The sequence below is a fragment of the Mycobacterium sp. E136 genome (assembly GCF_001666865.1).
Classification (GTDB): domain Bacteria; phylum Actinomycetota; class Actinomycetes; order Mycobacteriales; family Mycobacteriaceae; genus Mycobacterium.
On sequence record NZ_LZJE01000337.1, the window covers coordinates 1 to 40903 of the forward strand.

At 66.7% G+C, this 40903-nt stretch carries 42 protein-coding genes and 1 pseudogene; 27 read left to right on the top strand and 16 right to left on the bottom strand.

Annotation, left to right across the window (positions count from 1 at the left end; genetic code table 11):
* Positions 1-520: acyl-CoA dehydrogenase family protein (locus A5698_RS22220; RefSeq protein ID WP_197506860.1), on the bottom strand; the 520-nt coding region annotated here is incomplete at its 3' end.
* Positions 521-665: 145 nt separating this feature from the next.
* On the opposite strand from A5698_RS22220, the gene A5698_RS22225 reads away from it, so the two are divergent.
* The 12 genes from A5698_RS22225 (at position 666) to A5698_RS22280 (ending at position 12504) form a co-directional block, all read left to right on the top strand.
* A complete protein-coding gene (locus A5698_RS22225) occupies positions 666-857 on the top strand; it encodes a ferredoxin (protein ID WP_064347982.1) in 192 nt (63 codons plus the stop codon).
* Between the two features lie 45 nt (positions 858-902).
* Positions 903-1817, top strand: coding sequence for a 3-oxoacyl-ACP reductase (locus A5698_RS22230; protein WP_067084290.1), 915 nt, complete (start codon positions 903-905; stop codon positions 1815-1817).
* A gap of 263 nt (positions 1818-2080) precedes the next feature.
* Complete coding sequence (locus A5698_RS22235; protein ID WP_064399178.1) at positions 2081-2842, top strand: MlaE family ABC transporter permease; 762 nt, start codon at positions 2081-2083, stop codon at positions 2840-2842.
* Positions 2842-3684 (top strand): MlaE family ABC transporter permease, encoded by an 843-nt coding sequence (locus A5698_RS22240; protein ID WP_064399177.1) that lies wholly within the window; start codon positions 2842-2844, stop codon positions 3682-3684. The genes A5698_RS22235 and A5698_RS22240 overlap by 1 nt, the downstream gene beginning before the upstream one ends.
* Before the next feature lie 14 nt (positions 3685-3698).
* Positions 3699-4889 (top strand): MCE family protein, encoded by a 1191-nt coding sequence (locus A5698_RS22245; RefSeq protein ID WP_067084288.1) that lies wholly within the window; start codon positions 3699-3701, stop codon positions 4887-4889.
* Positions 4889-5923 (top strand): MCE family protein, encoded by a 1035-nt coding sequence (locus A5698_RS22250; RefSeq protein ID WP_067084286.1) that lies wholly within the window; start codon positions 4889-4891, stop codon positions 5921-5923. Before A5698_RS22245 ends, A5698_RS22250 begins: the two co-directional genes overlap by 1 nt.
* Complete coding sequence (locus A5698_RS22255; protein WP_067084284.1) at positions 5916-6962, top strand: MCE family protein; 1047 nt, start codon at positions 5916-5918, stop codon at positions 6960-6962. Before A5698_RS22250 ends, A5698_RS22255 begins: the two co-directional genes overlap by 8 nt.
* Before the next feature lie 8 nt (positions 6963-6970).
* The gene (locus A5698_RS22260) at positions 6971-8386 is read left to right on the top strand and encodes a virulence factor Mce family protein (protein ID WP_067084282.1); all 1416 of its coding nucleotides are present in this window, start codon (positions 6971-6973) and stop codon (positions 8384-8386) included.
* Entirely contained in the window at positions 8383-9579 is a 1197-nt protein-coding gene (locus A5698_RS22265) for an MCE family protein (protein ID WP_067084280.1), read from the top strand. The genes A5698_RS22260 and A5698_RS22265 overlap by 4 nt, the downstream gene beginning before the upstream one ends.
* Positions 9579-11324 carry an MCE family protein gene (locus A5698_RS22270; RefSeq protein ID WP_064399171.1) on the top strand — a complete coding sequence of 582 codons (1746 nt, stop codon included), beginning with the start codon at positions 9579-9581 and terminating at the stop codon, positions 11322-11324. Before A5698_RS22265 ends, A5698_RS22270 begins: the two co-directional genes overlap by 1 nt.
* Positions 11324-12016: an Rv1363c family protein gene (locus A5698_RS22275; RefSeq protein ID WP_084792572.1), complete on the top strand. Its 693-nt coding sequence runs from the start codon at positions 11324-11326 to the stop codon at positions 12014-12016. The genes A5698_RS22270 and A5698_RS22275 overlap by 1 nt, the downstream gene beginning before the upstream one ends.
* The gene (locus tag A5698_RS22280) at positions 12016-12504 is read left to right on the top strand and encodes a hypothetical protein (protein ID WP_064399170.1); all 489 of its coding nucleotides are present in this window, start codon (positions 12016-12018) and stop codon (positions 12502-12504) included. The genes A5698_RS22275 and A5698_RS22280 overlap by 1 nt, the downstream gene beginning before the upstream one ends.
* Here A5698_RS22280 and A5698_RS22285 read toward each other — a convergent pair.
* The 5 genes from A5698_RS22285 to A5698_RS22300 form a co-directional block, all read right to left on the bottom strand.
* The gene (locus tag A5698_RS22285; RefSeq protein WP_067288103.1) at positions 12491-13972 is read right to left on the bottom strand and encodes an alpha,alpha-trehalose-phosphate synthase (UDP-forming); all 1482 of its coding nucleotides are present in this window, start codon (positions 13970-13972) and stop codon (positions 12491-12493) included. The two genes, A5698_RS22280 and A5698_RS22285, sit on opposite strands and share 14 nt — an antisense overlap.
* Positions 13973-14137, bottom strand: a complete 165-nt coding sequence (locus tag A5698_RS28765) for a hypothetical protein (protein WP_090279904.1) — start codon at positions 14135-14137, stop codon at positions 13973-13975.
* A 51-nt stretch (positions 14138-14188) separates the two neighbouring features.
* Positions 14189-14545, bottom strand: a complete 357-nt coding sequence (locus A5698_RS22290; protein ID WP_068301242.1) for a hypothetical protein — start codon at positions 14543-14545, stop codon at positions 14189-14191.
* A gap of 100 nt (positions 14546-14645) precedes the next feature.
* On the bottom strand, positions 14646-14999 hold the full coding sequence (locus A5698_RS22295) for a hypothetical protein (RefSeq protein ID WP_068301245.1): 354 nt from the start codon (positions 14997-14999) through the stop codon (positions 14646-14648).
* A 59-nt stretch (positions 15000-15058) separates the two neighbouring features.
* A complete protein-coding gene (locus A5698_RS22300) occupies positions 15059-15400 on the bottom strand; it encodes an intersectin-EH binding protein Ibp1 (protein WP_068301247.1) in 342 nt (113 codons plus the stop codon).
* Between the two features lie 222 nt (positions 15401-15622).
* Here A5698_RS22300 and A5698_RS22305 point away from each other — a divergent pair, with 222 nt between their 5' ends.
* The 8 genes from A5698_RS22305 (at position 15623) to A5698_RS22340 (ending at position 24596) form a co-directional block, all read left to right on the top strand.
* Entirely contained in the window at positions 15623-16555 is a 933-nt protein-coding gene (locus A5698_RS22305; RefSeq protein ID WP_067084269.1) for an enoyl-CoA hydratase, read from the top strand.
* 43 nt (positions 16556-16598) lie between these two features.
* Positions 16599-17435, top strand: a complete 837-nt coding sequence (locus tag A5698_RS22310) for an SDR family oxidoreductase (RefSeq protein ID WP_068301249.1) — start codon at positions 16599-16601, stop codon at positions 17433-17435.
* A 38-nt stretch (positions 17436-17473) separates the two neighbouring features.
* Positions 17474-18997 carry a PucR family transcriptional regulator gene (locus A5698_RS22315; protein ID WP_068301250.1) on the top strand — a complete coding sequence of 508 codons (1524 nt, stop codon included), beginning with the start codon at positions 17474-17476 and terminating at the stop codon, positions 18995-18997.
* A gap of 143 nt (positions 18998-19140) precedes the next feature.
* On the top strand, positions 19141-20406 hold the full coding sequence (locus A5698_RS22320; RefSeq protein WP_068301252.1) for an NAD(P)/FAD-dependent oxidoreductase: 1266 nt from the start codon (positions 19141-19143) through the stop codon (positions 20404-20406).
* Positions 20407-20524: 118 nt separating this feature from the next.
* Positions 20525-21013: a GreA/GreB family elongation factor gene (locus A5698_RS22325; RefSeq protein WP_067084261.1), complete on the top strand. Its 489-nt coding sequence runs from the start codon at positions 20525-20527 to the stop codon at positions 21011-21013.
* A gap of 19 nt (positions 21014-21032) precedes the next feature.
* Complete coding sequence (locus tag A5698_RS22330; protein WP_068301254.1) at positions 21033-21518, top strand: GreA/GreB family elongation factor; 486 nt, start codon at positions 21033-21035, stop codon at positions 21516-21518.
* Positions 21519-21678: 160 nt separating this feature from the next.
* Positions 21679-23367: an aa3-type cytochrome oxidase subunit I gene (ctaD, locus tag A5698_RS22335; protein WP_156670855.1), complete on the top strand. Its 1689-nt coding sequence runs from the start codon at positions 21679-21681 to the stop codon at positions 23365-23367.
* Positions 23368-23810: 443 nt separating this feature from the next.
* A complete protein-coding gene (locus A5698_RS22340; RefSeq protein ID WP_068301261.1) occupies positions 23811-24596 on the top strand; it encodes a hypothetical protein in 786 nt (261 codons plus the stop codon).
* Positions 24597-24601: 5 nt separating this feature from the next.
* Here A5698_RS22340 and A5698_RS22345 read toward each other — a convergent pair.
* The 9 genes and pseudogenes from A5698_RS22345 to A5698_RS22385 form a co-directional block, all read right to left on the bottom strand.
* Positions 24602-25229, bottom strand: a pseudogene (locus A5698_RS22345) (trimeric intracellular cation channel family protein).
* 28 nt (positions 25230-25257) lie between these two features.
* A complete protein-coding gene (locus A5698_RS22350) occupies positions 25258-26244 on the bottom strand; it encodes an NAD-dependent epimerase/dehydratase family protein (protein WP_068301264.1) in 987 nt (328 codons plus the stop codon).
* Positions 26245-26285: 41 nt separating this feature from the next.
* Positions 26286-27173, bottom strand: coding sequence for an NAD(P)-dependent oxidoreductase (locus A5698_RS22355; RefSeq protein WP_068301297.1), 888 nt, complete (start codon positions 27171-27173; stop codon positions 26286-26288).
* Positions 27174-27212: 39 nt separating this feature from the next.
* A complete protein-coding gene (locus A5698_RS22360; protein ID WP_067080625.1) occupies positions 27213-27683 on the bottom strand; it encodes a (2Fe-2S)-binding protein in 471 nt (156 codons plus the stop codon).
* Positions 27676-28551 (bottom strand): FAD binding domain-containing protein, encoded by an 876-nt coding sequence (locus A5698_RS22365; protein ID WP_068301266.1) that lies wholly within the window; start codon positions 28549-28551, stop codon positions 27676-27678. Before A5698_RS22365 ends, A5698_RS22360 begins: the two co-directional genes overlap by 8 nt.
* Positions 28548-29279 carry an SRPBCC family protein gene (locus A5698_RS22370; RefSeq protein WP_068301273.1) on the bottom strand — a complete coding sequence of 244 codons (732 nt, stop codon included), beginning with the start codon at positions 29277-29279 and terminating at the stop codon, positions 28548-28550. Before A5698_RS22370 ends, A5698_RS22365 begins: the two co-directional genes overlap by 4 nt.
* Before the next feature lie 7 nt (positions 29280-29286).
* Positions 29287-31629 carry a xanthine dehydrogenase family protein molybdopterin-binding subunit gene (locus A5698_RS22375; protein WP_068301274.1) on the bottom strand — a complete coding sequence of 781 codons (2343 nt, stop codon included), beginning with the start codon at positions 31627-31629 and terminating at the stop codon, positions 29287-29289.
* A 73-nt stretch (positions 31630-31702) separates the two neighbouring features.
* Entirely contained in the window at positions 31703-32824 is a 1122-nt protein-coding gene (locus A5698_RS22380; RefSeq protein ID WP_068301277.1) for an XdhC family protein, read from the bottom strand.
* 79 nt (positions 32825-32903) lie between these two features.
* On the bottom strand, positions 32904-34163 hold the full coding sequence (locus tag A5698_RS22385) for a cytochrome P450 (RefSeq protein ID WP_068301280.1): 1260 nt from the start codon (positions 34161-34163) through the stop codon (positions 32904-32906).
* A gap of 94 nt (positions 34164-34257) precedes the next feature.
* Here A5698_RS22385 and A5698_RS22390 point away from each other — a divergent pair, with 94 nt between their 5' ends.
* The 7 genes from A5698_RS22390 to A5698_RS22420 all read left to right on the top strand — a co-directional run bounded on the left by A5698_RS22390 (position 34258) and on the right by A5698_RS22420 (position 40469).
* Positions 34258-34923 (top strand): M15 family metallopeptidase, encoded by a 666-nt coding sequence (locus A5698_RS22390; RefSeq protein WP_068301283.1) that lies wholly within the window; start codon positions 34258-34260, stop codon positions 34921-34923.
* Between the two features lie 195 nt (positions 34924-35118).
* Positions 35119-36141: an NADP-dependent oxidoreductase gene (locus tag A5698_RS22395; protein ID WP_068301286.1), complete on the top strand. Its 1023-nt coding sequence runs from the start codon at positions 35119-35121 to the stop codon at positions 36139-36141.
* 86 nt (positions 36142-36227) lie between these two features.
* On the top strand, positions 36228-37112 hold the full coding sequence (locus A5698_RS22400; RefSeq protein ID WP_084792573.1) for a cutinase family protein: 885 nt from the start codon (positions 36228-36230) through the stop codon (positions 37110-37112).
* 32 nt (positions 37113-37144) lie between these two features.
* The gene (locus tag A5698_RS22405) at positions 37145-37525 is read left to right on the top strand and encodes a carboxymuconolactone decarboxylase family protein (RefSeq protein ID WP_068301289.1); all 381 of its coding nucleotides are present in this window, start codon (positions 37145-37147) and stop codon (positions 37523-37525) included.
* Between the two features lie 6 nt (positions 37526-37531).
* The gene (locus A5698_RS22410; protein WP_068301291.1) at positions 37532-38407 is read left to right on the top strand and encodes an NAD(P)-dependent oxidoreductase; all 876 of its coding nucleotides are present in this window, start codon (positions 37532-37534) and stop codon (positions 38405-38407) included.
* 30 nt (positions 38408-38437) lie between these two features.
* Complete coding sequence (locus tag A5698_RS22415) at positions 38438-38986, top strand: hypothetical protein (RefSeq protein WP_068301293.1); 549 nt, start codon at positions 38438-38440, stop codon at positions 38984-38986.
* An 85-nt stretch (positions 38987-39071) separates the two neighbouring features.
* Entirely contained in the window at positions 39072-40469 is a 1398-nt protein-coding gene (locus A5698_RS22420; protein ID WP_084792574.1) for a PepSY-associated TM helix domain-containing protein, read from the top strand.
* Here A5698_RS22420 and A5698_RS22425 read toward each other — a convergent pair.
* A complete protein-coding gene (locus tag A5698_RS22425) occupies positions 40466-40882 on the bottom strand; it encodes a DUF5313 domain-containing protein (protein WP_067080660.1) in 417 nt (138 codons plus the stop codon). The two genes, A5698_RS22420 and A5698_RS22425, sit on opposite strands and share 4 nt — an antisense overlap.
* Positions 40883-40903: the final 21 nt, after the last annotated feature.

Consider the following 40903-nt stretch of genomic DNA (forward strand, 5'->3'; position numbering starts at 1 on the left):
CGGCCAGCCACACATAGTCGGCGTAGGCGATCAGGCTCGTCCACATCTTCTGGCCGTTGATCACATAGTCGTCGCCGTCGCGAACTGCGGTGGTGCGCAGCGACGCCAGATCGGTGCCCGCCCCGGGCTCGGAGTAGCCGATCGAGAAGTGCAGTTCGCCGGCGGCGATCTTGGGCAGGAAGAACTTCTTCTGCTCGTCGCTGCCGAAGTGCATGATCGTCGGCGCAACGCTGTTGATCGTCAGGAACGGCACCGGCACGTTCGCTATCGCGGCCTCGTCGTTGAAGATCAACCCGTCGATGGGAGGGCGCTCCTGGCCGCCGAACTCCTTGGGCCACGACAGGGTGAGCCAGCCGTCCTTGCCCATCTGCGCGACGGTCTCGCGGTAGACGTTGCCGCGTCCCATCTCGCCGTCGTTGGAGGCCAGCGCCTCGGCGCGCTCGGGGGTCATCAGCTTGGTGAAGTAGGAGCGCAGCTCGCGGCGCAGCTCTTCCTGCTCTGGGGTGTAGCCGATCCGCATCGCCTTGTCCTAACTTCTCTAGAGGCACGAAGTGGCATACCGGGAGCCAGCCCCGATTCCCTCCCGGTTGTAACACGTTCTAGTCTTGGGGTCCAGGCCGGTGCCACACTGGGCTCGGAGCAGCTTTGACCGCGAGGAGGTTGTGATGAGGGTGGAAGTGGACCGGGACCGGTGCGAGGGCAACGCCGTGTGCGTGGGAATCGCGCCCGACCTGTTCGATCTCGACGACGATGATTACGCGGTGGTCAAGCTCGATCCGGTGCCCGCCGACCAGGAGGATCTGGCCGAGCAGTCCATCGCGGAGTGCCCGCGAGCGGCGCTGCTTCGGCGAGACTAGAGGTATTCATAAATTGACGACGCCCGTGGGCATCCGAGGAGTGGCATGAGTACAGACCCCAACGACCTGTCCGGGCGCGTGGCGGTGGTAACCGGCGCGGCGGCAGGGCTGGGACGCGCGGAGGCCATCGGCCTGGCCCGGGCCGGGGCGACCATCGTCGTGAACGACATCGCCGCCGCGCTCGACAAGTCCGACGTGCTCGACGAGATCTCCGCAGCGGGCGCCAAGGGCGTCGCGGTGGCGGGCGACATCAGCGAGCGCTCGACCGCCGACGAACTGGTCGAAACGGCCGACGGACTCGGAGGCCTCGGCATCGTCGTCAACAACGCCGGCATCACCCGCGACCGCATGCTGTTCAACATGTCCGACGAGGACTGGGATGCGGTGATCGCCGTGCACCTTCGCGGGCACTTCCTGCTGACCCGCAACGCCGCCACGTACTGGCGCGCGAAAGCGAAGGACAACAACGGCCAGGTCTACGGCCGCGTCATCAACACCTCGTCGGAAGCCGGGCTGGTGGGGCCGGTCGGGCAGGCCAACTACGGCGCCGCCAAGGCCGGCATCACCGCGTTGACGCTGTCGATGGCCCGGGCCCTGGAACGCTACGGTGTGCGGGCCAACGCCATCGCGCCCCGTGCCCGCACCGCGATGACCGCGGACGTGTTCGGCGAAGCACCGGAATTGAGCGAAGGCCAGATCGACCCGTTGTCACCCGACCACGTCGTGAACCTGGTGCGCTTCCTGGCCTCCCCGGCGGCCGAAGCGGTCAACGGTCAGCTCTTCATCGTCTACGGTCCTACCGTGACACTGGTGGCAGCGCCGACGGTCGAGGCGCAATTCAGCGCCGAAGCCGATGCCTGGGACCCTTCGAAGCTGTCCGCGACCCTCCAGGAGTACTTTGCTGGACGCGATCCGCAGAAGTGTTTCTCGGCCACCGCGCTGATGAATCAGCAAGACTGACGGTCTCGTTCGTTACGGCCGAGCTCGACTAGAACACGTTCTAGAATGAGCTGCGTCACACTTGCCCTGACCAGCACAAAAATCACATTTGTGACTCCATTTTCGGAGCTTTGACACTCCGAACGTGTTCTAGTTAGTATGATCCGGCTCACTGAGAGCAACGCTGAGCCAAGGGGTGGGAAGTCCGCCGTGACAACGTATTTCACCTCTTCGCCACGAAGACGACGCGCCGAACATCCCTTCCCCCGAGAACGGAGCAAAGGTTGATCAAACAGCTCACGGTCCCGACGCGGGCCGTGGGCGGCTTCTTCGAGATGTCCTTGGAAACGTTCCTCAAGATCTTTCGACGCCCCTTTCAATTCCGTGAGTTCCTCGAGCAAACATGGATGATCGCGAAGGTTTCGCTCGTTCCGACCCTGCTGATTTCGATTCCATTCACAGTGCTGGTCGCGTTCACCCTCAACATCCTGTTGCGAGAGATCGGTGCCGCGGACCTGTCCGGGTCCGGCACCGCGTTCGGCACGGTGACGCAGCTCGGCCCAATCTCGACCGTGCTCGTCATCGCCGGCGCCGGTGCGACGGCAATCTGCGCGGACCTGGGCGCCCGCACCATCCGTGAAGAGATCGACGCGATGCGGGTGCTCGGCATCGATCCCATTCAACGGCTGGTGGTGCCGCGCGTGCTGGCGTCGACCACGGTGGCGCTGCTGCTCAACGGTCTGGTGATCGCGATCGGCCTGGTCGGCGGCTATGTGTTCTCCGTACTACTGCAGGGTGTGAACCCCGGGGCCTTCATCAACGGCCTGACCATCCTCACCGGGCTCGGCGAGTTGGTGATCTCCGAAGTCAAGGCCCTGCTGTTCGGCGTAATGGCGGGACTCGTCGGTTGCTATCGCGGACTCACCGTCAAGGGTGGACCCAAGGGGGTCGGAGAGGCCGTCAACGAGACCGTCATCTATGCCTTCATCTGTCTGTTCGTGATCAACGTACTTATGACCGCAATCGGCGTTCGGGTGCTGGGCTGATGAGCTACGACGTGTCGCTGAGAATGCGGCGGGCGCTCGAACGGGTGCCCAAGGCCGTGGATACCTTTGGCGAGCAGGCGTTGTTCTACGCCGAGTCGGTGCGGTACATGCCGAACGCGGTGCGTCGCTACGGCAAGGAAACGACCCGGTTGATAGCCGAGATGACCCTGGGCACCGGTGCGCTGATCCTGATCGGTGGCACGGTCGGTGTCGCTGCCTTCCTCACGCTGGCGTCCGGCGGCGTCATCGCCGTGCAGGGCTACGAGTCACTGGGCAACATTGGCATCGAGGCGCTCACCGGGTTCCTGTCCGCCTATCTCAACGTGCGCATCGTTGCGCCGATCATCGCCGGTATCGCGCTCGCGGCCACCATAGGCGCAGGTACCACCGCGCAACTGGGCGCAATGCGCATCTCCGAAGAGATCGATGCGGTCGAATCAATGGCCGTGCACTCGGTGTCCTACCTGGTGTCCACCCGCATCGTCGCCGGCCTGATTGCGATAATCCCGCTGTATTCGTTGGCCGTGCTGGCCGCGTTCTTCTCGGCTCGCACCATCACCGTCTACGTCAACGGACAGTCGGGCGGTCTCTACGACCACTACTTCAATACGTTCCTGATACCGAACGATCTGTTGTGGTCTTTCGCTCAGGCGATCGTGATGGCGGTCGCCGTGATGCTCGTCCACACCTACTACGGCTACAACGCTTCGGGCGGACCTGTCGGCGTTGGCGTCGCGGTGGGTAAGGCGGTTCGGACTTCGCTGATCGTCGTCGTCATCATCACCTTGTTCATCTCCTTGGCCGTGTACGGTGCCACCGGCAACTTCAACCTGTCGGGTTAGAGGAGAGAGAAACCATGTCGAGAAAGTCCGCGATCAGGATCGCCGCCGCAGTGCTGGCGGCGATCCTCGTGGCCTTCTCGGTGTTCACCTATCTCTTTTACACCGCGGCGTTCACACCGACCGAGTCTGTGGTGGTCACCTCTCCGCGGGCCGGTTTGGTGATGGATCCCGACGCCAAGGTCAAGTACCGGGGTGTTCAAATCGGCAAGGTCGAAGACATCTCGTACACCGGCGATCAAGCGAAGTTGACGCTCGCGATCAACACGCGCGAGCTGCGCTTTGTCCCCTCGAATGCGCCAGTGCGTATCGCCAGTACCACGGTATTCGGCGCGAAGTCGGTGGAATTCCTTGCCCCCGATCAGCCGTCGGGAACGCCGCTGCGCGCCGGCGCCGTGGTTCAGGCCGAAGCAGTGCAGCTGGAAGCCAACACGCTGTTCCAGACCCTGATAGATGTCCTGAACAAGATCAACCCCATACACCTGAACGCGTCTATGTCGGCGATCGCGGAAGGCCTGCGTGGTCACGGTGACGATTTCGGCTCTACCATAGCGGGTTTGAATCAGTACCTCACCGAACTGAATCCGAAGCTGCCGCAAGTGGAGTCGGTTATCGGGCAGACGGCCACGGTGGCCAACATCTATGGCGATGCCGGCCCCGACCTGGTGACTGTGATCGACAACGTGCCGACCATCAGCGCGACGGTCGTCGATCAGCAGGAGAACCTGAACGCGACGTTGCTTGCGACGATCGGCCTGGCGAACCAGGGCGCCGATACTTTGGAGCCGGGGGCAGACGATTACATCGCTGCGATCCAGCGGCTACGAGCGCCATTGAAGGTGTTGGGAGACTATTCGCCGGAATTCGGCTGCATAATACAAGGAGTTGCGATCGGCAACGAGCGGGGACAGGCCGTCGTCGGTGGCCTCAAACCCGGCGCAATGGTCAGTTCCAGCTTCGTACTGGGCGTGCCGTCGTATACGTATCCGGAGAGCCTGCCGATTGTGAATGCAACGGGTGGTCCGAACTGCCGCGGCCTCCCGAACATCCCCAGCAAGATGTTTGGCGGCTCGTGGTTCAGGTCGCCGTTCTTGGTTACCGACAACGCCTACATCCCGTACGAGCCGTTCACCGAAGTGCAGGTCGACGCTCCGTCCACTTTCCAGTTCCTCTTCAATGGCGCGTTCGCAGAACGGGACGACTTCTGATGGGCCACCGCGGAACCCTGGCCAAGGTCAGCATCTTCGTCGTGGTCATGCTGATGGTTGCCGCAGGTTTGGTCGTGATCTTCGGAGAGTTCCGGTTCGCTTCGACCAACAGCTACCACGCCACGTTCAGCGACGCCTCGCGACTCGAGAGCGGCAGCGACGTGCGGATCTCGGGGGTGCCGGTGGGCACGGTCGAAGGTGTGAAGCTGAATCCCGACAACACCGTCGATGTGGCGTTCACCCTCGACAAGAAGTACCAGATGTATACGTCGACGCGGGCCGTGATCCGCTACGAGAACCTGGTCGGCGACCGCTTCATGGAGATCACCTCGGGCCCGGGCGAACTGCGAAAGTTACCACCGGGCGGTATGGTCTCCATCAACCAGACCCAGCCGGCGTTGGATCTCGACGCCCTGCTCGGTGGCCTGCGCCCGGTAGTCAAGGGCCTCAATGGCGAGCAGGTCAATCAGATCAGCAATGCGATTCTCGAGTTGCTTCAGGGCCAGGGCGGTGCGTTGTCTCAATTGCTCTCGGAGACAGGATCCTTCAGCAAGACCTTGGGTGATCGCTACCAGGTGATCTCTGAGGTCATCCGCAATCTCAACGAGGTGCTCGGCACCGTTGACGAGAAGAGCGTGGAGTTCGATGCCAGCGTGGACGAACTCCAGAAACTCGTCAGCGGACTGGCGGAGGGTCGAGACCCGATCGCCGGAGCGATTCCGCCGCTGGCGTCAGCGGAAACGGACCTCACCGACATGTTGGTCAAGTCGAGACGGCCGCTACAGGGCGTACTCGAGAACCTTCGCCCGCTGGCGACCGAGCTCGACGACCGTAAGGCCGAGGTGAATTCGGTCATCGAACCGCTGGCAGAAAACTACCTGCGACTCAATTCCCTTGGCGCGTACGGCTCGTACTTCAACTACTACATCTGCACGGTGAGGCTTAAATTCAACGGTCCTGCGGGCAGCGACATCTTCCTGCCGATCGGCGGCGTGCCGGATCCATCGAAGGGCAGGTGTTCAGACAATGGATAAGACGTTACGGGCGGGAATCTTCGGAATCGCGGTCGTGGTGTGTGTCTTGCTCGTCGCGTTCGGCTACAGCAACTTGCCGTTCTATCCGCAAGGCAAGTCCTACGAGGCGTTCTTCGCTGACGCCGGTGGAATCTCGCCGGGTAACGACGTCAACGTCTCCGGCATCACGGTGGGCAAGGTGACCGGCGTCGGCCTGGCCGGCGACGTCGCGAAAGTGACGTTCACCGTGGATCGAGACGTCAGGCTGGGGGATCAGACTATGGTGTCGATCCGGACCGACACTGTTCTGGGGGAGCGATCGCTCGGGGTCACTCCGCAAGGCAGCGGATCGGTGACGTCGATTCCGCTGGCCCGCACGACGGTTCCGTACACATTGAATATGGCATTGCAGGATCTCGGCCAGAACTCCGCTTCCCTCGACAAGAACCAGTTGACCCAGGCGCTGCGGGTCCTGACCGACTCATTTCGCGACGCGACACCTGAGCTTCGCCGCACGCTCGACGGGGTGGCGGAGTTGTCGCGCAGCATCAACGCCAACGATGAAGCGCTGGGCCAGCTGTTGGCACGCGCGAAGTCGGTGACCGCGGTGCTTGCCGACCGGGCCGGTCAAGTCAATCAACTCGTCACCGATGGCAATCAGCTCTTCGCCGCGCTCGATGAGCGGCGGGCGGCGCTGAGTAATTTGATCGCCGGCATCGACGACGTGTCCGAGCAGATTTCGGGGTTTGTGGCCGATAACCGCCGCGAGTTCGGTCCGGCGCTGAAGAAGCTGAATTTGGTTCTGGACAACCTACTTGAACGCCGTGAGCACATCAGTGAAGCGATCAAGCGGTTGCCGCCGTACGCCACCGCGCTCGGCGAGTCGGTCGGGTCGGCTTCCGGATTCATGGTCAATCTGCCCAATGCGGTACCGAACAATACGCAGACGGCCCTGCTGCTGGATCTTTACTTTCAGCCGGGCAAGATTCCCGACAGCCTGTCCGACATGCTGAAGGGGTTCATCAACGAGCGCCTGATCATAAGGCCGAAGTCACCGTGACCCGTTGGATGCGTTTCGCCGTCATCAGCGCACTGCTGGTGGCGCTGATCGGTGGCGTGTACGTGCTTTTGCCACGAGTCAGCACCTACACGGTGGACGGCTACTTCGCCTCGGCTGCAGGCGTGTATCCGGGCGACGAGGTCCGCATCGTCGGTGTTCCGATCGGCTCGATCGAATCGATCACGCCGCAGGCCGATGCCGTGAAGATCACCATGCGGGTGAAGGACGGCATCCAACTGCCCGCCGACGCGCGCGCGGTGATCATGGCGCCAAACCTCGTGGCAGCCCGCTTCATTCAACTCACCCCTGTCTACAAGCAGGGCCCGGCAATGGAGGATGGCGGCAGCATCGAGTTGGACCGCACTGCCGTGCCGGTGGAGTGGGATGACGTCAAAACAGAGCTGACCAGGCTCAGCCAGCAGCTCGGACCATCGGCGGGCCAAACTCACGGTCCGTTGAGCGAGTTTGTCAATCAGGCCGCCGACACCTTCGATGGCAATGGCGGCTCGTTCCGACAAGCCTTGCGCGAACTGTCTCAGACTGCAGGACGGCTGGGTGACTCGAGCCCGGACCTGTTCGGCACGGTGAAGAATCTGCAGATTCTGGTTGACGCACTTTCGAACAGCAACGAGCAAATCGTCCAATTCAGTGGCCATTTGGCCTCGGTCTCTCAGGTGTTGGCTGACAGCTCAGTGGGCCTGGACGACACGCTCGGCAGTCTCAACCAGGCCCTTTCGGACGTCCGCGGCTTCCTCAATGAGAACAACGAAGTGCTTATTGGCAGCATCAACAGGCTGGCTGACTTCACCACCATCCTCACAAACCAGACCGACGACGTCGAGCAGATCCTGCACGTCCTTCCGAATGCGATGGCGAATTTCTACAACATCTACAACCCGGCGCAGGGCACCGCGAACGGCCTCCTGGGGCTGCCGGAATTCGCCAACCCGGTGCAGTTCATCTGCGGGAACTTGGACGGCGCCGGAACGCCTGACTACGACAAGCGAGCCGAGATCTGTCGCCAGCGGATGGCTCCGGTGCTGAAGCGCCTGGCGGTCAGCTACCCGCCCTTCATGGCGCATGGAATCAATACGATCACCGCGTACAAGGGGCAGGTCATTTATGACACCCCTGCTACCGAGGCCAAGGCCAAGACCTACATCCCGTATCTGGAGTGGATACCGGCCGACGGGCGATTTCCGCCTCGTGCCGGGAACGAAGGCGACCCCAGTGCGTTGCTCCTGCCCCAGAACCCAGTTCCGGGCCCGCCGCCGCCGGCGCAGCCGTACACGCTTGGTCCGGTGGTACCGCCGCAGGGTCCGGCGCCTGGTCCTCCGCCTCTCGGTCCGGTTCCGGGGGCGCCGGCACCGGCCGCGCCCGGTCCGCTTCCGGCCGAAGCCGCTGTCTCGGGAGGTGGGGGATGACACGCCAGTCACGGGGAATGAAAGCCGGGCGCGCCGCCCGCCGGAGCCTGGCCATCAGTTCGGGTGCGGTACTGCTTGCCGGTTGCTCGTTCGGCGGCTTGAACTCGCTGAACATGCCAGGCACCGCGGGTCACGGTAAAGGCGCATTCTCGATCACTGTGGAAGTTCCCGACGTCGCCACGCTGCCACAGAATTCGCCCGTGATGGTCGACAACGTCACGGTCGGCAGCGTGTCGGGTATCGAAGCCGTTCAGCGGCCGGATGGCACTTTCTACGCGGCGGTGGAACTTTCGCTCGATCAAAACGTCAAGTTGCCGGCCAACTCAACTGTGAAGGTCGCGCAGACATCGCTGTTGGGATCGCAGCACATCGAACTAGCGCCTCCGGTTGGCCAGCCGCCGGTTGGCGAGTTGCGTGACGGGATTGAGATTCCACTGAGCCGGGGCAGCCGTTATCCGACTACAGAGGAAGTGCTGTCGGCGTTGGGTGTGGTGGTCAACAAAGGCAATCTCGGTGCGTTACAGGACATCACACAGGAGGTCTACAACGCGGTCGCCGGCCGTGAAGGCCAGTTCGCCGGTCTGATCCCGCGGCTCGCCGAGCTCGCCGCGTCGTTGAATCGGCAGACCGATGACATCATCGCGGCGGCCGAAGGCCTGAACCGATTCGCCGGAGTCCTCGCGCGTAGCAAAGACAGTCTGGGCCGCGCGCTGGACACCCTCCCAGGAGCGTTGCGGGTGCTCAACGAGAACCGTGCGACCATCGTCGATGCTTTCGCGGCCCTGCAGAGCTTCGGCACCGTCGCGTCGCGCATTCTGGCCGAAACCAAAGAGGATTTCGCCGAGGACATCGTCGATTTGTACGCGGTGATCAAACCGATCAACGACACTCGTGCGGACCTTGTGACCGCTTTGGACAGCTTGGCGACGTTCCCGTTCCCGGGCAAGAACTTGCATCGGGTGGCCAGAGGTGACTACTTCAACATCTACTCAACGTTCGACCTGACAATCCGTCGGCTCGGCGAGACCATGTTCACGACGTCATTTTTCGACCCGAACATGAAGCGCCTCGCGGAAGTCGTCAATCCACCGGAATTCCTTACCGGGGAAATGGCGAACCTGTCAGGCCAGGCCGCAGATCCGTTCAAGATCCCGCCGGGCACCGCGTCGGGTCAGGAGGTGCCGCCGGAGTAATGAGTCGAACTGCGCGAATTCAACTGTGGGTGTTCGCCGTCGTGACCGTGATCTCGGTCGGCGCAATCGCTCTGCTGTATGTACGTATTCCCGCCCGCCTGGGTTTGGGCACATATGACGTCACTGCGAATTTCGTCGCGGGCGGTGGACTGTACGAGAACGCCAACGTCACCTTCCGCGGAGTCCAAGCTGGGCGCGTCGAAGCCGTGCAGCTGACCGACGATGGTGTGTCCGCGCACATGCGGCTCAACAGCGATATCAAGATCCCGGAGAACTCCACGGCCACCGTCAAAAGCGTGTCTGCGGTCGGCGAGCAGTACGTGGATTTCGTTCCGCCCGCAGATCCTTCGACGGAGGTGCTGCGCAATGGTGCGACCATTCCGGAGGAGCGGACGGCGATACCGCAAGATGTGGCCGAGTTGTTGCGTGAGGCCGATCGATTGGTGAGCAGCCTTGACAACACCCGGCTCCAGGACCTCTTGCACGAGACCTTCGAGGCGTTCAACGGCGCCGGGCCCGAACTCGCGCGGTTGATTCAGTCCGCACGGGTGCTGATCGATGACGCCAACGCAGCCTGGCCGCAGACCTCGGCGCTGATCGACCAGGCTGGACCGTTCTTGGAGGCGCAGATACGGAGCGGCGAGGACATCCGGTCCCTGGCCGATGGCCTTGCCCGCCTGACCAACGAAGTCGCCGGAGCCGATACTCAGCTGCGTTCGCTGCTCGCGACTGCGCCCGGAGCGGCCGCAGAAGCCAGCGAAACGTTCTCGGGCATTCGCCCGTCGTTCCCGGTCCTTGCGGCCAACTTGGCCAACTTCGGCCGCGTCGGCGTCATTTACCGCAAGTCGATCGAACAGGCGCTCGTCATTTTTCCCGCGCTGCAGGCGTCCCTGCTGACGATCGGCGGCCAACTTCCCGCTGACGAGGGCGGCAAGCAGGACTTCAAGATCTCGATCAACGATCCGCCGCCTTGCAACACGGGGTTTTTGCCACCGTCGGAGATCCGCACGCCTGGCGACACGACATTGCGCGACCTCCCGACCGACTTGTATTGCAAAGTCGCGCAAAATGATCCGATGGTGGTGCGCGGGGCGCGGAACTACCCGTGCCAGGAGTTCCCCGGCAAGCGCGCGCCGACAATTGAGTTGTGCCGCGATCCGCGCGGCTACGTCCCGATCGGGAACAGCCCATGGCGCGGTCCGCCGGTACCGATCGGCACACCGATGGATGTCATGGAGGACGACACGCCCGAGGACGGACGAAATATCCTGCCGCCCAACAAGTTCCCGTACATACCGCCGGAGAACGATCCGGATCCGGGATATCCCGTCGCGCCGGGTTCGGTGCCGCCCGGGGTACAGACCGGCCCGGGACCGGCGCCGCATCAGCCTTGGCCGTATATCCCCCCACCGAACCAGGGGCCCCCGCCGCCACCGCTTACGGCCTGGATACCGCCGGCGCCCTACCCGAATGCGTGGCCTCCACCAGCCGTCCCGCCGGGGTGGGCGACTAACCCGCCGAACGTGTTTGCGGGGCCCTACGGTACGGTACCGCCGGCCCCCGCACCGCCTCCTGCACCACCGAACCCGCCGCAGGCCAGCGGCGCCGCTTACGGGACCTACGACCAGAACACGGGCGTCTTTGTGGACCCGGCCGGCGGCACCGGGGTCTACGCGCCCGGTGTCGCTGATATGCGGCCACAAGAGAATTGGGTGGATTTGATGCTGTATCCGGAGCACGTGTGATGACGTCCGCACCGACGTCCCCGGGGAAGTCCGTGCGCCGACGCGCTTCTCGACCTGCCGGTCCCGCCAACGGCACGGTGGCTGGGCCCATCGCCGTGCGCGTTCCAACAGCGGATTCCGTCGCTGAGACACATGTTCGCAAGGTCCGTAAAGCTGCGCCCCCGCCACGCCGGCCGCCGCACCGACGCTTGGTCGCAATCGTTGCACTGGTCGGCGCGTTCGTCGCGACCGGTGTACTTGGCGCCGCGGTGGCGGTACTGATCGTCCAGAGACAAGACGCAGAAGAAGCGCAAGCGCGCAACCAGCGGTTCGTCGACACCGCGACGCAGACCGTGGTGAACATGTTCAGCTTCAAGCAGGACACCATCGACGAGAGCGTGGACCGGTTCTACGAGAGCACCAGCGGGCCGTTACGCGACATGTTCAGCCAGAACAACAATGTCGAGAACCTCAAGGCGATTTTCCGGGACACCGGCGGCAGTTCGGAGACTGTGATCAACGGTGCCGCGCTGGAAAGCATTGACGACATCAGCAACACTGCAGCGGTGCTGGTGTCGGCGAGGGTCACTGCCAGTGACATGAACGGGAACAACAGGCCATCGCAACCCTACCGACTTCGCATCATCGTGCAGGAGGCCGATGACGGGCAGATGACAGCCTATGACCTCAACTACCCCAACGGTGGCAACTGATGCGTTTGATTGTGAGCGGCATTGCCGGTCTGGTGGCTGCTGCGTTCGTCAGCCTAGCCGCGCTGGGCGGCGGACTGTACTGGCAGCGGGTGGAGACGCGTGGTGAGCAAGCAGCGCGTAGCGAGCTGGGACCGCTTGCGCAGGAACAAATCCCGACTGTATTCACCTACGACTACAAGACCGTCGAGCGCAACCTCATCGATGCGTACGACCTGCTGACGCCCGGCTACCGCAAGGAGTTCGAAGACAGGGCGAAGTCCGACATAATTCCCCAGGCTCGGGCGCGCGAACTTGTAAGTCAAGCCAACGTGGTCGGCGTCGGCGTGATGGAAGCGCAGCGCGATTCGGCAGCGGTGATGGTTTACATCAACCGGACGGTCTCCGAGAAATCGAACCGTGACGAGCCAATTTATGACGGTGCGCGGCTGCGCGTGGATTATCGGCGCATCGACGGCAAATGGCTCATCGACTACATCACTCCGATTTAGCGTAGGCGGACTGCTTGTCGGGAGATCGCGTCGAGGCCAGCGCGTCGAGGAACGCCCGCGCCCACCGGTCGACGTCGTGTGCGAGCACCTGTCTGCGTAGCGCCCGCATGCGGCGCCTGCCCTCTTCCGGCGCTTGGGTCAGCGCGGCCTCGATGGCATCCTTGACGCCCTCGAGGTGGTGGGGATTGGCGAGGTAGGCCTGGCGTAATTCCGCTGCGGCCCCGGTGAACTCGCTGAGCACCAACGCACCACCCAGATCGCTGCGACACGCCACGTACTCCTTGGCCACCAGGTTCATGCCGTCGCGCAAGGGGGTGACCAGCATGACGTCGGCGGCGACGAAGAACGCGATCAGCTCCTCACGTGGCACCGGGCGGTGCAGGTAGTGCACGATGGGATGCCCGACCTCGCCGTACTCACCGTTGATATGGCCGACCTGCCGCTCGATGTCCTCGCGCATCTCGATGTAGCTCTCGACACGCTCCCGGCTGGGTGTCGCGAGCTGAACGAGCACGGTGTCCTCGCGGTTGGCCCGGTCCTCCTCGAGCAGTTCGGAGAACGCCTTGAGCCGGACGTCGATACCCTTGGTGTAGTCCAGCCGGTCGACGCCCAGCAGGATCTTTCGGGGGTTGCCCAGCTCGTGGCGAATCTCCCTGGCGCGCTGGCGGATCGAACGCGACTTCGCCTGTTGGTCGAGGGCCGTCGAGTCGATCGAGATCGGGAAGGCGCCCACCTTGACCGTGCGGAAGCCGACGCTCACCTCACCGAACCGCGACCGGACCCCGATGGTGGCACGGGAGGTGTTGGCGCCCACCAGCCTTCGCGCCAGGATGAGGAAGTTCTGCGCACCGCCGGGCAGGTGGAAGCCGACGAGGTCGGCACCGAGCAAGCCTTCGATGATCTCGGTGCGCCACGGCATCTGCATGAACAACTCGACCGGCGGGAACGGGATGTGCAGAAAGAATCCGATGGTCAAGTCGGGGCGCAGCATGCGCAACATCTTGGGGACCAACTGCAGTTGGTAATCCTGGACCCAGACCGTGGCGCCCTTGGCCGCGTGCTTGGCGGTGGCCTCCGCGAAGCGCCGGTTCACTTCGACGTAGGTATCCCACCACTCGCGGTGATAGATCGGCTTGACGATCACGTCGTGGTAGAGCGGCCACAGCGTCGCGTTGGAGAAGCCTTCGTAGTACCTGGCCACGTCGTCGGCGGACAGCTTGACCGGGCACAGGGTCATGTCGTCCTGCTCGATGGGCTGATCGTCGGCGTCCGGTACACCGGGCCAGCCGATCCACGCACCGCGCCGGCGACGCAGCAACGGCTCAAGGGCCGTGACCAGCCCGCCGGGGCTCCTCTTCCACGTGGTGCTGCCGTCGGGCAGCCGCTCCATGTCGATCGGCAGCCGGTTGGCCACCACCACGAAATCGGCGTTGCCGGAGCCGGCCCGCGGACCGTCCCCTGAACTCACTTACGCCTCGAGTTTCGAGGGCCCAATGCCGAGCATCGAGAGGAACACCCGGCACTCGTCGGCGTCTTTCGCGTACGCGGCGACGACGCGCCGCGCCTGGCGGGCAGTGCTGTCGGCGAGCGGTTCGACGTCGCCGAGCTCGGCGGGATCAGATTTCGCAGGCATACGACAACTGTATGCGAAAGGGCTGCCTCGCCGGTCGGCTAACCCCTCTGACTAGGGGCTGTGGCTGAAGACGGGCGCCGGGGGAGCCGTCACCGTCTGCGCCTGGGCCTCTTCGGCCAGGCCGATGCAGCCGCCCTGGTTGTGGCCGATACACGGCACGCCCATGACCTCAGGGACGTCGGGGTTGCCGGCCGGCGTGCTGAACACCGAACCGGAGTTGGGCACCGTGTGGGGCACGCAGTTGCCGGTGAACTGGTCCGGCTCCTCCCCGCCGCTGCAGCCCTGAGCCTGCGGCGCGACCGGGGTGGTCGGTGCTGCGAAGACGGTGACCACCGGAGCCGCGGCGATCGCAACCGCAAAACCACCGGCAAGGATCAGCCGTTGTACTGGGGACTTCAAGCTCGCCATGGTCACGCTTTCTGTGAGTGATCAACCGTGCCGTCGGCAAGAATTCTATGGAAGCTGCCAACTTTCTGCACAGCTTCGCAGAGTTCCCTGCCGATTCCGACTACGGGCTTGCGCTGATGGTCGAGCGCGGTTGCGCGGCCGGTCCGGCCGCTGCTTCGTTCTCGGCCAACCCGATACAGGCTCCGGCATTGTGGCCGATGCAGGGGATGCCCTGAATCTCCGGAACATCGGGATTCGCCGCGGTGACTTGGAAGAGGGGCGGCGAGGTCGGGACCATGAACGGCACACAGGTCATGGTGAACTGGTCGGGCTCCTCACCCCCCTGACAGCCCTGCGCCACCGCAGCGCTCGGTTCCGACGCCAAGTGCAGGCCGGCAAGCGGTGCGGCCGCCGCTGCGGCAACGAAAACGCCGGTGAGAACCAGTCGCCGGAGCGGAGCCGAATATTTCGCCATTCCGCGATTCTAGGAGCCGACCGTCGATTCGTGCACTCGATACGCCGATGGCGCCGCGCTTACGGGCTCGAGCTGACCGAGGTATGCGGCTGCACGAGGGGTGTCTGGGCCTGCTGCTCTTCGGCCAGACCGATGCACTGTCCTGATTGTCGGCCGCCGCAGGGAATTCCGTCGATCGCGGGCAGGTCGGGATTTCCGGGAATCGTCGAGAACGGCGAGGACGAATTCGGTACGCACGCGGTGGTGTAGAGGTCATCGGATTCTCCGGCGGCGCAGGCGACATGGGAGGTGTTGGGGGCGGCAGGCACGGTGATCGTGGCGACGAGCGGCGCGGCCAGAGCCACCGCGGCGAATCCGCCGGCTGTCGCGAGCCGGATGGCAGTGGGCAGTTCGATCGCCATCTGTCTCTCCTTTTGTTAGCTGTAAGCCGCAGTGAGGCGATCCGGAACGGTGCGCCGATTGGCGTCAATCGTAATACCGGTAACGGGATTACGCTCGGTCTATTGCGGCGGAGAGCCATATCTGTGAGTCCACTGTCCGATAGCTGTGGCACCGCTGAGTGAGCGTTGCGACGGGCACCGTAATGTGCAGGTGGTCGAACAACGCAAGCGAGGTGATCCGTGATGGCGAGCCCTGATCTGACGAGCGCCGGCGCCGGAGGCGGTGCGGCGCAACAGGTGACCTATGAAACCCTCGACGACGGTCAGATCGCGCGCATCTGGCTCAACCGCCCGGATGCGCAGAATGCGCAGTCCCGCACGCTGTTGGTGCAGTTGGACGAGGCGTTCGGCCGCGCCGAAGCCGACGACCGTGTGCGGGTGGTGATCCTCGCAGCGCGCGGCAAGAACTTCTCGGCCGGACACGATCTGGGATCAGAGGAGGCGATGCTGGAGCGTGCGCCCGGCGCGGCGCAGCATCCGACGTTCCAATCGCACGGCGCCACCGTGCCGGCCATCGCCGAGCGGACGTACCTTCAGGAGTGGCACTTCTTCTTCGAGAACACCCGCCGATGGCGAGACCTGCGCAAGATCACGATCGCGCAGGTGCAGGGCAACGCGATCTCGGCCGGCCTCATGCTCGTCTGGGCGTGCGATCTGATCGTCGCGGCCGACGATGCGAAGTTCTCCGACGTAGTCGGTGTCAGGATGGGAATGCCGGGTGTGGAGTATTACGCGCACCCATGGGAATTCGGCGCCCGCAAGGCGAAAGAGCTTCTGCTGACAGGTGATTCGATCGACGCCGATGAAGCGTACCGGCTCGGCATGGTGTCGAAGATCTTTCCGCGCAACGAACTCGAGGACAAGACGCTGGAGTTCGCCCGCCGTATCGCCGAGCGGCCGACGATGGCAGCGCTGCTCATCAAGGATTCGGTCAACGCCGCTTCGGACGCGATGGGCTTCACCGAGGCGTTACGCCATGCGTTCCACATCCACGAACTCGGGCATGCGCATTGGGCGGCGCACAACGAGAATCGCTATCCGGTCGGGCTTCCGCCGAACGTGCCGGACTGGCGCACCCTCGGCGCGCCGAAGCCCGCCCGCCGCGACGAGCCGTGACGTATAACTGGAACCTGTTCTAGCTACGGCGAAGGGGTCTGCGGTGGAGTTGTCCTTGACGGGTCGCACGGTTTTGGTCACGGGCGGCGGCAGTGGCATCGGCAAGGGTGTGGCGGCCGCGGTGGTCGCCGCGGGCGGTAACGCGATGCTCGTCGGCCGCAACGCCGACAAGTTGTCCGCAGCGGCCGACGAGATCAAGGCGCAGGGAGGCCCCGGCTCGGTGCTCTACGAGCCAGCCGATGTGACGAACGAGGACGAGGTGACCCGCGTCGTGGAGGCCACGACGGCATGGACCGGGCGGCTCTACGGCGTCGTGCACTGTGCGGGCGGAAGCGAAACGATCGGACCGATCACGCAGATCGACTCCGAGCTGTGGCGGCGCACCGTCGATCTCAACATCAACGGCACCATGTACGTGCTCAAGCATTCGGCGCGCGAGATGGTGCGCGGCGGCGGCGGATCCTTCATCGGCATCTCGTCGATCGCAGCGAGCAACACCCACCGCTGGTTCGGCGCGTACGGCGTGTCCAAGGCGGGCATCGACCACCTGATGCAGCTCGCCGCCGACGAGCTCGGCCCCTCCTGGGTTCGGGTGAACTGCATCCGGCCCGGCCTGATCCGCACCGAACTGGTCGCACCGGTACTCGAATCTCCGGAGTTGAGCGGCGACTACGCGGCGTGCACGCCGTTGCCGCGGGCGGGTGAGGTCGAGGACATCGCCAACGCCTCGCTCTTCCTGCTCAGCGACGCCGCGAGTTTCATCACCGGCCAGGTCATCAACGTCGACGGCGGACAGCTGGTGCGTCGCGGGCCGGACTACTCGTCGATGCTCGAGCCGCTGTTCGGTGCCGAGGGTCTGCGGGGGGTCGTCGCCAACTAAACGCCCGCGCTCTGTAGGGCGCGCGGTAACGTCGGCCCGTGGTCACCTTGGACCGGCTGGTCAACGTGCTTGGCAGTTACGGCGTGCGCCTGCGCTTCTGCCCGGTGCCCCGCTCCACGGAGTTGGGCAGTGTGGTGATGCACGAGGTCATCGACGGCCGCACGGTCACCGGCGACGTCTTGCTGGCGATCGGCGCGCGAACAGTCAACGAGGCGCTGCGGTGGGCGGTTTCGGCGCGCGCCGTGGTCGTACTTCTTCGCGACGGCGACCATGACACCACGTTCGCGGGGATGGTCGAAGGCGTCGCGGTGATGGTCGTCGATCCTGCGGTGCCGTGGAGTGAACTCGCCGCGATCGTCTACGGGTTGGTGCTGGAGGGCCGCGAAACCGAATCCGGCCGGGGCCCAACGGATTTGTTCGCGCTCGCCGACAGTCTGGCCGAATCGGTGGGTGGTGCGGTGACCATCGAGGACCCGTTGTCGCGCGTGTTGGCGTATTCGACGATGCAGGAGAACGCCGACCGGGCTCGCGTTGCGACGATCATGAACCGGCAGGCGCCGGAATGGTTGCGCGAGTTCTTCGATTCCCGAGGCGTGTCCACGCATCTCGCATCGTCCGACGAGCCGATGTTCGTCGAGGCGGACGACGACCACGGCGTGTCCGGCCGTATGGTCGTCGCCGTGCGCTCCGGCCGCGAACTGATGGGGTCGGTGTGGGTTTCGACCCCGAAGCCGTTGGTGGAGCCCGTACGCACGGCGCTGGCCGACGGCGCGAGGACCGTGGCGCTGCATTTGTTGCGGTCGCGTGCCAGCGCCGATCTCGAGCGTCAGGTCGAATCCGACCTGGTGCTGCGGCTACTCGACGGCAGCGCGGACGCCGCGGCGTCGGCGAGCAGGCTGGGGTTGTCGCAAGGTCCGGTGCGGGTCATCGCCGTGCAGGCGTCGATCGGCGCCGAACGTGACGCGGCGCTGTTGTTGGCCTTCGAGCGGGCGACCGCCGGCTTCGGCTGGTCGCGACCGGGCCGAAGCGCGCTGGCGGGCAACACGGTCTACACCTTGCTTCCCGGCGACCAGGTTGCCGCCGCCCGCAAGTGGGTCGCCGGTTTACGGGCGGCCCTGCCCGACCGGGTCACGGTGGTGGCCGGTATCAGCAAGCCGGCCGTCGCCGTCGATCTGCCCGCGGCGCGGCAGGAGGCCGACGAGTGTCTGGCGCTGCACGAGGTCGGCCCGCCGGATGCCGTCCCGCCCGCCTACGACGAGTCGTGGCACGAGATCCTGCTGCAGCGCCTGCGCACGGCCGCCCGCTCGGGACGCACCCCGGACCGCGGGCCCGTCGCCGAATTGCGACGTCACGACCAGAGCCATGACACGGAGTACGTCTCGACGTTGAGGGCCTACCTGGAGGCGCTGGGTGATCCCGCCGGGGCGGGACACCGCCTGGGCGTACACGAGAACACCGTGCGGTACCGCTTGCGCAAGATGGGCGAAATCACCGAGCTGCCGCTCGACGACGCGCGCAAGCGAATGGCCATGATGATCGAACTGGCCGCGACCGACGCCTAGGCCGTTCGGGTCTTTGTCGGATCGCCACAACGGCACCGTGGGGGATTGTCCCGCCGCGGCAACCCCGATCGTGCTCACTCCTCCCACGATGGAGACAACGAACTTTCGAGAAAATCTCGAACTCAGCGACGGAGGTATTCGGCATGGTCGGCGGCGAGCGGATTGACGGTGGGCCACGGTCGGCGATCGTGGTCGGCGCCGGCATCGTCGGCCTGTCCACGGCGTGGTTCCTGCAGGAGCGCGGTGTCGACGTCACCGTCGTCGACCGCAGTGGCGTGGCTTCCGGGGCGTCCTGGGGCAACGCCGGCTGGGTGTCTCCGGCGCTCACGATTCCGCTGAACTCGCCGAAGACGCTGCGCCACGGCCTGCGCTCGCTGCGTGACCAGAACGCGCCCCTGCACATCCCGTGGAGCGTCGACGGCGCGCTGTGGCTGTTTCTGACCCAGTTCGCCGCCAACTGCCGCACGACGGCGTGGAATCGCGCGGTCGAGGCCAATGTGCCGTTGAACCAGGAGTGCATCGAGGCCTTCGACGTGCTCATCGCGAACGGCGTCGACGCCCCGGTGACGGACGCCCCGATCACCGCGCTGTTCCGCAGCACCGACGACGCCGAGCAGATGATGCGCGAACTGCGTGTCCTCGAGCGGGCCGGCCAGGACCTGTTCGTGACGGGGCTGTCCGGAGAGGCGCTGCGTGAACAGGTGCCGCTGGCGTCGCATGCGGTGACCGCCGGCATCAACATCAACAACCAGCGGTTCGTCGACCCGGGTCGGTTCGTGCAGGCACTGGGCCGCGCGGTCGAGGAGCGCGGGGCGACGATCCTGACGCTCGATGTTCGCGGCGTGTTCAGCACCGGCAACGGCGTCGTGGTCCAGCCTCACAGCGGCAAACATCTGAGCGCGGACACGGCCGTGATTGCCACCGGCGCGTGGATGTCGCGGCTGACCGGCCACCGATTGCGCGTCCCGGTGGAGTCGGGCCGCGGCTACTCCTTCACGGTCCCCGTGGACCGCCCCATACCCGGGCCCATCTACCTGCCGGACATCCGCGTCGCGTGCACGCCGTACCGCGGCGCGTTGCGTGTGGCGGGCACGATGGAATTCCGCGACCCCCACGAACCCGTGATCCCCGAACGGGTGGGCGCGATCGTCGCATCGGCGAGCAAGCTGCTCGACGGCGTCCGCTGGGCGGAGCGCAGCGACATCTGGGTCGGCGCGCGGCCGATGACGCCCGACGGCCGCCCGCTCATCGGCGAGATGTCGCGAAACGTCTACGTGGCCGGCGGTCACGGCATGTGGGGCCTGGCGCACGGCCCGGTGACGGGCCGGCTCCTCGCCGGACAGATCAGCACGGGCAAGCAGCCCGAGGCGTTGCGGCCCTTCGATCCGCTCCGCCGCGCGATCGCCTAGACCCAGACCGACGGCTTTCCCACTTCTGCCCTTGCGGGCACTGCGAGTCGTCAGGGGCGGCGCTACCGACAGCCCACGGCCCGCCCCTGACGGCAACCCCTTCGAGAAAGGACGACACATGACGAGCACCGACCGCATCTGGATGACGCGACGTGCCTATATCCGACTGCAGGCCGAATTGGCGGCCCTCCGAGCCCGACTCCGGCTGGAGGTACCCGACGACGCCGTGGACTTCGACGCCAACCGGGCCGCTGCCGAGCGGGTGCGGACGACGCAGATCCGCCGGATCGAGCACCTGCTCGCGAACGCCGTTGTCGGCGAGGATCCGCCGGACGACGGGGTGGCCGAGCCGGGCATGGTCGTGACCGTCCGCTACGACGACATCGGTGAGACCGAGACGTTCCTGCTCGGCATCCGCGGTACCGAACCCGCCGAGATCGAGGTCTATTCGCCGTCGTCGCCGCTGGGCGTCGCGATCCTCGGCGCACGACCGGGGGAACGGCGGATGTACACCGCCCCCACCGGGAAGGAGCTGCGAGTGACGCTCCTGGCGGCGAGACCCTACGGGGCCGCCATCGATTCGGCGGCCGGCCGACTCCCAGCCTGATTACACGGAAGGACCGAACATGACCAGTTCGCAACGGATTTGGATTTCGCGGGCCGCCTACGAGCGGCTGCAACAAGAACTCGCCACCCTGCGTGAACTCTGCGCGAACGCCGCGGGCGAGGACGAGGCGGACGAGAACGCGACCGCGATAAAGCGCGCGCGGCAGGCGCGAATCCAGCAGATTCACGAGATGCTGATCAACGCCGTCGTGGGGGAGGACCCACCCGACGACGGGATCGCCGAGCCGGGCATGGTCGTCACCGTCCGCTATGACGACACCGGGGAGATCGAGACGTTTCTGCTCGGCGTGCGCAGCGCCGAGCACGGCGATATGGAGGTCTACTCGACGCAGTCGCCGCTGGGCGCGGCCATCCTCGGCGCCAAACCGGGTGAGCGGCGGGCCTTCAAGCTCCCTAGCGGCGGTGACCTCTCGGTCACGATGCTGACCGCGGTGCCGTACGGCATGCACAGCGGTGACGAGAAGCCGGTGAACGCGGCCGGCTGATCCGGCCGGCCGCGCGGCTTCGTCCAATGGCTTTCGGCGTGCGCGCAGGCTACCTACTATTGACGTCACGACGACCCCTCGCCGAAGGGAGGGTTCCGAAGTGACCGCCGAAGTGACCTCTGTCCCGCAGCTGCGGGCACGCCGCCCGTTTCCCGCGAGGATGGGCCCGCGAGGCAACCTGGTCTACAAGCTCATCACCACGACCGATCACAAGATGATCGGCATCATGTACTGCGTCGCCTGCTTCACCTTCTTCTTCATCGGCGGGCTGATGGCGCTGTTCATGCGCGCCGAGCTGGCGATGCCGGGGTTGCAGTTCCTGTCCAACGAGCAGTTCAACCAGCTGTTCACCATGCACGGCACGGCGATGCTGCTGTTCTACGCGACGCCGATCGTGTTCGGGTTCGCCAACCTGGTGCTGCCGCTGCAGATCGGGGCGCCCGACGTGGCCTTTCCGCGCCTGAACGCCCTGTCGTTCTGGCTGTTCGTGTTCGGCGCCATGATCGCCCTCGCCGGCTTCATCACCCCGGGCGGGGCCGCCGACTTCGGCTGGACCGCATATGCGCCGCTGAGCAACGCCATTCACTCGCCGGGCGCCGGCGGTGACTTGTGGATCCTGGGCCTGGCCGTCGGTGGTCTGGGCACGATCCTCGGCGGTGTCAACATGATCACCACCGTGGTGTGCATGCGCGCACCCGGTATGACGATGTTCCGGATGCCGATCTTCACGTGGAACATCACGGTGACGTCGATCCTGGTGCTGATGGTCTTCCCGATCCTGACCGCCGCGCTGTTCGGCCTGGCCGCAGATCGTCATCTCGGGGCGCACATCTACGACCCGGCGAACGGCGGGCCAATCCTCTACCAGCACCTGTTCTGGTACTTCGGCCACCCCGAGGTGTACATCATCGCGCTGCCGTTCTTCGGCATCGTCACCGAAGTGTTCCCGGTGTTCAGCCGCAAGCCGATCTTCGGCTACACCACGTTGGTGTACGCGACGCTGGCGATCGCGGCGCTCTCGGTGGCGGTGTGGGCGCACCACATGTTCGCCACCGGTGCGGTCCTGCTGCCGTTCTTCTCGTTCATGACTTATCTGATCGCGGTCCCGACCGGTATCAAGTTCTTCAACTGGATCGGCACGATGTGGAAAGGCCAGTTGACGTTTGAGACACCCATGCTGTTTTCCATCGGGTTTCTCGTCACCTTCCTGCTCGGTGGCCTCACAGGTGTGATGCTGGCCAGCCCGCCGCTCGACTTCCACGTCACGGACTCCTACTTCGTGGTCGCCCATTTCCATTACGTCCTGTTCGGCACGATCGTGTTCGCGACGTATGCCGGTATCTACTTCTGGTTCCCGAAGATGACGGGCCGACTGCTCGACGAGCGGCTGGGCAAGTTGCACTTCTGGCTGACGTTCATCGGCTTCCACACCACGTTCCTGGTGCAGCACTGGCTGGGCAATGAGGGCATGCCGCGCCGCTACGCCGACTATCTGCCGACCGACGGCTTCACCGTTCTCAATGTCGTGTCGTCGATCGGCGCGTTCATTCTCGGACTCTCGGTGCTGCCCTTCGCGTGGAATGTGTTCAAGAGCTGGCGCTACGGCGAGCCGGTCACGGTCGATGATCCGTGGGGTTACGGCAACTCGCTGGAGTGGGCGACGTCGTGCCCGCCGCCGCGGCACAACTTCACCGAGCTGCCCCGAATCCGTTCGGAGCGTCCCGCGTTCGAGCTGCACTACCCGCACATGGTCGACCGCATGCGCGCCGAGGCCCATGTCGGAAGGCACGCGACGGCGGGTGAGTCGCAGTCCGGCTTCGGGCCGCGCACCGAGCCAGACCGTAGCTAGCGACCCAGCCCATCTGAATCAAATCGCCTCTGCGCGAGCTTTGTTGCGCGCGAACAACGCCTGACTCGACGGTTGTCGGCGCGAGGCAATGCTTTGCCCCTTGCCTGCCCGCAGCATGGAAGGTGTTGCCCGGACCCCCGACGAAGTGGGTCCGGGCTCCATAGCGACGAGACCGAGTGAGGGCAAACAGACATGACCGCGTCGATCGAAAAAATCGGCGGCACAGCGGTGTTGACGCGATCACCGCAACGACCACCGACACGGCGTGAGACGCCGGGCAGTTCACCGAAACGTGGCCTGTGGCGTGACGACGACCAGTGGCTCACCCAGGTGGCCATCCCACGTTGGGAGGCCGAAGGTGGAGCGCTTCCCAAAACCTAGCGGCGGTTTAACGCGGTGACTTCGCCCGCGGCCCGCCCACCGAAATCGACAGGAGAACAACCGTGACTAGACAACCCCGACACTGGACCAGCTGGACGGCCCTGCTGATAGGCACCGGCGCCGTCGTCGCCGCGCTCACCGTGACCTCGACGGCGACGGGTCGCGGGCTCACGCTCGCATTCGGCGCATTCATCGTGTTCTTCGCCGCGCTTTCACTCCTCGCGCGGGTTCGCACACCCGGCAGTTGGGGTCTTGTCGCGATCGGGCTCGGAATGGCCATGTTGCCGTTCCTCGGGGCGGCCTTCTTCCCGGACCCCGGCGCGGCGTGGACCGGTATCGTCGCCGGCCCGCTGGTGATGACGCTCGGCGCGATCGGTTGGGTGACCGGGCAGCCGCCGACGGTCACGGGCATCAGCCACTGGGGTCACCGCGACGCGAAGCGCGACAGAACCGCGGCCCTGATCAGCGGCGCGGCTCTGGTCCTCGGGCTCGGCACCGTGCTGCTCGGGTCCTTGGTGGTGCGGGGTTCGGCGGCCGCGGTGGCCAGCACGGTCGGTTTGGGTGTCTTCCTGACCGTCGTCGCACTGTGGTCGTGGACGGCGGTCGATCCGACCCGTGACTACTTCATGCTCGCCGCGGTTGGCTTCGCCCTGTTCCTCACTCCGACGGCCGCCGGGTTCTCGAACGATCCCACCGCGTGGGCAGCCTGGATTCCTGGCGCGGCCGCCACGGCCCTGGGTGTGGTGGGTTATCTGATCGGCGACCAACGCGACCTCACCAGCGAGTTGCGCGAAAGCGCCGCCGAGCGCTACCACCGGGCGTTCCGCGCGCAGCGATCGCGCGCGTGACGCCTCTAGTCCGGTCCGTCCGGCACACGAGGGGCGTGGAGATCGAAGCGAACGCCGATCAGGCGGATCGTGAGGCAGACCAGCGCGCCGAACACTGCGGCCAGCGTGCCGTGGTAGCCGATCGCGTCGGCGGCACCCACACAGGCGCGCCGATCAGCGCAGGGATCGCGTACAGCTCGCTGCGCAGCACCGTCGGGATCCGGCCGATCAAAACGTCGCGGATCGTGCCGCCGCCGACGGCGGTGACGGTGCCGACGATCACCGCCTGCACGATGCCGAAGCCGAGATCGAGCGCCTTGTACGCGCCCAGCACCGCGAAAACGCTCAACCCCACGGCGTCGAGAACGGTGATGGCGGCGGCGATCGGTCGAGCCGGCGGGTCAGGATGAACGCGATCAGGCCGCCCGACGCCGCGACGGCCAGATACCGCCAGTCGACGAAGGTGGCCGACGGCAGCGAGTCGAGCAAGACGTCGCGGATCGTGCCGCCGCCCAATCCGGTGAACATGCCGAGCGTGATGACCTCGAAGATGTCGAGGCGTTCGGCGCGCACCACCGTCAGCGCCCCGTTGAGCGCGAACGCGAAAGTGCCGAGCAGGTCGAGCACCAACCACAGCGGCGACGGACCCAGCATGACCGCAGGTATACCCGGCCGCCGGTGGTTACGGGACCGACTGCTGCGGTCCGAACGATGCGACGATCGCGTCGATCGGGGAGCGCCAGGTGATGCCGAGGTCCCCGGTGGTCGCGGAGTCGTCGGTCGGCGTCGCCGCGGTCAGCAGCAGGGCGGCCTCGTACGTCAGGCCGTCGCCCAGGTCGACGACGCCGGACAGCGCCTCCCCGACGATGCTGATACCGCGAAACATGCCCTGGCTGACGGGGATTCGCCGGAATCGACGGTTCGCGCCTCGTTCGAGCGCCGAAATCATCTCTTCGAATGTGAGCAGCTCGCCCCCGCAGACGTAGCGGCGCGGCCCGCGGCCGGCAGTGAACAGCGCCGCGTGCACGTCGGCGACATCGCGGACGTCGATCATCTGCATGCCGCCGCGCAGCCGCGGCGCGACGGCCCACCGCACCATCGGCGCCCATCCGCGTTCGGTGACGCCCGCCGCGGTGTGGAACGCCGGACCCACCACACTCGACGGGTAGGTGATGACCACCGGCGCGCCCTTGTCCTGCAACCGCCGCGCCACCCGGTCGGCGTAGGCCTTGGTCTGCGCGTACGGACTGCGCCCTGGCGCACTCGGCGTATCGGGGCCGATCACCCCGTTCGGCGGCGGGAACAGCGCGCTGTAGCTGCTGACCAGCACGACCGGATCCAGCCCACCGGCGACTGCGCGGGTCAGCACGGTCTCGGTGGCGTGGGCGTTCACCTCCCACATCAGCTTGCTGCGCCGCTTGTCCGTGCCGACCACGCCGGCTCCGTGCAGCACACCGTCGCAGCCGTTGAGGAGCGCGTCCACGGTGGAGGTCTGCCGGATGTCGCCGCTGATCGTTTCGACCTCGCCGATCTCGGCGAGGCGGGGGAGAACCGGGGCGCCCTCGGCGTCCGGTGCGACGAGCAGACGCACGCGGTGGCCGGCTTCGAGCAGGGCGCGCACGCAGTGGGCGCCGACGTAACCGGTGCCTCCGGTGACCGCGATCAGCATGGTGCTCCTCGGATTTCGAAGAAGCGCCGATCGTATCGCCCTCAGCGCGTGGGCTCGGCGCCGGACTCCCAGTCCGCGACGGTGCTCAGCGCCGACCAGTCGAGCTCGCCGCCGCCCCGGGCGATCAGCGTCAGGAACTTGTCGCGCACCAAACTGGCGATCGGCAGTGGAACACGCAGCTCTTCGCCCGCCGCCAGCGCCAGCCGGACATCCTTGAGCCCCAGTGTGGCGGCGAAGCCGGCAGGTTCGAACTCGCCTCGTGCCATCAGCCCGCCGTAGGTCCGGTACACCGGTGCGTCGAACAGCGTCGACGTCAGGATCTCCAGATAGTCCGGTTTGGTCACCCCACCCTTGACGACCAGGGCCATGGCTTCGCTGAGCGCCTCGATGACCGTTGCGATCAGGAAGTTGCCGCTGAGTTTGATCAGCGTCGCGGCCCTCGGCGTCTCGGACACGACGAACGTGCGCTGTCCGATCGCGTCGAACACCGGTCCGGCGTCCGTCACGGCCGTCGCGTCACCCGCTGCGATCACGAACAACTTCGCCGCGGCCGCCGCCTCCGGCCGACCGAAAACAGGTGCCGATACGAAACGCTGGCCGGCGGCGGCGTGCGCGTCGGCCAGCCGGTCGGTGAGTGCGGCGCTGATCGTGCTGCACGAGATGTGGGTGGCGCCGGGTGACAGCGCGGACACGATGCCGTCGTCGGACAACAAAACCGCCTCGACCGCACCGTCGTCGGCCAGCATCGTGACCACGTACTCGCCGTGGCACGCGTCGGCCACGGAGGCCGCGGGCGTGGCGCCACGTTCGGCGAGTGCCGAGACCTTGTCCGCGGAGCGGTTGTAGACCGTCACCCGATGCCCCGCCCCGAGGAGGTTGGCCGCCATCGGAGCGCCCATGTTGCCCAGACCGATGAACCCGATATCCATGGCGTCCACGATGCCGGGTTGCGGTCGGCGCGGCAGGACTTAGGTCATCTCGGCCGCGCGATGCACGGCGTTGACGATCCCCTGGTAGCCGGTGCACCGGCAGAAGTTGCCCGACAAGCCCTCACGGATCTCCTCGTCGGTCGGCTTGGGATTGTCGCGAAGCAGTGCGGTTATCGAGGTGACGAACCCCGGCGTGCAGAAGCCGCACTGCAGGCCATGGCATTCGCGCAGCGCGGCCTGCACGGGCGACAGTTCGCCGTCCGCACCGCCGATTCCCTCGACGGTGGTGACCTCCATACCCTCGGCCTGAACGGCGAAGATCAGGCACGCGCGCACCGCGTCGCCGTTGAGCAGCACGGTGCATGCGCCGCAGGCGCCGTGCTCACAACCGAGGTGCGTTCCCGTCAGGCCACACTTCTCCCGCAGGAAGTCCGCGAGCGTGATGCGCGGTTCCACGGTCGCGGAGAACGTGCGCCCGTTGACCGTCATCTCGACCGGCAGTTCATGCATCGATTGCCTCCGTTGTGGCGCGGGACCAGGCGCGGGCGACCATCGTCGCGCCGACCTTGGCCCGGTAGGTGGCCGACCCCTGCAGGTCGGACGGGATGTCCTCGAGGCCGGCCAGCGCGAGCCTGCCGACCTCTTCGGCGCTGACCTCACCGATCGGGCGACCGGTTACGGCCTCCTCGGCGGCGCTGCCACGCAGCGGGGTCGACCCCAGCCCCAACAGGCCTATGCCGCAACGGGTTACCCGGTCATCGCTGTCGAGTTCGACCGCTACCGCAGCACCCGCGATCGCGAAGTCGCCGTGACGGCGGGCGAATTCCTCCAGCGCGAAACCGGATCGCCCACCCCACACGGGGAACTGCACCGCGGTCAGCATCTCCCCGGGTTCCAGCGAGGTCTCCCAGAGGCCGGTGAAGAAGTCCTTCGCCGCGATCTGCCGAGACCCCGTCGAGGACACCGCATCCATCTGCGCGTCGAGCGCCAACGCCACCGCCGCATACTCCGCCGCGGGGTCTGCGTGTGCGATGGCGCCGCCCAGCGTGCCCCTGGTCCGGATTTGGAAGTGCCCGATGTGCGGGGTCGCCAGCGTCAGCAGCGGAACCGATTCCGCCACTTCGTCATCCATACCGACGAACGAGTGCGGGGTACCCGCCGCGACGCGTACCGCGCCGTCCACCAGGTCGATGCTGCGAAGCTCGTCGATGCGGGAGATGTCGATCAGGTTGTCGAAGTGCGTCAACCGCATCGCCAACATGGGCACCAGACTCTGCCCGCCCGCAAGGATTTTCGCATCCTCGCCGAACTCGGCGAGCATGTCGACCGCCTCCTTGACCGAGTCCGGGCGGTGGTAGGTGAACGGAGCGGCCTTCATGACCGCAGCCGCTCGGTCGGCGAGCTGAGCAGCCGGACCAGTGCGGCCTGCAGGTCGTCGGCCAACACCGCGGCCGGAGCCTTACGGCGACGCCGCCCGATGAGGAAGCCGACCGTCAAGCCGCCGGCGACCGCGGCGACGACCGGTGCGACCCGCTTGGCCATCGGCAGCGCAACGACTTTCAGCATGTCGATGGAATCACCGGCGTCGGCCTGCGCCGTCGCTGCGGCCGCTTCCGCTGTCGGCGCGGTGGTCGGCGCCGAGGCTCCGTTCGGCGCACTGTCGCCGAGGACGCTGGCCTCCAGCGACTTGGCGAACTGGCCGATCAGGTTGGATGCCACGTCGGCGAGCACGCCGCGCCCGAACTGGGCGGCCTTGCCGGAGATGGTCAGGTCGGTGTTGATGTAGACGACGGTGCCCGCGGCGCCCTCGTCCTTGAGCTGGGCGGTGACGATGGCGGCGGCGTTGCCGCTACCACGGGTCTCCTTGCCCTCGGCCTTGAGCACGACGCGCTGGGCGGCGGCGTCCTTCTCCTGGAACGAGGCAACACCCTTGTAGGACACCGTGATCGGGCCGACCTTGACCTTCACCGCACCGGTGAAGTCATCGCCGTCCACCGACAGCAGCGTGGCCCCGGGCAGGCACGGAGCGACACGCTCGACGTCGGTCAGCACCTCCCACGTCTTGTCGGCAGGCACCGCGACCCGAAACTCGTTGTTCAGTTCCACTTGATCCTCACTTCTGGGCTTTCTCGATCGCCTCGACGATCGCGGCGGGGCTGGCGGGCAGGCGGGTCAGGGTGACGCCGAGCGGCGCCAGGGCGTCGTTGATCGCGTTGATCACGGCGGGCGTCGACCCGATCGCGCCGCCCTCGCCGACGCCTTTGTATCCGCCGACACCGGGTCCGGGGATCTCGACGTGGCCGTATTCGATCGCGGGCACCTCGGTGGCCGTCGGAAGCAGGTAGTCGACGAAGGTGCTCGACAACGGGTTTCCGTCGTCGTCGTAGGCCATGTCCTCCAATAGAGCACCGCCGATGCCCTGCACGGTCCCACCGGCGATCTGCCCCTCCACCACGTTGGGGTTGATCATCGGCCCTACGTCCTCGCTGACGATGTAGCGGGTGAGGGTTACACGCCCGGTCTCGATGTCGACCTCGCATGTGCAGGCGTGTGTGGCGTTCGCCCAGTGGATCGGTGCCTGCGAGGTGAACCGCGCGGTCGCCTCGAGGGAGGCCGACACCCCCGGCGGCAATTGCCCGGGCTCGTAGTACGCGCGGTATGCCAGGTCGGCGAAAGTGACGCTCTTATCCGGGTTTTCGCGCACGACAGCCCGAGATCCGGCCAGCTCGATCTCGGACTCCTCGACCTCGAGGCGCGGCGCCGCCATGGCGATGATCTGCTTGCGCAGCATTGCGCCGGCTTCTGCCACCGCACCGGCGGTCATCGGGCCGCTGCGGCTGCCCTGCGTGCCCGCGCCGTACGGCGTGACCGCGGTGTCGCCCTGGATCGTCGACACATCGGCGATGTCGGCGCCCAACGCGTCCGCGGTCAACTGCACGACCGTGGTCTCGATGCTGTTGCCCGTCGAGCCGCCGTTGACGTAGACGTTGATCTTGCCCGTCGGCTCCATGCGGATGGTCGCACCCTCGGACGCGAGGTGGCCCGTCGCGGCTCCGGTCGGCTCGATGTACGCCGAGAATCCGAGCCCGAGGTAGCGACCGTCGGCGAGCGCCTCGGCCTGCTCCTTGCGGAAGCCTTCGTGGTCGAGGATTTTCACGGCCTGCTCGAAAGTGTCGGCGGGGGCGACGTGGTCGTAGGGCATGCCGTTGGGGTTGAAGTACGGCATTTCGTCGCCGCGCAGGATGTTGCGCCGGCGCAGTTCGACCGGATCCATGCCGATCTTGCGCGCGGCGATGTCGAAAAGCACTTCGCGGGCCAACGTTTCGTACTGCCAGGGTCCGCGGTAGGCGGCCAGCCCCGCGGTGTTGGAGAACACCGTCTTGTAGTTGAAGCTGGCCTTGGGCACCCGGTACGGGCCGGGGAAGAACATGCCGACCGCGGCGGTGGTCAACACCGGGTACGGCGTGGGATAGGCGCCGACGTCGTAGGCGAAGTCGATGTCGACGGCGAGGATGGTGCCCTCCTCGTCAAGGGCCACCCGGGCGGTGCCGTCGACGTGGCGGGCCTGACCCGCCGACATCAGGTTCTCGCGGCGGTCCTCGATCCACTTCAAAGCCGCGGGTAGCTTGCGCGCGGCGAGCATGATGCACATGTCCTCGCGCATCGGCACGACCTTCTGCCCGAAGCCGCCGCCGGTGTCGCGCATGATGACGCGCACGTTGTGCGCCGGGATGCCGAGCAGGCGGGCGCAGAACGCGCGCAACTCATGCGGCGTCTGCGTGGACGCCCACAGCGTCAGTTCGCCGGTCGCGGGCGTCCATTCCACGACCATGCCGCGGCATTCGATCGGCACCGGCGCGTAGATCTGCTGGTAGACGTTCGCCGATGCGACACAGGCCGCGTTGGAGAAGGTCTCCTCGTCCGGCGGTGCGCCGCCCATGCCGCCGGCGACGTTGTCCGGATAGGCCTCGTGCACGACCGGCACGCCGGCCTCGGCCCCGCCGATCGCCTTGGTGAAATCGGCGACCGCCGGCAGCGGCTCATAGTCGACGTCGACGGCATCGACGGCGTCCTCGGCCAGGTAGCGGCTGTCGGCGACGACGAGCGCGACCGGATCGCCGACGAACTTGACCTCACCCTCGGCCAGCGGCGGCCGCGGGGTGTCCGGGATGTCCTTGCCGGCCACCGCGTGCCACGCCTCTTTGACGTCAGGGTTGAGGTCGTCGGCGGTGAACACCGCGTGGACGCCGGGCATGGCCAGCGCCGCCGACGCATCGATGCCCTTGATCCTGGCCCTCGCGAACGGGCTGCGCACGAAGCAGGCGTGCAGCATGCCTGGGCGTACGACGTCGTCGACGAACGTGCCGCGACCGGTGAGAAGCCGGTTGTCCTCGACGCGCGCGACCCGGGTTCCTGCATAACGGGTCGCGACCTTCTCCGCTGAAGCAGAAGTCACGGTTCACCCTTCTCTTCGCCGTGTAAAGAGTGACGTTATCGCATTCGAGAACGACATTTCCATATGCGCTGTCTCATCGCTCGTGATGGATGCGCCCGTCGGTATCGCTGAGCGGTGCGCCGCCGCCACCCCACCTGCGAGCGATGATCTCCGCGGCGATCGACACCGCGGTCTCCTCCGGGGTGCGGGCCCCGAGATCGAGTCCGATCGGGCTGGCCAACCGCATCAGCTCCGCGTCGGTGAGTCCCGCCTCGCGCAGCCGGCCCATCCGGTCGTCGTGGGTTCGGCGCGAGCCCATCACCCCGATGTAGCCGACCTCGGGCAGGCGCAGCGCGACCTGCAGCACCGGTACGTCGAACTTCGGGTCGTGAGTGAGCACGCAGACCGCGGTGCGGGCGTCGATCGCGCCCAGCTCGGCCTGTTCCGCGAGGTAGCGGTCGGGCCAGTTGACGACGACCTCATGCGCGCCGGGGAAACGGGCCGGCGTGGCGAACACCGGACGGGCGTCGCACACGGTGACGCGGTATCCGAGAAGCGCCCCCTGCTGCGCGAGCGCGCCCGCGAAGTCGATCGCGCCGAAGATCAGCATTCGCGGCGGCGGTGCGTGGCTGGCGACGAACACCTCCATGCCGGTCTCCTGGCGCTGACCGTCGGGCCCGTAAGACAGCACCCCGGTACGGCCCGCGGCGAGGAGTCCCCGCGCGTCGTCGGTGACGGCGGCGTCCAGGCGCGCCGAGCCGAGCGAGCCGTCGACGGAGTCCGTACCGATCACCAGGCGGCGTCCGACCCGGTCGGGTTCGGGGTGGGCGATGACGGTGGCGACCGCGATCGGCCGGTGGGCGGCGATGTCGTCGGCGATGGCCTGCAGCTGGGGGAAGGTGCCTTGCGACATCGGCTCGGCGAAGATGTCGATGATCCCGCCGCACGTGAGGCCGACGGCGAAGGCGTCGTCGTCGCTGATGCCGTAGCGCTGCAGTTCGGGACGGCCGGATGAGACCACGTCGTTGGCCAGTTCGTAGACGGCGGCCTCCACGCAGCCACCCGACACGGAACCGGCGACCGAGCCGTCGGGGCAGACCACCATGGTCGCGCCGGGTTGGCGAGGAGCCGAGCGAATCGTGCGCACGACCGTGGCCACACCGGCGGTGCCCCCGTCCCGCCACACGGTCAGCAACTGGTCGAGCACCTCGCGCACGCTCGCAGTCTAAGCCCGCGACGCTGTGCGAGTGCTCAGCGGTAAGCGGCGCGATCGGGACGCCTGGTCAAGCGGCCAGTCAGCGCGCGTCGAACGCGATGGGAAGCGTCGCGGGTCCGGTGATCCCGACCAACGGCTTCCACGTCGCGGGCTCGACGCGGCGCAGATTGCGCATGCGGCTGGTCATCACGACGAGCGCCTCGGCCAGTTCGCGCCGGGCCAGGTTGGCGCCGAGGCAGTAGTGCGCACCCGCCCCGAACGTCTGCATCGGTGCGGCGCCCTGCCGGGTGATGTCCAGCCGGTCGGGGTCGTCGTAGGCGGCCGGATCCCGGTTCGCACTGGCCGTGTTGACCAGGACGAAGGTGCCCGCCGGAATGGTCACGCCGTCGTAGGAGACGTCCTCCACCGTCATCCGCATCGCACCGAACACCACCGGATAGAACCGCATCACTTCCTCGACGGCGTTCATCGCGAGCTCGGGACGCTCGGCGAGCAGCTCCCACTGGTCGGGGTGGTCACAGAGCACGTCCACCGCCGCGGCGAGCTGGTTGCGGGTGGTGTCGGTGCCGGCCATCAGGATGCCCGCGGCCAGCATGCGCAGTTCCTCGATGCTCAACCGGTCGCCGTCGTCCTCGGCGCGGATCAACTCGGAGATCAGGTCGTCGGTGAGCGAATCCCGGCGTTCGGCGACCATTCCGTCGATGTAGTCGTCGAGCTCGGCCCACGCCTGCAAGATGATTGGCTCGTGTTCGGCCGCGTTCCACTGGAACAGCTTGAAGAAGTCGTCGGCCCACTCGGAGAACAGTTTCCAGTCCTCGCTCGGGGCGCCGAGCAGCTCGGCGATGACCGGAACCGGATACGGGCGCGCGATGTCCTCCACGACCTCGCAGCGACCCGTGTCCACCAGCGGGTCGACCAGTCCGGAGATGATCTCGGTGATCGTCGTCTCGAGCCGCCCCACCGAGCGCGGCGTGAACGCCTTGCACACCAGGCGGCGGAGCCGGGAGTGGGTCTCGCCGTTGACGCTGAGCAGGGTGGTGACCGCGCGGTCCCACAGCGGCCCCGAGGTGATGCCCTGGGCCTCGAGTCCGAGTCCCGGCGGCACACACATGCGGTGGTCGCGCAGCGCCGCCCGTACCGTTTCGTAGCTCAACAGCTCGGGTCCGTGAGCGCCCATCACGACCGGTCCTGCGCTCCGTGCCTGGGCGATCCGCCGGTGCGCCTCGTATGCGCTGGAGGCGTCCTCGTAGGAGACGGTAGGCAGGTCGGCCTCGAAAACGCTCGGGCTGCGCCGATCGACCGAGGCGATGTCCGTGTCGAAGTTGATGGTGACGCTCATGGTGGCCTCCTCGGCGTGACGACACTTCGATGCTCGGTTCCGCCGGGGAAGCGGGCTAGCGTAGGCGACTACTCCAGTCCGGAAACGAGGCGCAATGCGTAGAGCTTGGGCGGGCCCGGCGGCGGCCGCTGTCGTGCTGGCGTCGCCGGTGATCGGGACGGCCTTCGCGACCCCGGATGCGTCGGTGCCGCCGGTGTCCGATGCGGCCCGGGCGGCCGGGCTCGTCGACGTACGCAGCGTCGTTCCCGACGCGGTGATCGACCTCCGGTATGCGACGGCGGACAACTTCGTCGGCGAGCAGCTGTATCCGGCCGATGCGCGCTGCCTGGTCCACGAGTCGATGGCGGCCGGGTTGAAGGCCGCCGCCGACGCCCTGCGCCGAGGCGGCGAGGCGTTGGTGTTCTGGGACTGCTACCGGCCGCATGACGTGCAGGTGCGGATGTTCCAGGCGGTGCCCGACCCCAGTTGGGTGGCGAGGCCGGGGACCTATGCCCGCAGCCACGAGGCCGCACTGTCGGTCGATGTGACGTTGGCCCGCGACGGTTCCCTCGTCGACATGGGCACCGGGTTCGACGACTTCACCTCACGCGCCCACGCATACGCCTCCGAAGGCGTCACACCGGCCGCCAGGGCCAACCGCGCACGCTTGCGAGAGGCGATGGAGGCGGGGGGTCTCGCGGTGTACGACGGCGAGTGGTGGCACTTCGACGCACCGGGCGCGGATGCACCGCATCCGATACTCGACGTTCCCGTGAACTAGTTGCCCGTCAGGCTGCGGCCGGATCCGCGGTCATGGCTTGGCAGTAGGAGCACAGGTTGGGCCCGAGTGTCGGGTAACCACATCCGCCGCAGACGGCGACCTGGGTGGTTTCATCAGCTTCGAGCATGCCGGTTATTTACCCCCCCGACGACGGATCAATCCCAGATTTCGAACTGATTTGGGTAGGTTCGCGTCGTGGCTGAGCTGATGAATCGCCAAATCGTGTTGCGCCGCAGACCCGTCGGGCTGGTGCAGCCCGACGACACCGAGTTGATCACCACGCCGGCACCGGAGCCGGCCGACGGTGAGGCGCTGGTGCGGACGACTTACATCGGCATCGACGCGGCGGCCCGCACCTGGCTGAACGACCAGCCGGGGTACCTGCCACCGGTGCAACTCGGTGAGGTCATCCGCGCGGCGGGGATCGGCGAGGTGGTGGCGTCGCGCTCCGATGCGTACGCCGTCGGGGACGTCGTGACGACGTTGACCGGCTTCCAGGAATACGTCATCAGCCGCGACGACATCTTCACCACGCCGGTGCCCGGTCCCGACGTCGACCAACTCGCGGTGATGTCGGTGTACGGGCCGACCGGTGCGACGGCGTACTTCGGGATGGTCGGTATCGGCAGGCCGCAGCCGGGCGAGACGGTGGTGGTCTCGGCGGCGGCGGGCGCCACCGGTTCGGTCGCGGGCCAGATCGCCAAGATCGCCGGCGCCCGCGTGGTGGGTATCGCGGGCGGACCGGAGAAGTGTCGTGCCGTCGTGAAGGACTTCGGGTTCGACGCGTGCATTGACTATCGCGAAGACAACCTGCCCGCAGCCCTGAAGGAGCACTGCCCCAAGGGTGTCGACGTGTACTTCGACAACGTCGGCGGTCCCATCCTCGACGCCGTGCTCGGCCGTCTGGCGCACAAGGCGAGAGTTGTGCTGTGCGGGGTCATCTCGAGCTACCTGACCGGTGAGCATCCCGGCCCGGCCAACTACGTCAACCTGCTGTCGAAAACCGCGCTGATGCAGGGGTTCAACGCGCTGGACGAATGGGGGCGCTTCGATGAGGCGTTCGGGCCCCTGCGCCGGTGGGCTGCCGAGGGCCGACTGGTGCACCGCCAAACGATCTACGAGGGCATCGAGTCCTGCGTCGACGCAATGAACGGCTTGTTCACCGGCGCGAACATCGGCAAAATGCTGGTGAAGGTCAGCCAACCCACGGGCGGCTGACGCTCTTGATTGGGTGCGGATCAAAGCGGGTATGACGAACGTCGCAATTTGGTGGCAGAGGTATCGCAACACATAGGAGTGGTCGCATGGGCGCTCGTCGAATCGCTCGGATGCTCGGTCTGGTCGTGCCGGTAGCGGCACTCCTCGCCGCACCCGTCCCGCTCGCGGCGGCACAACCCCCTCCGCCCGCACCGGCGCCTGCCCCGCCGCCGGGCTGTCCCGACGTGCAGGTGGTCTTCGCGCGCGGGACGCTCGAGCCGATCGGCGTCGGCGGCGTCGGACAGGCGTTCGTCGACGCGCTGCGCGCTCAGGCGGGAGCCCGCACGGTCGACGTCTACCCGGTGAACTATCCGGCCAGCAACGACTTCGGCGACCGCATCCAGTTCGCCCGCACGGTCGTCGACGGGATCCGCGATGCGGGGACCAAGGTCGAATCGACCGCTGCCAACTGCCCCGACACCCGAATCGTGCTCGGCGGTTTCTCCCAGGGCGCGGCCGTGGCCGGCTATGTGACGGCCGCCGAGATACCCGAGGAGGTTCCGGCCGAGTACCGCGAGTACATCCCGAATCCGATGCCGTCGAGTGCGGCTGACCACGTCGCGGCTGTGGTGCTGTTCGGTAAGCCGTCCGAGCAATTCATGCAGGACATCGGTGCCCCGCCGATCGTGATCGGCCCCTCGTACACCGGCAAGACCCTCGACCTGTGCGCCCAGGGCGACACGATCTGCAACGGTGCTCCCCCCGGGCTGCCGCCCATCGCGCACAACTCGTACGCCTTCAACGGGATGACGAACGAGGGCGCGGCGTATGCCGTGGCGCGGTTGGATCCCGACGCGACGCCGCCGCCGGCGCCGCTCCCCGCGGCACCTCCGGCGCTCCCCGCGGCACCTCCGGCGCCCCCCGGGCCTGAGGTCTTCGCGGCTCCTGCGCCGGGGCCGGCGCCCGCACCGGCGCCTGCTCCAGCCGGCTGACGCGCGCGGCCTGGGTCTGCCACTCTCATGTGGTGGACCGAGACGTGTACGACAAAGGCCGAGAGATCCGCACGGCGGTGCTCGGTGAGGCCTATGTGCAGAATGCGACGGCTGGCGCAGACGACTTCACGGGGCCGTTCCAGGATCTGGTGACCGAGTACTGCTGGGGGGCCGTGTGGGGCCGCGACGCCCTGCCCCGCAAGACCCGCAGCATGCTGAACCTCGCGATGCTCGCGGTGTTGAACCGCCCCACCGAATTACGGACGCATGTCAGGGGCGCACTCACCAACGGCGTATCCCGCGAGGAGATCCGGGAAATCTTCATGCAGGTCGCGGTGTACGCGGGTGTTCCCGCCGCGGTGGAAGCCTTCCGGATCGCCCGCGCGGCATTCGACGAGATCGAAGAGCGTTAGTACACCATGGACGTCGGCTTCATCGGCCTGGGCAACATGGGATTCCCGATGGCAGCTCGACTGCGGGCCGCCGGGTACGGGGTCGTGGTGTGTGACACCCGCCGCGAGGTGGTCGACAGGGCGGTCGAAGCCGGGGCCTTGCCTGCAGCCTCCGCCCGCGAGGTCGCCGATCGCGTCCCGACCCTGCTGGCCAGCCTTCCGACACCGCAGGCGTCGGAGTCGGTGGCCGCCGAAGTCGCGGGTGGGACTGCCGTCGAACGTTTCATCGACCTGTCGACGGTGGGAAGCCAAGCGGCGCAGCGCAACAGCGATCTGTTGGCCGAGCGGGGGATCGCGGCGCTCGACAGTCCCGTCAGCGGCGGCGTGCACGGGGCCGAGGCCGGCACGCTCGCCATCATGGTGTCGGGCCCGCCGGATCACTTTGACGCGTGTGCACCCATCTTCGAAACCCTCGGGCGGGCAACGTTCGTCGGCGAGAAGCCGGGTGCGGCGCAGACGATGAAACTCGTCAACAATGTGATCGCCGCGACGACGTTGGCCGTCACCGCCGAAGCGATGGTTGCCGGCGTGAAAGCGGGCCTCGACGCACGGGTGATGATCGACGTCCTCAACGCCGGTTCCGGTGGCACCCACGCCAGCCGGGACAAGTTCCCCCGGGCGGTCCTGCCCCGCACATTCGACTACGGCTTCGCGACGGGTCTGATGGTCAAGGACGTCAGGCTCTACCTCGACGAAGCCAGGGCGTTGGGCCTGCCGACCGAGGTCGCCGACGCCGTCGCGCAGGTATGGGAAACGACGATGGCCGCCGAGGGAGCCGAGTCCGACTTCACCACGGTGGTGAAACCCATGGAGGACGCTGCCGGTGTGGTGGTCGAAGGGTGACCCGGTCGGGCCGCCGGTAGAGTTCGGGGGGTGAACACGCCCGAGTCGCGCGCACGTTGGGTGCGCGGGGTTCTGGTCGGTGCGTGTTCGGCCGTCTTGACCGCCGCCGCGCACGCATTCGCGGGTGGGCAGCTGCCGCGGGGTTCGGCGCTGATCTTCGCGATGCTCGTGTGTGCCACCGTCGGGGCCGGTGCCGCACGGCCGGTGCTCGACGGGCGTCGCGCGCGGGTAATCGGCGTCGTCGGGGCCCTGAGCGCCGCGCAAATCCTCTTCCACCTGGCGTTCGTCGTCGCGGGGGGACACGTCCACACGGCAGCGGCGCTCGGGTTCACACCCGCCATGGTGGCGGCCCACATCGGGGCCGCAATCCTGCTCGGAGCGGTGATCGCCGCCGTCGAGTACCTCTACGTCGTCTGTGTATCCGTACTGCGGTGGCTTCGGATCTTCGCCACGCTCGGAGTTCCGCCGCCTGCGCGCAGGCTGGACCGTGACGTCAAAACCGTTGTCGCCGAGTCAGTACTGGGTAGTTACGGGCTCGGCATGCGCGCTCCGCCGCGTAGGTGCACAACGGCGGGTTAGCCCGCCGCCGATCGATCGGCCGCGACCGTCGTCGCGGCGTTTTTCGAACACTCCGTCACGTCACCGGCTGAAGGCTCACACACTCATGACAACGACCTCTACCCTCGGCATGCCCGCGCGTCAGCGACCGCGGAGCCTGCGTCCACTTCTTCTTCGATTGCATTTCTACGCCGGCGTTTTCGTCGGCCCGTTCCTACTGGTCGCCGCGATAACCGGCCTGCTGTATGCCGTCATTCCGCAGATCGACGAAGCGGTCTACCGGCACGCGCTCAGCGTCGACCAGGTCGGTGAGCAACGGCTCCCACTGGCCGAGCAGATCGGTGCCGCGCGTGCCGCGCACCCCGAAGGGGTGGTGCAGCGCATCGGACCACCCGACTCGGCCGACGGGACCACCCGTGTCGTCCTCGCCGTCGACGATGTGCCGCCCGACTATGCGCGGACGGTGTTCGTCGACCCGTACAGCGGTGAGATCCGTGGCGTGCTGACCACCTACGGTCAGTGGCTGCCCGTCCGCGCCTGGTTCGACGAGTTGCATCGCGACCTGCACCTCGGTGCGCTGGGACGCAACTACAGTGAGCTCGCGGCCAGCTGGTTGACAGTGATCGCGCTGGCAGGCCTGGCGCTGTGGTACCTGCACCGGCGCGATACCCGAAAGCTGCGTCGCATCGCGCTACCCGACCGCGACGAGAAGGGCCGACGGCGCACCCTGTCCTGGCATGGCGCGGTTGGTGTTTGGATCATGGTGGCGCTGCTTGGGCTGTCGGTCACCGGCATCACCTGGTCCCGCTACGGCGGTGAGACGGTCAATCTGCTGCAGGAGCGGCTGAACACCGCGGCGCCGTCGGTCGACACCGCGCTGACACGATCCCACGCCGGGGTCCCGGCCGGGCATCAGCACGACGTGGCGCCCGCGGCCGGTGGCGACGCAATGTTGAGCAGTGCGGACACCGCACTGCACGCCGCCGTCGATGCGGGATTGCGTGCGCCGATGTGGATGTATCCGCCCGCGCACGAGGGCCAGGGCTGGCAGGTCGCCGAGAACAAACGTGACTGGCCCACCCGCCACGACGCCGTCTCGGTTGACCCCGCCACGGGCGCCGTGACCGATCGGGTCGACTTCGCCGAATGGCCCTTTCTGGCCAAGCTCACCGACTGGGCGATCGACGCCCACATGGGTGTGCTCTTCGGAGTGGCGAACCAGATTCTGTTGGCGCTCACGGCAATTGGGTTGATCGTGGTCATCGTCCGCGGCTACCTCATGTGGTGGCAACGCAGGCCGACGAAAGGATCGTCCTGGGCGGCCGGACGCCTGCCCGTCCGTGGCGCGCTGCGCGGCTTGCACCCGGCCGTGGTCACCGCGCTTGTCGTCGGCGCGGCCGCACTGGGCTGGGCGCTACCGCTGTTCGGCCTCAGCCTGCTGGCATTCGTGATCGCCGATGTCGTCGTCGCCAAGGTCAAGAAGTACCGCGCGCCGGTGCGCTAGAACGGACTGCTGTTCTGCTGCCAGCGCGCTTCTTCGGGGCGCGGGCCGAAGCGGCGGACGTAGTCCTCGTGCATCCGCGCGTCCTTCTGGCGCCTGATCTCGTCGACCAGGTTTTGGTCGAGCCCGTGTTGGGCGAGGCGATGGCGGCGCCAGATCTTGTTGAGCGCCAGCGCCATCAGGATCGCCCAGATGTAGATCGGCGCCGTCATCTCCAGGTGTACGTAGAACGACGCCGGGAGCAGCCAGAAGGGAGCCAGAACCAGGAAGGGCGGTATCGCCATTCGGATCATGTGACGGCGGAGCGCACCCGGTCCGGCCAGGTCGCGTGCGACCCACTCGCGCATGGAATCCGGCAACCGGCGCCCATACGAATAGGCGATGTACTGAATGATGTTGGGGCGGGCCGCAGCCACGGGTCCTCCTCGGATAGTCAG

Coding starts and splice junctions, on each gene's coding strand:
- ctaD (WP_156670855.1), top strand. CDS start 21,679: ATGGGCCCGCGAGGCAACCTGGTCTACAAGCTCATCACCACGACCGAT.
- A5698_RS22295 (WP_068301245.1), bottom strand. CDS start 14,999: ATGGCGAAATATTCGGCTCCGCTCCGGCGACTGGTTCTCACCGGCGTT.
- A5698_RS28765 (WP_090279904.1), bottom strand. CDS start 14,137: ATGCCTGCGAAATCTGATCCCGCCGAGCTCGGCGACGTCGAACCGCTC.
- A5698_RS22385 (WP_068301280.1), bottom strand. CDS start 34,163: ATGAGCGTCACCATCAACTTCGACACGGACATCGCCTCGGTCGATCGG.
- A5698_RS22360 (WP_067080625.1), bottom strand. CDS start 27,683: ATGCATGAACTGCCGGTCGAGATGACGGTCAACGGGCGCACGTTCTCC.
- A5698_RS22270 (WP_064399171.1), top strand. CDS start 9,579: ATGAGTCGAACTGCGCGAATTCAACTGTGGGTGTTCGCCGTCGTGACC.
- A5698_RS22265 (WP_067084280.1), top strand. CDS start 8,383: ATGACACGCCAGTCACGGGGAATGAAAGCCGGGCGCGCCGCCCGCCGG.
- A5698_RS22280 (WP_064399170.1), top strand. CDS start 12,016: ATGCGTTTGATTGTGAGCGGCATTGCCGGTCTGGTGGCTGCTGCGTTC.
- A5698_RS22420 (WP_084792574.1), top strand. CDS start 39,072: ATGACAACGACCTCTACCCTCGGCATGCCCGCGCGTCAGCGACCGCGG.
- A5698_RS22355 (WP_068301297.1), bottom strand. CDS start 27,173: ATGGATATCGGGTTCATCGGTCTGGGCAACATGGGCGCTCCGATGGCG.
- A5698_RS22410 (WP_068301291.1), top strand. CDS start 37,532: ATGGACGTCGGCTTCATCGGCCTGGGCAACATGGGATTCCCGATGGCA.
- A5698_RS22300 (WP_068301247.1), bottom strand. CDS start 15,400: ATGGCGATCGAACTGCCCACTGCCATCCGGCTCGCGACAGCCGGCGGA.
- A5698_RS22350 (WP_068301264.1), bottom strand. CDS start 26,244: ATGCTGATCGCGGTCACCGGAGGCACCGGTTACGTCGGCGCCCACTGC.
- A5698_RS22305 (WP_067084269.1), top strand. CDS start 15,623: ATGGCGAGCCCTGATCTGACGAGCGCCGGCGCCGGAGGCGGTGCGGCG.
- A5698_RS22320 (WP_068301252.1), top strand. CDS start 19,141: ATGGTCGGCGGCGAGCGGATTGACGGTGGGCCACGGTCGGCGATCGTG.
- A5698_RS22255 (WP_067084284.1), top strand. CDS start 5,916: ATGGATAAGACGTTACGGGCGGGAATCTTCGGAATCGCGGTCGTGGTG.
- A5698_RS22275 (WP_084792572.1), top strand. CDS start 11,324: ATGACGTCCGCACCGACGTCCCCGGGGAAGTCCGTGCGCCGACGCGCT.
- A5698_RS22240 (WP_064399177.1), top strand. CDS start 2,842: ATGAGCTACGACGTGTCGCTGAGAATGCGGCGGGCGCTCGAACGGGTG.
- A5698_RS22400 (WP_084792573.1), top strand. CDS start 36,228: ATGGGCGCTCGTCGAATCGCTCGGATGCTCGGTCTGGTCGTGCCGGTA.
- A5698_RS22225 (WP_064347982.1), top strand. CDS start 666: ATGAGGGTGGAAGTGGACCGGGACCGGTGCGAGGGCAACGCCGTGTGC.
- A5698_RS22290 (WP_068301242.1), bottom strand. CDS start 14,545: ATGGCGAGCTTGAAGTCCCCAGTACAACGGCTGATCCTTGCCGGTGGT.
- A5698_RS22245 (WP_067084288.1), top strand. CDS start 3,699: ATGTCGAGAAAGTCCGCGATCAGGATCGCCGCCGCAGTGCTGGCGGCG.
- A5698_RS22260 (WP_067084282.1), top strand. CDS start 6,971: ATGCGTTTCGCCGTCATCAGCGCACTGCTGGTGGCGCTGATCGGTGGC.
- A5698_RS22250 (WP_067084286.1), top strand. CDS start 4,889: ATGGGCCACCGCGGAACCCTGGCCAAGGTCAGCATCTTCGTCGTGGTC.
- A5698_RS22330 (WP_068301254.1), top strand. CDS start 21,033: ATGACCAGTTCGCAACGGATTTGGATTTCGCGGGCCGCCTACGAGCGG.
- A5698_RS22390 (WP_068301283.1), top strand. CDS start 34,258: ATGCGTAGAGCTTGGGCGGGCCCGGCGGCGGCCGCTGTCGTGCTGGCG.
- A5698_RS22365 (WP_068301266.1), bottom strand. CDS start 28,551: ATGAAGGCCGCTCCGTTCACCTACCACCGCCCGGACTCGGTCAAGGAG.
- A5698_RS22230 (WP_067084290.1), top strand. CDS start 903: ATGAGTACAGACCCCAACGACCTGTCCGGGCGCGTGGCGGTGGTAACC.
- A5698_RS22325 (WP_067084261.1), top strand. CDS start 20,525: ATGACGAGCACCGACCGCATCTGGATGACGCGACGTGCCTATATCCGA.